This window comes from Streptomyces sp. NPDC053431 (assembly GCF_044544925.1).
In the GTDB taxonomy this organism is placed as follows: domain Bacteria; phylum Actinomycetota; class Actinomycetes; order Streptomycetales; family Streptomycetaceae; genus Streptomyces.
In genome coordinates, this window is record NZ_JBITXX010000015.1 from 128,256 (window position 1) to 185,926 (window position 57,671).

Consider the following 57,671-nt stretch of genomic DNA (forward strand, 5'->3'; position numbering starts at 1 on the left):
GGCACCGGTCAGCCGGCGTCCGGCTGGGACCCCGCGAGCGCGATCCCCAGCGGCGTCCGCTCGTACAGCACCTGGTGCCCGTAACGGCGCGAGGTCAGCAGGCCCGCCGCCCGCAGCACCGACAGGTGCGCCGACACCGAGGAGGCGGCGAGCCCCAGCCGGTGCGCCAGCGCCGAGGTCCCCGCCGGTTCGTCGAGCGCGCACAGCACGTCCGCCCTCGCCCGGCCGAGCAGCCGGGCGAGGGCGTCCGGGGTCCGCTCCCGGGCCTCGGTCCACAGCCCGCCGATGCCCCGGGCCGGATAGGCCACCGTCGGCTGCCACGGCGGGTCGAAGCCGCTCACCACGTCCGGCCAGGTGAAGACCGAGGGCATCAGCACCAGCCCCTGTCCCCCCAGGGCCCGGACGTGCTCGCCGTGGTAGTCCACCGTGAGGGTCGCCGTCTCCTCCACCCAGCCGAAGGCCGGATGCAGCTCGGTGAGCAGCCGCTCCAGGCCGCCCTCGGCGAGCCGCCGCGAGTGGTAGGCCACGTCCGCCTCCAGCAGCGCGCGCAGCCGTGGCCAGTCGGGCGCGATCAGCGCCTCCCAGGCCCGCTCCAGCAGATCCGCCAGCCAGTGCAGGGAGCCGCCCGGGTCCGTCAGCATCCGCTGCCCGTGCGGCGTCTCCGCGGCGCCCGGCGTCTCGGCGAGCGCCCGCGCGAAGTCGTCCGCCGCGAGCGCCGTATCGGTCCGCCGCAGCGCCGCGATCTCCTCGTGGAAGTCCGCGGCGGGCCTGATCGGCGGCGGGTAGAGGAAGTCCGGACTGTGCCCGCGCAGGGGCATCAGCAGGTGCAGCGGCGCGAGATCCACCCCGCGGGCCGCCTCCGCGATCCGCCGCAGCCACGGCAGGTGGTACCCCTGCTGCCGCGGCCGGGCGAGCACCCGTACCGCGCAGTGCGTCTCCCAGAGCGGCGAGATCGCGAAACGGATGCGCAGCGGATCCGCCTCGCCGAAGTGCAGGTGGTACGGCACGGGACCCCCGGGCGCGGCGGACTTTCGGCTGGAGCCGAAAGTCTAGGGCCGCCGCCGCGCGGCCCGCACGCTGCTGCCATGCCCACGAACGACCCCCGGGCGCCCGAAGGCGCGCCCGTGCCCACCCCTGCCTTGCTCACCGCGGACCCGGCCCCGGCGGGCCCGGCGCCCGCGGGACCGGCCACCGATGCCCCGGCGCCCGCGGACCCGGCCCTTGCGGGACGGGCCCTGGCGCCCGCGGGGAGCCAGCCCGCCGCGACGGCCGCCCGCGCGTCGGGGTCCGCCCGCGCTCCGGGGCCCGCCCCCGCTCCGGGGCCCGCCCTCGTTCCCGGGCCCCCTCCCGCGTCGGGGTCCGCCCCCGCTCCGGGGTCCGCCCCCGCTCCGGGGCCCGCCCTCGTTCCCGGGCCCCCTCCCGCGTCGGGGTCCGCCCCCGCTCCGGGGCCCACCCCCGCCCCGGGGCCCACCCCCGCTCCGCGGCCCGCCCCCGCCCCGTCCGGGCCGGCCCCCGCCTCGTCCGGCCCCCGCTACCGTGCCGTCTTCTCCGTGCGCGAGTTCCGCTTCGTGTTCGTCGCGCATCTCTTCTCCCTCCTCGGGCTCGTGGTCAGCGAGCTCGCGCTCACCGTGCTCGTCTACGAGCTCACGCGCTCCCCGCTGCTGTCCGCGCTCACCTTCGCGCTCGGCTTCCTGCCCTACCTGCTGGGCGGCACCCTGCTCGCCGGAGCCGCCGACCGGTACCCGCCGCGGCGGGTGCTGGTGGTCTGCGACCTGGTCTGCGCCGGGTGCGTGGCGCTCATGGTGCTGCCGGCCACCCCGGTGGCCGGACTGCTCGTGCTGCGCTGCGCCGTCGCCGCCGTCGCCCCCGTCTTCCAGGGGACCCGGATGGCGACGCTCGCCGACATCCTCGGCGAGGGCGAGCTGTTCGTCCTCGGGCGCTCGCTGCTCCGGATCGTCTCGCAGAGCGCCCTGCTCGCCGGCTTCGGCGCGGGCGGCCTGCTGCTCACCGTGCTCACCCCGCGCGGCGCCATCGCCGTGACCGCCTGCACCTTCCTCGCCTCCGCGCTGCTGCTCCGCTTCGGCACCGCCCGCCGCCCCGCCCGCGCCGCCGCGAAGCGGGAGGGTGTCCGCGGTACCTGGGGCGTGCTGAAGGACCGGCGCATCCGGGCCCTGACGCTGCTGTTCTGGGTGCCGCCGCTGTTCGTGGTCGTCCCCGAGGCGCTCGCCGCCCCCTACGCGGCCGAGGTCGGCGCCTCCACCGCCGCGCTCGGGCTGCTCATGTGCGCGATGCCGGTCGGCACCGTCCTGGGCGAGCTGTTCGCCGGCTCCGTGCTGAGCGCCGCCACCCGCTCGCGGATCGTGCTGCCGCTGCTGCTCGCCGGTTTCGCGCCCTTCCTCCTCTACGCGCCGCGCCCCGGGCTCGCCGTGGCCGCACTCGCGCTGTTCCTGTCGGGCGTCGCCGGCGCGTACTCCCTCGGGCTCGACGCCTGGTTCGTCGAGGCCGTGCCCGAGGAGCTGCGCGGCCGGGTCATGACGCTCGCGTCCGCGGGCATGATGACCGTCCAGGGCATCGGCATGGCGGGCGCGGGCCTCGCCGCCGAGTTCGCGCCCGTGCACGTGGTCGTCGCCGCGACCGGTGTCCTGGCGACCCTGTGCCTGGTGGTGCTCGTGCTCGAAGTCCGGGCGACCGAAGGGCGAGACGCGGCTGACCGTCATATGACCAGTGGGTAAGGTCGAGGCGTGCCGAAGCCGCTCAGTCTCCCCTTCGACCCCATCGCCCGCGCCGACGAACTCTGGCAGAAGCGCTGGGGCCCGGTCCCCTCGATGGCCGCGATCACCTCGATCATGCGCGCCCACCAGATCCTGCTGGCCGAGGTCGACGCCGTGGTCAAGCCGTACGGGCTGACCTTCGCCCGCTACGAGGCGCTGGTGCTGCTCACCTTCTCCAAGGCCGGCGAGCTGCCGATGTCCAAGATCGGTGAGCGGCTCATGGTCCACCCGACCTCGGTCACCAACACCGTCGACCGCCTGGTGCGGTCCGGCCTGGTGGACAAGCGCCCCAACCCCAACGACGGACGCGGAACGCTCGCCTCCATCACCGAGAAGGGCCGCGAGGTCGTCGAGGCCGCGACCCGCGACCTGATGGAGATGGACTTCGGTCTCGGCGTGTACGACGCCGAGGAGTGCGCGGAGATCTTCGCGATGCTGCGCCCGCTGCGGGTCGCCGCGAACGACTTCGACGAGTCCTGAGAGCGGGCTCCGGGCGCGCCCCGACCGGGGCGCCGGGCGGGCGCACCCCCGCGGAAGATCGCCCGGAACGTACCGTTACGCTCGACGGCATGAAATCCAGCGTGCTGACCCGCTACCGCGTCATGGCGTACGTGACCGCGGTCATGCTGCTCGTGCTCTGCACGTGCATGATCTTCAAGTACGGGTTCGACAGGGGCGAGGACGTGACCTTCGCGGTCTCCCAGGCCCACGGCGTCCTCTACATCATCTATCTGATCTTCGCCTTCGACCTGGGCTCCAAGGCCAAGTGGCCGTTCGGCCGGCTCCTGTGGGTGCTGCTGTCGGGCACGATTCCCTTCGCCGCCTTCTTCGTCGAGCGCAAGGTCGTCCGCGACACGCTTCCGCTGGTCAGCGGCGCGCAGCCGGAGCCGGTCAAGGCCTAGGGCCCACCTGACGGGGTCACCCCCGCACTGATGTGCGGGGGTTTGCCATCGACATTTACTAGGACGTCCTAGTAAATTCGAAGCATGGACGCTGACGCCATCGAGGAAGGCCGCCGTCGCTGGCAGGCCCGTTACGACAAGGCCCGCAAGCGCGACGCCGACTTCACCACGCTCTCCGGGGACCCGGTCGACCCGGTCTACGGGCCCCGGCCCGGCGACACGTACGAGGGGTTCGAGCGGATCGGCTGGCCGGGGGAGTACCCCTTCACCCGCGGTCTGCACCCCACCGGCTACCGGGGCCGCACCTGGACCATCCGCCAGTTCGCCGGCTTCGGCAACGCCGAGCAGACCAACGAGCGCTACAAGATGATCCTGGCCGCCGGCGGCGGCGGGCTCTCGGTCGCCTTCGACATGCCCACCCTGATGGGCCGCGACTCGGACGACCCGCGCTCCCTCGGCGAGGTCGGCCACTGCGGTGTCGCCATCGACTCCGCCGCCGACATGGAGGTCCTCTTCAAGGACATCCCGCTCGGCGACGTCACCACGTCGATGACGATCTCCGGCCCCGCCGTCCCCGTCTTCTGCATGTACCTGGTCGCCGCCGAGCGCCAGGGCGTCGACCCGGCCGTCCTCAACGGCACGCTGCAGACGGACATCTTCAAGGAGTACATCGCGCAGAAGGAGTGGCTCTTCCAGCCCGAGCCGCACCTGCGCCTGATCGGTGACCTGATGGAGCACTGCGCGGCCAACATCCCCGCGTACAAGCCGCTCTCCGTCTCCGGCTACCACATCCGCGAGGCCGGGGCGACGGCCGCGCAGGAGCTCGCGTACACCCTCGCCGACGGCTTCGGCTACGTCGAGCTCGGCCTCTCCCGCGGCCTCGACGTCGACGTCTTCGCGCCCGGCCTCTCCTTCTTCTTCGACGCGCACCTCGACTTCTTCGAGGAGATCGCCAAGTTCCGCGCCGCCCGCCGGATCTGGGCCCGCTGGATGAAGGAGGTCTACGGCGCCAGGACCGACAAGGCGCAGTGGCTCCGCTTCCACACCCAGACCGCCGGCGTCTCGCTCACCGCGCAGCAGCCGTACAACAACGTCGTGCGGACCGCGGTCGAGGCGCTCGCCGCCGTCCTCGGCGGCACCAACTCCCTCCACACGAACGCCCTCGACGAGACCCTCGCGCTCCCCAGCGAGCAGGCCGCCGAGATCGCGCTGCGCACGCAGCAGGTGCTCATGGAGGAGACCGGCGTGGCCAACGTCGCCGACCCGCTGGGCGGCGCCTGGTACGTCGAGCAGCTCACCGACCGGATCGAGGCCGACGCCGAGAAGATCTTCGACCAGATCAAGGAGCGCGGACTGCGCGCCCACCCGGACGGCAAGCACCCGATCGGTCCGATCACCTCCGGCATCCTGCGCGGCATCGAGGACGGCTGGTTCACCGGCGAGATCGCCGAGTCCGCCTTCCGCTACCAGCAGGCCCTGGAGAAGGGGGAGAAGCGGGTCGTCGGCGTCAACGTGCACCACGGCTCGGTCACCGGCGACCTGGAGATCCTGCGGGTCAGCCACGAGGTCGAGTGGGAGCAGGTCCGCGTCCTCGGCGAGCGCAAGGGCCGCCGGGACGAGGCGAAGGTCAAGGCCTGCCTGGACGCCATGCTGGCGGCGGCGCGGGACGGCTCCAACATGATCGCCCCGATGCTGGAGGCCGTACGGGCCGAGGCCACGCTCGGCGAGATCTGCAACGTGCTGCGCGACGAGTGGGGCGTCTACACGGAGCCCGCCGGCTTCTAGGCCCCGTTCCCCAGGGCGGCTTCGAACGGAGAGGGGCGGTACGGGTCATCCCGTACCGCCCCTCGTCCCACGTCGTGTCAGCTCGCGCCGGACAGGCCCTGGGCGGGCGCGGCCGCCGCGCCCAGGCCGCCCAGCAGCAGGGCGGAGAGCCGGGCCACCCAGGCCGCGTCGACCGGTTCGGCGCTCACCAGGGCGCGGTGCACCACGGCGCCCGCGACCACGTCGAAGATGAGGTCGTCGACGGCCTCGACCGTCGCCGGGTCGCGCTCGTCGGGGAGTTCGCCCCGTTCCTGCGCCCGCTGCCGGCCGTCGAGGACCAGCCGCTTCTGGCGGTCCACGATCGAGGCCCGGATGCGCCGGCGCAGCGGCTCGTCGCGGGTGGACTCGGCGACCACCGCCATGAGGGCGGTCTTGGTCTCCGGGCGTTCGAGGAGGGCGGCGAACTGGAGGACGACGTTCTCGATGTCGGCCTGGAGGGAACCCAGATCGGGCAGTTCGAGTTCGTCGAAGAGAACGGCGACGGCGTCCACGACGAGTTCGTTCTTGTTGTTCCAGCGCCGGTAGAGGGTGGTCTTGGCGACCCCGGCGCGGGTGGCGACATCGCCCATGGTGAGCTTGGACCAGCCCAGCTCGACCAGAGCCGCCCGGGTCGCCTCGAGAATGGCCGTGTCGGCCTCGGCGGAGCGGGGGCGTCCGGTTCGGGCGCGGGAGCTGGTGCGCTTACACATGGGTGACGACCATACCCGCCGGTAAGTATTGCGCCAGGGGCCGGTGATGTGAGGCAGTTCACGGCCCGACCCGCCCCGCGGGGACCGGCGTCGCCATTACGCTACGGCTCGTAGCGAAAGGCCCGAGAGGCCCCTCGCGACAACCACGCCGCCGGGTGGGGACCCGGCGCACACGAACAACGAGAACCGTGCCGCCCCGCCCCGGACGGCACGCTTCGGCCATGGCTTACCGGATACGTCCGCGGAGGGGGGAGGATAGAGGCATGCAGCCCCGAAACATGTCCATGAGCGGCGTCGTCGACCTCGCCGCGGTGAAGGCGGCCGGTGAGGCCAAGGCCAAGGCGGAGCAGGCCCGTGCCGAGGCCGCCCGACAGGGTGGAACGGCCGCCGTCGCCCCCTCTTCCCTGGTGATCGACGTCGACGAGGCCGGCTTCGAGCGCGATGTGCTCCAGCGGTCCGCCGAGGTCCCGGTCGTCATCGACTTCTGGGCCGAGTGGTGCGAGCCGTGCAAGCAGCTCGGCCCCCTCCTGGAGCGGCTCGCCGTCGAGTACAACGGCCGTTTCCTGCTCGCCAAGGTCGACGTCGACGCCAACCAGATGCTGATGCAGCAGTTCGGCATCCAGGGAATTCCGGCCGTTTTCGCGGTGGTCGCCGGTCAGGCGCTGCCGCTGTTCCAGGGCGCGGCCCCCGAGGCGCAGATCCGTCAGACCCTCGACCAGCTGGTGCAGGTCGCCGAGGAGCGCTTCGGCCTCACCGGCCTCCTGGTCGACGCCGACGCCGACCCGAACGCCCCGGCGCCCGTGCAGGCCGGCCCGTACGACGCGCTGCTCGACGCGGCGGTCTCCGCGCTGGACGCCGGTGACCTGGCCGGCGCGATCCAGGCGTACAAGAACGTGCTCGCGGACGACCCGGAGCACCCGGAGGCCAAGCTGGGCCTCGCCCAGGCCGAACTGCTGGCGCGCGTGCGGTCGATGGACCCGGGCGCGGTGCGCAAGAACGCGGCCGACAACCCGAAGGACGTCGCCGCGCAGATCGCCGCCGCCGACCTCGATCTGGCGGGCGGCCACGTCCAGGACGCCTTCGGGCGGCTGGTGGACACGGTGCGCCGTACGTTCGGCGAGGACCGGGACGCGGCGCGGCTCCGGCTGCTGGAGCTGTTCGAGGTGATCGGCCCCGAGGACCCGCGGGTGACGGCGGCCCGACAGGCCCTGGCGAGCGCGCTGTTCTGAGGCCTCGACGGCCCTCCGGGGCGGTCCCGCAACGGGACGATTTGGCGACACAGTGACATTCGGCGGCCGCTCTTTACCAAAACTTGGTAATGGCGGCCGCTGTTACTTGCAGTAAATCGAACCTGGATTTGTGTCCGGATTTCTCCTCCCTCATCGGACTTTGTCGCGTCACGTGGCGGCACCCTGTGTTGCCGACCGACGTCAGCCCGTCGTGCCGTGGTTATCAGGCCGTTACTAGCCAGTAACGAACCCCCTTGTGCGGGGGGCCGGAATGGACCACGATCGGCGACGCTCGGTCCGACACCGCACCAGCCCGGCAACCCGCCGACGGTGCGGCGAAGGGTCCCCACCGAGCGGGCCGGCGGCAGCGCCGTCGGTCGTGGACAGGGGGGTTCCTGCTCTACGGGCAGGGCCTGTCCAATCCGGCCGCGCACCGCGCGGTCAGTGGTTGTCGCTCGGGGGTGATCGCCGGTGATTCGGACGTGCGTCGTGCCGCCTGAGCCCTCGGCGCTCTCCTTCCCGAGGACGTAGCACTTCTCCCATCCCAGGACGGGCCCCTGGGCCCATCCGGAGATGTACGTCCGAGAAGGAGGATTCTCATGAAGTCCCAGGTTCGTGGCGGGACCAGATGGAAGCGGTTCGCCGTCGTCATGGTGCCGAGCGTGGCCGCGACGGCCGCGATCGGTGTCGGCCTGGCCCAGGGCGCGCTCGCCGCGTCCTTCAGCATTTCCGGCCAGGATTTCAAGGTTCGCGCCGACAGCCTCGTCGGCAAGGACTTCGTCCAGTACGGCAGCGTCGACGCCGGTAAGGACCTCGAAGGCAAGGACTTCGCGGAGCCCGTCGCGGTGTCCGGCTTCTCCGAGGCCTGGATCACCAACATGTGCCAGTCCGTCGTGACGCCGAACGTCCCGTTCGTCGGCGACGTGACGCTGGTGCTGCGGGCCGGCACCGAGGACAACAAGCCGGTCTACGCGAAGGGCATCTACCTCGATGTCGCCGAGCTGAAGGCCGACGCCGAGTTCGGCAACATCGACATCGGCGTCGCGGCCGGCAACCTGGCCAAGGCTCCCGGCAAGCCGGGCATCCAGCCGAACACCAAGGCCAACCCGTTCGGCTTCGGCCAGCGTGCCGAGGACGCGAAGCTCAGCAACGTGAAGCAGCGCGCGTGGGCGACCACCGCCGCCACCTTCAAGCTGCCGAACCTCGACCTCTCGCTCAAGCGCGGCAAGGGCGCCGGGGTCGAGTGCTACTGATGCCGACGTCCGTCCAGGACTGACGCGCACGGGTGCGGGGCCGTCCCGTACGGCCCCCACCCGTTTCGGTAGTGCCCCTTCTTCTTCACCATCTCAGCAACACCGCTTCCAGGGAGCTGTTTCCATGAGCGCCGAGTCCACTGCTTCCCGCGGAGTCCCCAAGGAGAACCGGTTCAAGGTCTGGCGGCAGACCCGGCCCTTCTGGGCGGGCCTTTTCACCATGATCGGCGGCATACCGATCGCCTATCTCCCGTACGGGGACATGCGGCTCGGCAACATGACGCTCGCCATGCAGACGACGGCCGGAGCCGGTGCGCTGATCATCGGCCTCCTGCTCATCACGCTGGGTCTGACGATGTGGTTCCAGCCCCTCGTCCGGATCTTCGCCGGCGTCGCGGCGATCGTGCTCGCCCTGGTCTCCATCCCCGTGTCGAACTTCGGCGGCCTGGTGATCGGCTTCCTCTTCGCGCTCGTCGGCGGCGGCATGTCCGCGGCCTGGGCGCCGGCCGAGCCGAAGTCCGAGGAAGCCGTCGCGGGCGCCCCGGAGCACCCGGACGACGCCGAGGAGCCGGCCGGGCAGGACGTCGTGCGGGCGCACGCCGAGGCCGTCCCGGACGAGCACATGCACGACGGCACCACGCAGCCGCTGATCCCGCAGCAGGGTTCCGAGGCGCCGGTGGCCGAGACGACGATCGATGCCAACGGCGGGAGGAACAGTGCGGGGTGACGAAACACAGTCGGCCGGGACGACGAGAGGACCGCGCCACGCGGCTCCCCGCAAGTCGCTCCTGAACAAGCTCCAGGTGCCCGCGGGCAAGGCGATGGCCCTCGCGGCCATGCCCACCGCGGTCCTGATGGGCATGGGCCTGGCACCCCGGCTCGCCCTCGCCGACGACAGCAAGGACATCCCCTTCGCCCCCGGCCCGTGCGTGACCCGCTCCGACGAGCCGACGGCCGAGGCGACGACCAAGCCCGCCAGGACGGAGAGCCCCGAGCCGACGGCGAGCGCGACCGAGAAGCCGGCCCCGGAGACCTCCGCGACCGCCGAGCCGAAGCCGACCGCGACCACCGGCGCGGAACGCCAGCAGGCCGCGACGCAGGCGCCCGCGCCCCAGGCGACGACCGCCGCGCCCCAGCCGACCCCGACGCCCACCAAGTCGGTCAACCCGCTCGACCCGCTGGGCCTCGGCGACGCGCTCAAGGACCTGTTCGACGGCCCGAACGCGACCACGCCCGCGCCCCAGCCCAGCTCGACCACGGCGGCGCCCAGGCCGACGGCCGGCACCGGCACCCCGGACGCGCCCAAGGAGACGACGGCGCCGAGGACGGGCACCGGCGGCACGACCGGTGGCACGGTCGACAAGACCAAGGACGCCATCAAGTCCGCCGCCGCCACGGCCGGTGCGGCCACGAAGGAGCTGCCCGACTCCGCCAAGGGCCTCGACGCCAAGAAGGACGAGGACATCCCCGACGGCGCGAAGCCGCGCTTCCCGTGCCCCGAGGCCGACCCGAAGGCGCTCGCCGCGGCGGAGCTGGAGTCCGGCATGCCGCTCCTCCCGGACGAGCCGTGGATCCTCCAGACCTCGAAGCTGGAACTGCGGGGTCTCAAGTACCACGGCATCGTCGAGGTGAAGACCGGCAGCGGCAAGATCAAGAAGGTCCTGAAGTTCACCGCGGACGAGGTGGACATCACGAACCTGCACCAGCTGACCGTCCACTCCGACGGCCTGACCGGCCACGTCCGCTCCAGGCCGGGCTCGATGTCGACCATGCGCAACGGCACGGTGACCATGTACACGGAGGAGCTGAAGGGCAACCTCTTCGGTCTCATCCCGGTCACCTTCAGCCCCGCGACCCCGCCTCCGCTCGACGTTCCGTGGGCCATCTTCACCAGCTGCACGGTGAAGCAGGCCGGCCAGTTCGGCGGCACGCTCCGGATCCCGGGGCTGGAGAACACGATCGAGCCGAGCTGAGTCCCGTACCACCCGGGAGCCGCACACGACAGGAGCCCCCGCCCCTCCGAGGAGGGACGGGGGCTCCTGTCATGCGGCCAGGGCGGGCGTCAGGCCTGCTCGGTGCCGCCCAGGTGGTGGACCCGGACCATGTTGGTGGTGCCGGGGACGCCGGGGGGCGAGCCCGCGGTGATGACCATGGTGTCGCCGGCGTTGTAGCGCTGGAGCTTCAGCAGCTCCGCGTCGACCAGGTCGACCATGGCGTCCGTGTTGTTCACGAACGGGACCAGGAAGGACTCGACGCCCCAGCTCAGGGTGAGCTGGTTGCGGGTCGACTCGTCCGTCGTGAAGGCCAGGATCGGCTGCTGCGTGCGGTAGCGCGACAGGCGGCGGGCGGTGTCGCCGGACTGGGTGAAGGCGATGAGCGCCTTGCCGTCCAGGAAGTCGGCGATCTCGCAGGCCGCGCGGGCGACCGAGCCGCCCTGGGTGCGCGGCTTCTTGCCCGGGACCAGCGGCTGCAGGCCCTTGGAGAGCAGCTCCTCCTCGGCCGCGGCGACGATCTTCGACATCGTCTTCACGGTCTCGATCGGGTAGGCGCCGACCGAGGACTCGGCGGAGAGCATGACCGCGTCCGCGCCGTCCAGGATCGCGTTGGCGACGTCGCTCGCCTCGGCGCGGGTCGGCCGGGAGTTGGTGATCATCGACTCCATCATCTGGGTGGCGACGATGACCGGCTTGGCGTTCCGGCGGCACATCTCGACGAGGCGCTTCTGCACCATCGGGACGCGCTCCAGCGGGTACTCCACGGCGAGGTCGCCGCGGGCCACCATGACGGCGTCGAAGGCGGCGACGACGTCCGCCATGTTCTCGACCGCCTGCGGCTTCTCGACCTTGGCGATGACCGGGACCCGGCGGCCCTCCTCGTCCATCACCTTGTGGACGTCCTTGACGTCGTTGGCGTCGCGGACGAAGGAGAGGGCGACCATGTCGCAGCCCATGCGGAGCGCGAAGCGGAGGTCCTCGACGTCCTTCTCGGACAGGGCGGGCACGTTGACCGCGGCACCGGGCAGGTTGATGCCCTTGTGGTCGGAGATGACGCCGCCCTCGATGACGACCGTCTTGACCCGCGGGCCCTCGACCTCGACGACGCGCAGCTCGACGTTGCCGTCGTTGATCAGGACCTGGTCGCCCTTGGACACGTCGCCCGGCAGGCCCTTGTACGTGGTGCCGCAGATGGACTTGTCGCCGGGGACGTCCTCGGTGGTGATGGTGAACTCGTCACCGCGCACCAGCTCGACGGGGCCCTCCGCGAAGGTCTCCAGACGGATCTTGGGGCCCTGGAGGTCGGCGAGCACGCCGACGGCGCGGCCGGTGTCCGCCACCGCCCTGCGGAGACGGTCGTACCGCTCCTGGTGCTCTGCCTGGGTCCCGTGGCTCATGTTGAATCGGGCCACGTTCATGCCGGCCTCGATGAGAGCCTTCAGCTGCTCATAGGAGTCGACGGCGGGGCCCAGCGTGCAGACGATTTTGGAACGGCGCATGAGGCGGATCCTATCGGTTTGTTTCACTGCGGAATATTCCGTCTGGTGGAAAGTACAAATGGGCGGGGGGCCGCTCAGGCGTTCACTCCCTCGGGGGTCGATTCGCTCACGAGTGCGTAGCTCTGGCGGGCGATCTCCAGCTCCTCGTCCGTCGGCACGACGGCAACCGTCACCCGCGCGTAGTCCGGCGAGATGACCCGGGCCTCGTCCGACCGGACCGCGTTGAGGTCGGCGTCCACCGCCAGGCCCAGCTCCTCCAGGCCCGCGATCGCCGCCTCCCGCACCGGGGCCGCGTTCTCGCCGACCCCGGCCGTGAACGCCACCGCGTCCACCCGGCCGAGTACCGCGTAGTACGCCCCGATGTACTTCTTCAGGCGGTGGACGTAGAGGTCGAAGGCGAGCGCCGCGCGCGGGTCGCCCTCGTCGATCCGGCGCCGGATCTCCCGCATGTCGTTGTCGCCGCACAGCCCGACCAGGCCGGACCTCTTGTTCAGCAGGGCGTCGATCTCGTCCGCCGACATGTCCGCGTTCCGCATGAGGTGGAAGATGACCGCCGGGTCCAGGTCGCCCGAGCGGGTCCCCATGACCAGGCCCTCCAGCGGGGTCAGACCCATCGAGGTGTCCACGCAGCGGCCGCCCGCCACCGCCGAGGCGGAGGCCCCGTTGCCCAGGTGCAGCACGATCACGTTCACCTCCTCCGGCGCCTTGCCGAGCAGCCTCGCCGTCTCCCGGGAGACGTACGCGTGCGAGGTGCCGTGGAAGCCGTAGCGGCGGATCCGGTGCGCGTCCGCGGTCTCCACGTCGATCGCGTACCGCGCCGCCGCCTCCGGCATCGTCGTGTGGAAGGCCGTGTCGAAGACCGCCACCTGCGGCAGGTCCGGGCGCAGCGCCATCGCCGTACGGATGCCGGTGAGGTTCGCCGGGTTGTGCAGCGGCGCCACCGGCACCAGCCGCTCGATCTCGGCGAGCACCTCGTCGTCGATGACGGTCGGCGCCGTGAACCGCAGCCCGCCGTGCACCACGCGGTGCCCGATCGCGGCCAGTTCGGGGGAGTCCAGGCCGAGCCCGTCCGCCGCCAGCTCCTCCGCGACCGCCTTCAGGGCCGCCGCGTGGTCGGCGATCGGGCCGGTCTTCTCCCGCTTGTGGCCGCCGCCCTGCAGCGGGGTGTGCACGAGCCGCGAGGTCTCCTCGCCGATCCGCTCGACCAGGCCGAGCGCGAGCCGGCCGCCGTCCTTCATGTCGAGGAGCTGGTACTTCACCGACGAGGAACCGGAGTTGAGGACGAGGACCCGGGTGGGCGCGGCGCCGGACGCGGGGGTACGGGCGGTCATGCGGAGAGCTCCTGACCCTGGGACTGGATCGCCGTGATGGCGACGGTGTTGACGATGTCGCTGACGAGCGCGCCGCGCGAGAGGTCGTTCACGGGCTTGCGCAGGCCCTGCAGGACCGGGCCGACGGCGACCGCGCCGGCCGAGCGCTGCACGGCCTTGTAGGTGTTGTTGCCGGTGTTGAGGTCCGGGAAGATCAGGACGCTCGCCTGGCCGGCCACCTCCGAGTCGGGCAGCTTGGTCGCCGCGACCGAGGGCTCCACGGCCGCGTCGTACTGGATCGGGCCCTCGACCCGCAGCTCGGGCCGGCTCTCGCGGACCAGCTTCGTCGCCTCGCGGACCTTGTCGACGTCCGCGCCGGAGCCGGAGGTGCCGGTGGAGTACGAGAGCATCGCGATCCGCGGGTCGACGCCGAAGCGGGCGGCGGTGGCCGCCGACTGCACGGCGATGTCGGCCAGCTGCTCGGCGTTCGGGTCCGGGTTGACCGCGCAGTCGCCGTACACCAGCACCTTGTCCGCCAGGCACATGAAGAACACCGAGGAGACGATGGAGGCGTCCGGCTTGGTCTTGATGATCTCGAAGGCCGGGCGGATCGTCGCGGCCGTGGAGTGCACCGAGCCGGAGACCATGCCGTCGGCCAGGCCCTCCTCGACCATCAGGGTGCCGAAGTAGTTCACGTCCGACACCACGTCGTACGCGAGCTCGACGGTGACGCCCTTGTGGGCGCGCAGTCGCGCGTACTTCTCGGCGAAGGCGTCGCGCAGCTCCGAGGTCTGCGGGTCGATCAGTCGGCTGTCGCCGAGGTCGACGCTCAGATCGGCGGCCTTCTTGCGGATCACCTCGACGTCGCCGAGCAGCGTCAGGTCGCAGACGTCCCGGCGGACCAGCACGTCGGCGGCGCGCAGCACGCGCTCCTCGGTGCCCTCGGGCAGCACCACCCGGCGGCGGTCGGCGCGGGCCTGCTCCAGCAGCTCGTTCTCGAACATCATCGGGGTGACCCGGCCGCTGCGGGCGACGGAGATCCGGCGCACCAGGTCGGCGGTGTCGACGTGACGCTCGAAGAGGCCGAGCGCGGTCTCCGCCTTGCGCGGCGTGGCCGCGTTCAACTTCCCCTCCAGGGAGAAGAGTTCGGTGGCGGTCGGGAAGCTGTTGCCCGGGACGGAGATGACCGGGGTGCCGGGCGCGAGGCGGGCGGCCAGGGTCAGGATCTCGTCGCTGGGGCGCTCGTCGAGGGTGAGCAGCACGCCGGCGATCGGCGGGGTGCCGGCGGAGTGCGCGGCGAGCGCGCCGACCACCAGATCCGCCCGGTCCCCGGGGGTGACCACGAGACAGCCGGGGGTGAGCGCGTTGAGGAAGTTCGGCAGCATGGCGCCGCCGAAGACGAAGTCCAGCGCGTCGCGGGCGAGCCCGGCGTCGTCGCCGAGGACCACCGAGGCGCCGAGCGCGTGGGTGATCTGGGCGACGGTCGGCGCGGCGAGGGCCGGATCGTCGGGCAGCACGTAGCAGGGCACGGGCAGCCGGGCGGCGAGCCGCTCGGCGATCGCGGCCCGGTCCTCGCCGGCGACCCGGTTGACCACCATCGCGAGCACGTCGCAGCCGAGCCCGTCGTAGGCGCGGAAGGCGTTGCGGGCCTCGGCCCGTACCGACTCGGCGGGCTGGCCCTTGCCGCCGACCACCGGGATCACCGAGGCGCCGAACTCGTTGGCGAGGCGTGCGTTGAGCGCGAGCTCGTCGGGCAGCTGGGTGGCGGCGAAGTCGGTGCCGAGGACCAGGACGACCTCGTAGTCGCGGGCGACCGCGTGGAAGCGCTCGACGAGCCGGGAGACCAGCTCGTCGGTGCCCCGCTCGGCCTGCAGCGTCGATGCCTCGTGGTAGTCCATGCCGTAGACGGTCGCCGCGTCCTGGGACAGCCGGTAGCGGCTGCGCAGCAGATCGAACAGGCGGTCGGGTCCGTCGTGCACCAGTGGGCGGAACACCCCCACCCGGTCCACCTGGCGGGTCAGGAGCTCCATGACTCCCAGCTCGACGACCTGGCGGCCGTCTCCGCGGTCGATCCCGGTCACGTACACGCTGCGCGTCACGCCGTCGTCTCCTGTCCGCATCGCGACGGGGGGTCCGTCGTGCGATGTCCGTCAAGCGAGTGTGTTCAAAAACCATCGATAGGATGGCAATGCCCTCTTGACAATACCCCCGCGGATCGATACGACGCCCGCTGGGCGAAGGGCCCGGATCCAAGGGACCAAAGGCCTGGAAGGCCCTTCCGCGGCCGGACGCGCGGAGTAGCAGCGAGCGCACCCCCACCGCCGACCGTGTGAGAATCGACGCGGCTCACACGTACCACTACCGAGCAGGAGACCCAGCACGATGCGCATCGGAGTTCTGACAGCGGGCGGCGACTGTCCCGGCCTGAACGCGGTGATCCGGTCGATCGTGCACCGGGCCGTCACCCACTACGGAGACGAGGTCATCGGCTTCGAGGACGGCTACGCGGGCCTGCTCGACGGGCGCTACCGCCCCCTCGACCTCAACGCCGTCAGCGGCATCCTCGCCCGCGGCGGCACCATCCTCGGCTCCTCCCGCCTGGAGCGCGCCCGCTTCCGCGCGGCCTGCGACAACGCCAAGGAACTCATCGAGAAGAGCGGCTTCGACGCGCTCGTCCCGATCGGCGGCGAGGGCACCCTCACCGCGGCCCGGATGCTGCACGAGGCCGGCGTGCCCGTCGTCGGCGTCCCCAAGACCATCGACAACGACATCTCCTCCACCGACCGCACCTTCGGCTTCGACACCGCCGTCGGCGTCGCCACCGAGGCGATGGACCGGCTCAAGACCACCGCCGAGTCCCACCAGCGCGTCATGGTCGTCGAGGTGATGGGCCGCCACGCCGGCTGGATCGCCCTGGAGTCCGGCATGGCCGGCGGCGCCCACGGCATCTGCCTGCCCGAGCGCCCCTTCGACCCGGCCGACCTGGTCAAGATGGTCGAGGAACGCTTCGCCCGCGGCAAGAAGTTCGCCGTCATCTGCGTCGCCGAGGGCGCCCACCCCGCCGACGGCACCATGGACTACGGCAAGGGCGAGATCGACCAGTTCGGACACGAGCGCTTCCAGGGCATCGGCACCGCCCTCGCGTACGAACTCGAGCGTCGCCTCGGCAAGGAGGCCCGGCCCGTCATCCTCGGCCACGTCCAGCGCGGCGGCACCCCGACCCCGTACGACCGGGTGCTCGCCACCCGCTTCGGCTGGCACGCGGTGGAGGCGCTGCACCGCGGCGACTTCGGCAGGATGACCGCGCTGCGCGGCACGGACATCGAGATGGTCCCGCTGGCGGAGGCCGTCACCCAGCTGAAGACGGTCCCGGCGGACCGGATGCGCGAGGCCGAGTCGGTCTTCTGACCGGCCGGCGGCCCCGTCCCGCCCGCCCGGGCCGTACGGCCCCTCCCGCGCGGGACCCGCGCCCCGACGCCGTCCCGGACACCCGCGGCCCCGATCGTCCCCCCGTGGACGATCGGGGCCGAATCCATGCTTGAGTCCCCCGCCGCGATCAACAAGGCTTGAACCCGTCCCGGACATGTCCCAACCCCGTCCGGCCCGGCCCGACGAGGGGAGCGGCGCGCCATGACCCTGGGGGAGACGCCTCCCGACCCGCGGGAGGCACGGAACCCGGCCGAGTTCATCGCGCGGCTGCAGGCCCTGAAGGACTGGTCCGGCCTCACCTACCGCGAGCTGTCGGCGCGCGCCGAGGCGCTCGGCGACGTCCTGCCCCGCTCGACCGTCGCCAACATGCTCTCCCGGACCACCGTCCCCCGCGAGGAACTGCTCGGCGCCTTCGTCCGCGCCTGCGGCGCCCGGACCGAGGAGTGGGAGGCGGTACGCAAGGAGCTCGCCGTCCACGGGGCGTACGAGCCGGAGCCCGGCGTGGCGCCGGAGGCCGGCGCGGACACCGAGGCGGCGCCCGTCTGGCCCGGGGCCGTACCGGAGGAGCCGCCCGCCGGACCGGCGCCCCCACCGCGGCGCTCCCGGATCCGCCGCGCCCTCGTCGGCGCGGTCGCCGCCACCGGCCTCGTCCTCGCCGGCGTCAGCGTCGTCGCCCTCGTACGGGACGGGGACCGGCGGCCTCACGAGCAGCGGCGCCCGCCGGTCCTCACCGCGCCCGCCGAGGGGCCGGTCCACATCCGGGTGATCGGCTCCGGCCTCTGCCTGAACGAGCGGCGGGGCAGCAGCAGCGGCCAGATCTACCAGCGCTCCTGCGCCGGCGCCGACGTCCCCCGCTACGAGCTGAAACGACTCGCCGGGGAGCACTGGCGGATCGTCTCGGTCCACCCGGACTTCCCCGTCGGCTGCTCGGGGATACCCTCCGGCGGCCGGATACCCGCCGCCGCGCTCGAGGACTCCGAGTGCGGCGACCCCACCCGCGTCGAACGCTTCACCCTGGAGCCGTACGGCAGCCCGCCCACCGGCTGGCGCATCGTGCCGGCCGGCTCCGCGACCCCCGGCAGCTGCGTCACCGTCGTCGGCGACCGCGGCGCCGAGTGGTCGCGGCTGGCCCAGGCGCCCTGCACGGCGGACGCCCGGGGCCAGCTCTTCAGCTTCGACCGGCGCGACCAGGGCGGGTCCGGAAAGTAGCGTCGTCCGCCCGGCGAGCCGGACGGGACGTCACGGACCCGCCCAAGGGCGTGCGGCTGGTCCCCACCCGCCGGGAGCGCGAGGACGGGGGGCGCATTCGCCGCCGTCTCGGTGCGGACGCCCGCCCCGGCTCCCGGCTCCCGGCCGGCGGACGGGCGCCGGGCGGTCCTCATGGCGTCTCTCGTCGGTCCGGCCGGCTCGCCCCCGGCTCCGGTCCCGCCGGGAGGCCCAGGAGCAGGGGCGAGCTCAGCCGGGCGTCCGGATGCATGCCGAGCAGGTGGTGCACCACCCCGGACAGGCCGGGGAGCAGCCCGGGTGCGAACGCCTCCTTGGCCAGGCCGCCGACCGGACCGCGCTGCTCGATGCCGGTGATCAACTCGCCGTCGGCCTCCGCGGCGGACGGTCCCGCGTAGCCCTCCAGACCGCGCAGCCGGCGCAGCAGCTCCGAGAGCCCGAGGTCTCCGTGACAGAGGGTGTGGCTCCAGCCGAACCCCTCGCGCAGGCCGGCCGGCCCCGAGCGGAGCGCGGTGCCGAGGTGGCGGGGATCGCCCGTGCGCGCGTGGAGGTCGACGGCGGCCAGGCCGATGCCCGTACTCCCGTGGCACCACGCGGTGGGGTACTCGACGTCGCCTCCGATCCGCGCGTCGGTCCAGGCGGGCACCTCCGGCGCGTACAGCGACTCCTCGAAGTCCTGGGCCCGCGCGCCGAGTTCGCGCCACCGGCGGCGGTCGGCCGCGCTCCCGGCGGCGGAGAGGGAGAGCCGGGTGAGCGCCCATCCCGCGCCGGTGGCGCCATGGGCGAATCCGCCGATGCCCTCCGGGAACATCACCGTCGACCACCGCGCCCCGCGGTCGTTGACGACCGCCGTCCGCTCCAGATGCCGGCCGGCTTCCGCGGCGACGGCCAACCACCTTTCCTCTGCGGTGAGTTCGGCGAGGCCGAGCAGCGGCACCGGCACCCCGGCGGCGCCGCTGAGCACGTCCAGGGCCCGGTCCTCGGCGAGTGCCTCCGGGGTGAGCAGCGCGGCCCTGCCCCGGGCGCGGTCCAGCAGGTCCGGAGTCCCGAGCAGGCGGTGCAGCGCGCCCCAGGTCCACACCTGTGAGGCGATGCCGGTGAACCCGCCCAGCCGGCGGGTCGGCGTGGTGTCCTCGGTGGCGGCCAGCACCTCCAGGGTGCCGTCCAGGACGGACTCCAGCCCGGCCACCGGATCGGCCCGCCCGGCGCGCTGCTCCCGCAGGTACTCCGCCAGGGCGAGGGCGACGCCGCCCTGCCCGGTGTAGAGGTCCGCGTCGAGCGGGCGGATCGCCCAGCCGTGGTCCGTGAGCACCGGACTGATCCAGGTCGCCGTGGCGTCGGCACCGCGCACGGCCGCCGCGCAGACCGTCCGTACGACCTCGGCCGCCAGCACGCGCCGGCGCCGGTCCAGGTCCTCGGCGTGCGGGGACCGGGCGGGCGTCCGCACCCGGTCGGGAAGCCGGCGCTCGTTCAGGTAGGCGCCGACCAGCGCGCTGCGGATGGTGTCCCGTTCACGGTCGAGGTCGGCGCGCCGCCACTCCGTCAGGAAGGTGGCCGTCCGCCGCTCGTCCACCCGCTCCTCGAACACGGGGACGTCGCCGACCAGGAGGTCCGCGATCTCCTGGTCGATCACCGCCTGCTCGCGGGGCGCGCCCGGCGCGGCCAGGGCGTTGCGGTGCAGGATGTCGCGGGCCCGCGCCCGGGCGGCGTCGGGGCCGTGCAGCGACGCCGGGTGCCACAGCATCCGGCCGATGTCCGTGTAGGTCTGGGTGGGGCGCCGGATCCTGCGGACCCGGCAGCCGGCGAACCCGCGCACCAGCGTGCCGAGGGCGCCGTCCGCGTCGAGCTCCGCCAGGGCTCCGGTGACCTCGTCGAAGCCGGCCAGCACCCGGTCCCAGTGGCGGATCAGTACCGGCTCCGGGCTGGGGTGGTTGCGGGCGGGCGGCAGCTCCACCTCGCCGATCTCCAGCCGTGCGGTGTCCCGTCCGCCGTCCGTGATGACCGGGACGCGGATGCGCGGCTGCTGACCGGGCAGGCCGCCCGCGGCCGAGAGGTCCACGCCGGCGAGGGCGTAGCCGTCGGTGCGCAGAGGGAGGATCCCGGTGCGCAGCACGGTGCCGCGGATCGTCCGGGCCGCCCGGTCCACGGCGTCGCCGCGCCCGCTCGGCGGGACCTCGACGTCCGGGGTGAAGAGGGCCTCGGCGTCGACCACGGCGGGCATCGGGCCGTGCGCCACCAGGTTCTCGGCGTGCAGGTCGGTCCCGCCGAGCAGCCGCATCACCGCCAGCCAGCCGCCCAGGGCGCGGTAGAAGCGGGCGAGTTCGGCCTCGTCCCGGCAGTAGCGGTGACCGAGGTGCTCGGCCCAGCCGTAGCCGTCCCGGACCACCACCCTCGGCACGCCCAGGTCCTCGGCGCCGGGGACGGCGGCGACGAAGGAACGGAGCGCGGCGTCCACCTCCACCGGCCGCGGCTTGTACATGAGGGCGGCGGTCCCGAAGACCAGCCGGGCCACCGCCCGTCCTCCGTGGTGGGTGTCCCCCCGGGCGAGCTCCAGGCCGCGCAGCGGTCCCGGATCGTCGCCGAGCAGACCGGCCACGGCCCGCCGGTCGGCGGCGAACCGGACCCCGAGCTCCAGGGCGCCCTCGATCAGCAGGCGCCCGGAGGCGAGGCCCCGCGGGTGCAGCGCCGGATACCGCCGGCGCAGGGTCTCGGCGAAGCCGGGGGCGCAGGCGTGCCGGAGGAAGGCGTCCCAGCGCGCGGACGGGTCCGCGCCGGGCAGTTCGCCGGCCAGGGAGGCGGCCCGCAGTTCCAGCAGGAGCACCCGGTTCAGCCGGAGCTGGAGGGTGCGGCGCAGCGCCTCGCGCGTCGCCTCGCGCAGGACCTCCCGCTCGTCGGGGGCCAGCCCGGAGATCCCGGGGATCCGGCCGTCCAGCTCCGCGAACAGCGGTCCCGCGAAGGTGTCCACCGGCCCGGCGAACCACCCCTCGGGCGGCGGCCCTTCGGACGGTCGGGCCTCTGCCACCGGTTCCACCATGCTGTGTCCTCTCCTGACGGCTGGGGCGGGCTTCTCACGACCGCGCCGGCCGGGCCCCCACGGGCCGGCCGGCGCGGGCCGGGGAACCCGTACGGGTTCCCCGGGTGGTGCGTCCGGTGCGTCGGGTGCCGTACGGCGGTTCGTCAGCAGCAGTAGCTGTGCCACGAGCCGGTACAGCTGCTGCACCCGGTGAGCAGCGCCTCGGTGCCGTCGGTCAGCGCGGCCTCTCCGGCGGCACCGCCGACGTAGAGCGGGCCGGCCGGGTTGTCGGCACCGAAGGCCGTCTCGGCGCCCTGGAGCCAGGCGGTGACGATCTCTGCCGTACGCGTCATGGACATGACAGGCATAGGAGTCCTCCTACGAATCGCCGGAAATGCACGGGGCTACAGAATCCACCGGAGGAACCGCATCCGGGATCTGCCAGAACCGGCCAATCGCCGAAGGGACGTCCGGGCGCTCTCCGCGGTGGTCCACAAGCCGCGGCGGGGCCGCCGGGGGGACGGCCGGCGGGACGGCCGTCGCCCCGCGCGGCGCGAGGTGAGCGAGGGTGGCGGGCGGTGTCCGGCCCGGCCGGGCGGGGCCGGCCCGCGGACCCGCGGCGTACGGGGACCGCGCCCGTCAAGGGCAACGGCCCACGCACATCCGGCCATTCACCGTCCGGCAGGCGGACACCGCGTACCTTTCGGTGGCCGCGTCCGGACGCGGAACCGGTCGTGGAACCGGTCCACGGCACCGAGCGAGGGACCGGTCCATGGACCCGACCGCGGACTTAGGAGGCGGGCTCCACGAGGCGGGCCCGGAGGGCGGTCACGACCGCCGGGTCCAGGCCCACATGGCCGGTGACGTACGCGTGGACCGAGCCGTACTCCGCCCGGAGGTCCGCGAGAACCAGGCGCATCACCTCGGCGGGCGCACGCCCGAAGCCGGGCCAGCGCAGTTCGCGGTCCGGGTGGGCGGCCTTCCAGTCGGTGATGAACCGTTCCGTGGCCAGCTCCGTCAGCGCGAAGTCGGCCAGGATCTGCTCGTCCGACACGTCGAGCAGCCCCAGGACCAGGGCCGCGAGCAGGCCGGTGCGGTCCTTGCCCGCGGCGCAGTGGAAGACCAGCGGCCCCTCGGCCGTGGCGATGATCTCCAGGGCCTCGCGCAGTTCGGCCCTGCCGTCGAGGGCGACCTCGGCGAACCGGTCGGCGAGATAGCGCCACGGGTCGAGCGCCGGATCGATCGCGGTCTGGTCGTACGGCCGGTGCTCGATGCTCAGGTTGTGCCAGCGCTGCGGCTCGCTCTCGGGGTGGCGGCCCCGGGCCTCGATCTCCCACGGGTAGCGCAGGTCGATCACGGTGGCGATGTTCAGCTCCCGGAAGCGCTCCAGATCGGCGCGCGCGTCGGGGCCCGCGAGCTTGCCGAGGGAGTCGGAGCGGTAGAGGGTCTCCCACCGCACGGTCCCGCCGTCGGCGGTCCGATAGCCGCCCAGGTCACGGAAGTTGTGGAGCCGTTCGAACGGTATGTGTCGTCTCACGCGGCCAATGTACGGGCCGTTCGCGGGAGTCGGGCCCGTGGACGGACACGCCCGGCGCCTGTCCGGCTCCGGCGGATCAGGGCCGTCGGGCCCTGGCGGCGCCCTAGCGGCCGACGAGGGCCCAGAAGTGCTCGGTGATCTCGTCGAGGTACGCCCGGCCCGCGTCGCCCGTCGAGGCGGAGGCGCCCCAGCTGCTCGTGGCGGCCATCTTGGCGTGGTAGTCGGTGTGCAGGCGCTGCAGCGCGTCCTCCACCGTCCGCTTCGGCAGCGGCAGCAGCTTGATCACCGGTTTCACATAGGCCTGCCAGCGGGTGGTCGCCGCGTCGCGCAGCAGCTCGCGCAGCTTCTCGTCGCCGCCGGTCGCGGCGAGCAGGGCACGCGAGTCGAGGCCCAGGACCTCGGCGAGGGCGGCGGTCTGGCGCTCGTTGCCGCGCCAGCGCCCACCGTCCTCCATGCGCTGGTACGCGGCGGGGTCCATGCCGATCCGGCGGGCCAGGTCCTCCGGGGCGAGACCCCGGGCGATCCGGTGTTCCCGGAGGGTGGTGGCGGAGGTGAGGAGCTCGACGGGGGAACACCAGAGCACGCCCGCGAGGGCGGTGAGTTCCTGAGAGGTGGGGGCGAGCCGGCCGCGCTCCCAGGCGACGACGGTCTCGGGCCCTATGTAGAGGCCGTACTGGGCCCGCAGGCCGTAGGCGACATGGTCGGGGCCCATGCCGAGCCCCTCGCGCAGACGGCGCGCGGCGAGGGCGTTGAAGGGAGGAGAGGGTTGGTGCACCCCGCCACCGTAGATGCGGAGGGTGATCGTTAGCTACGGTGCGTTCACCCAACGCTGATGGTCGTAGGAACGTCGGAACCGATCAGTAACCGCGCGTGCCGCCCTCCGTCGCGCTGAGCCACCGGTACTGGAGCTCCGGGCGCCCGATCTGACCGTACTGCGGCGCCCGGGCGGCCCGGCCCGCGCCGACCAGGTGCTCCAGATAGCGACGGGCGGTGATCCGCGAGATGCCGACGGCCGCGCCCGCCTCCGCCGCCGTGAGCCCCTCGGGAGCGGCCCGCAGCGAACGCGTCACCGCCTCCAGGGTGGGGCCGCTCAGGCCCTTGGGCAGCGCGGCGGGCTGCGGGGCGCGGAGCGTCGCGAGCGCCCGGTCCACCTCGTCCTGCCCGGAGGCCTCGCCGGCGGCCGCCCGGAACTCGGCGTACCGGGCGAGCCGGTCGCGCAGGGTCGCGAAGGTGAACGGCTTCAGGACGTACTGCACGACGCCGAGCGACACCCCCTCGCGCACGATCGCGAGATCGCGCGCCGAGGTCACGGCGATCACGTCCGCCGCGTGCCCGGCGGCCCGCAGGGCCCGCAGCAGGTGCAGCCCGTGCCCGTCGGGCAGATAGAGGTCGAGCAGGATCAGGTCGACCGGCATCCGTTCGAGCACCCGCAGCGCCGCGGCCCGCGAGTGCGCCACCCCGACCACCGTGAACCCGGCCACCCGGCCCGCGTACAGCGCGTGCGCGTCGGCGGCGACGGGGTCGTCCTCGACCACGAGGACGCGGATGTCCTGCCCGCCGGCACTCACGCGCCCACCTCCACGGCCACCGGGGCGGCCACCGGGGCGCCCAGCGGCAGCCGGACGGTGAACTCAGCGCCGCCCAGGGGCGATTCGCCCACCGAGAGGGTCCCCGAGGCCCGGGTCACGGCCTGCTGCACCAGCGCCAGCCCGAGCCCCCGCCCGGGCCCCCGCGTCGACCACCCACGATCCAGCACGGCCCCCCGCTCCTCGACCCGCACTCCGGGCCCGCTGTCCCCGACCCGCAGCAACAACTCCCCGCCGTCGGCGAGCGCGGTCACCAGAACACGCGCGCCCCGGGCCCCCTCCGCCCGGGGCTCGGCGAGGGAACCGGGGGTGTGGGGCGGGACCGCGCAGGGGGAGGGGGAAGGGGAGGGCAGGGGGAAGGGGGAGGAGGGGAAGGGGGGTGCGGGTTCCGCCGGGCGGAGGGGGGTGGCGGGGCCGGCGGGGCCGAAGGCGGGGGTGGCGGGGCCGAAGGGGGTGGCGGGGTCGGGGGTGGTGGGGCCCGGCGTGGGCGCCGGGATTGCGGGGGCCGCCAGGGTCGCCAGGTCCGTCGGCGCGGCCAGGGTCGCCGGGGGCGTCGGCGTGGCCAGGGTCGCCGGGGGCGGGAGGGCGCAGGTGTCGCCGGCCGCCTCGACCGCGTTGTCGATCAGGTTGCCGAGGATCGTCACCAGGTCGCGCGAGGGCAGCGACACCGGCAGGACGCCGTCGTCGATGCGGCTGTCCTCCGTCAGGACCAGCTCCACGCCGCGCTCGTTCGCCTGGGCGGCCTTGCCGAGGAGGAGGGCGGCGAGGACCGGCTCGCCGACCGCGCTCACCACGCGGTCGGTCAGCGCCTGCGCCAGCTCCAGTTCGGCCGTGGCGAAGCCGACCGCCTCGTCGACCCGCCCCAGTTCGATGAGCGAGACGACGGTGTGCAGGCGGTTCGCGGCCTCGTGGGCCTGGGAGCGGAGCGCCTCCGTGAAGCCGCGCTCCGAGTCCAGCTCGCCCGACAGCGCCTGGAGTTCGGTCCGGTCCCGCAGCGTGACCACGGTGCCGCGGCGCTCCCCGCCGACCACCGGACGCGTGTTGACGACCAGCACCCGCTCGTCCGTCAGGTGCAGCTCGTCCACCCGCGGCTCCGAGGACAGGAGCGCCCCCGTCAACGCCGCCGGCAGCCCGAGCTCGGCCGCCGACCGGCCGACCACGTCCTCGCCCGCCAGGCCCAGCAACGCCCGTGCCCCGTCGTTGATCAGAGCGATCCGCCGCTGCCCGTCCAGCATCACCAGCCCCTCGTGCACGGCGTGCAGCGCGGCCTCGTGGTAGTCGTGCATGCGGCTCAGCTCGGTCGCGTTCATGCCCTTGGTGTGCCGGCGCAGCCGCACGTTGATGACGTACGTGCCCGCCCCGCCGAGCGCGAGCGCCGCACCCGCCATCCCGAGCAGCGCGGTGACCTGCTCGCGTACCTGCTCGCTGATCTTCTCGATGGTGATCCCGGCGCTGACGAGGGCGATGACCCTGCCGTGGTCGTCCTTGTCGACGACCGGCGCGACCGTGCGTACCGAGGGGCCGAGCACGCCCATGTGGATCTCGGAGAAGGTCTCCCCGCGCACGGCGCGGTCGGTGTGCCCGAGGTACGTCCGGCCTATCTGCTCCGGCTCGGGGTGCGTCCACCGTGTGCCGTCCGGCGCCATGATCACCACGAACGTGACGCCCGCGTGCCGGCGCAGCCCCTCCGTGTACGGCTGGAGCGCGGCGGTCGGGTCCACGGTGCCGGCCGAGCGCGCCGCCGCGACCACCGCGGGCGACTCGGCGACGGCCGTCGCGGTCGCCGTGGACTGCCGGCGCGCGGTCTCCTCGGCCTGGGCGCGGTCCGTCACGTACGCGAAGACCGCGCATCCCGCGACGACGGCCGCCACGAGCACGACCTGCATCGCGAAGAGCTGGGCTGCGAGGCTGCGCGGGCGGGGGAGGGGGAGACGCATGCGAGCAAGTGTGCCTGGCCCGATTTGCTCCCTCGTACCGCGCGCCCGAATCGTTCCTGGAACGAGACGAACACCGTTCGCGCCGGGCGGGACCGGAGCCTCCGGCCCTGTTCCGGCCCGGTTCCGGCCCTGTTCCGGTCCGGCTCCGGCCCGGTTCCCGGCCAGTTCCGGTCTGGCTCCGGCCCGGTTCCCGGCCAGTTCCGGGCCTGCTCCCGCCTGGGCCCGGCGCTGTTCCGGCCCTCTTCCGGCCGCTTCGACGTGGCCGCCGTGAACGAAACGTACGCAAGCGTGACCGGGCTCACAGGCGTGATGGATAGTCGCGGGGTCCACCGGGACGTGGACACCCCTGAGTACGAGGAGGACCCCGTGGCCGCACGTCGGGACCGCACCCACTATCTGTATCTGGCCGTGATCGGCGCCGTCCTGCTCGGCATCGCCGTCGGCTTCCTGGCGCCCGGCGTCGCCGTCGAGCTCAAGCCGCTCGGCACCGGATTCGTCAACCTGATCAAGATGATGATCTCGCCGATCATCTTCTGCACGATCGTGCTGGGCGTCGGTTCGGTGCGCAAGGCCGCCAAGGTCGGCGCGGTGGGCGGCCTCGCCCTCGGCTACTTCCTGGTCATGTCGACCGTCGCCCTCGCCATCGGCCTCGTCGTCGGCAACATCCTGGAGCCCGGCTCCGGCCTCCACCTCACCAAGGACCTCGCCGAGGCCGGCGCCAAGCAGGCGGAGGGCGCGAGCGAGGGCACGGCCGACTTCCTCCTCGGGATCATCCCCAAGACGATCGTCTCCGCGTTCACCGAGGGCGAGGTCCTCCAGACCCTGCTCGTCGCCCTCCTCGCGGGCTTCGCGCTCCAGGCGATGGGCTCCGCGGGCGAGCCGGTGCTGCGCGGCATCGGGCACATCCAGCGGCTGGTCTTCCGCATCCTCGCGATGATCATGTGGGCCGCGCCGGTGGGCGCGTTCGGCGCGATGGCCGCGGTGGTCGGCGCGACGGGCGCGGCCGCGCTGAAGTCGCTCGCCGTCATCATGATCGGCTTCTACGTGACCTGCGCGCTCTTCGTGTTCGTCGTGCTCGGCACGCTGCTCCGTCTCGTCGCGGGCGTGAACATCTTCTCCCTCCTCAAGTACCTCGGCCGCGAGTTCCTGCTGATCCTGTCGACCTCCTCCTCCGAGTCGGCGCTGCCGCGCCTCATCGCGAAGATGGAGCACCTGGGTGTCAGCAAGCCGGTCGTCGGCATCACCGTCCCGACCGGCTACTCCTTCAACCTGGACGGCACCGCGATCTATCTGACGATGGCCTCGCTCTTCGTCGCCGAGGCGATGGGCGACCCGCTGTCGATCGGTGAGCAGATCTCTCTTCTCGTCTTCATGATCATCGCTTCGAAGGGCGCGGCGGGCGTCACCGGTGCGGGCCTCGCCACCCTCGCGGGCGGGCTCCAGTCGCACCGGCCCGAACTCGTCGACGGGGTCGGCCTGATCGTGGGCATCGACCGCTTCATGAGCGAGGCCCGCGCCCTCACCAACTTCGCGGGCAACGCGGTCGCCACGGTGCTCGTCGGCACGTGGACCAAGGAGATCGACAAGGCGCGGGTGGCGGAGGTGCTGGCGGGGGGCGCCCCGTTCGACGAGACGACGTTCGTCGACGACGCCCACGGCACCGCGGTGCCGGACCAGCGTGCCGACGGCGGCGAGGAGAAGGCGCGCGCCGGCGTCTGACAGACCCCGGGTCCCGGGCCTTGAGCCGGATCCGGGCCCCGGCCACAGAACGCCCCCGCCCAAAAGGCCCACGGGGGCGTTCCGTGCGTCCGCCGTCGCCGACGACCTCCGCCCCGGCCGGCGCCGGCCTGTACGGGCCCCACCCCGGGACCGTCGCCGACGGCCTCCTGCGGCGGTCGGCGCTGGCCGGTTCGGGTCCCGTTCCGGGACCGTCGCCGACGGCCTCCTGCCCCGGACGGCGCCGGCCGGTTCGGGCCCCGCCCCGGAACAGCCGCCGACGGCCTCCTGCCCCGGACGGCGCCGGGCCCGTACGGGTCCCGTTCCCCCCGGACGGCGCCGGCCTGTACCGGCCCCGCCCCGGTCCGCGTGCCCGCCCCTCCGGCGGCCCGTACGGGCCCCACCCCGGGACCGTCGCCTGCGCGCCCGCCCCTCCGGCGGGCCGCCGGCCCCATGGGCGCCCGCCCGCCCCACTCCGTGTGGGCAGTCGTCCCGCTGGGGCGGGACGGGTGGGCACACGGACGTTGCCCCTTGCCGGGCCTAGGCTCCCTGCGCCTTGACGCCGGCCCCTACGGGCGCCGCGCCTCACCCGTGGGCCCGCCGGGGTCCGGGGCCTCCGCGGGGGAGGGGTGCCCGGGCTGCGAGCTCCCCTTCGCTGCGCTCGGGGAGGTCGCCACCACGCCCGGGCACCCCCTCCCCCGCTCCGGCCCCGAACCCCTCCCCGTCGTTGCCGGGTGCGGGGGGTGGGGTGGTTGGCTCCGGCCCCGAACCCCTTCCCGCCGTTGCCGGGTGCGGGGGGTGGGGTGGTTGGCTCCGGCCCCGAACCCCTCCCCGTCGTTGCCGGGTGCGGGGGTGGAGTGGTGGGCTCCGGCCCCGGAGTGCTTCCCGTCGTTGCTGGGTGCGAGGGATGGGGTGGGCCCGCCGTTGCCGTCTGCGGATGCGGGGGGCCTCGGGCCGGATCGCCCGTCGGGGGCGGCCACGTCGATCAGTCGCCCAGCTCCCGCAACTCCTCCTGCGTGAGGTCCAGTTCGGTCGCCTCCGCCGAGTTCCTCGCCGTCTCCGGTCGGCTCGCCCCCGGGATCGGGAGGACGTGGCCCGGGCGGGCCAGGAGCCAGGCCAGGGCGACCTGTTGGGGGGTGACCCCGCGGGAGCGGGCCACGCGGTGGAAGGCGGCGAAGCGGGGGTCCGGCTCCTGCCGGCCGGCGCCGTCGAGCGCGCTGCGGGAGATGCCGCCCAGCGGGCTCCACGGGAGGAAGGCCAGGCCGAGTTCCGCGCACAGCCGGAGCTCGGGTTCCGCGTCGCGGACCGCCGGCGAGTAGCGGTTCTGGACCGACACCAGCCGGTCGCCCAGGATCTCCCGCGCCAGGAGGATCTGGTCGCGGTCCACGTTGGAGACACCGGCCACCCGCACCGTACCCGCGTCCAGCAACTCCCGTACCGCTCCCAGCGATTCCGCGTACGGCACCGCCGGATCCGGCTTGTGGAGCTGGTAGAGCCCGATCGCCGGCACCCCGAGCCGCCGGGCGGAGGCCTCCGCCGCGCGCCGCAGGTGCTCCGGCCGCCCGTCGACGGTCCAGCCGCCGTCGGCGCTCCGGCCGCGGCCGCCCTTGGTGGCGACGAGCACCGCGTCCCGCTCACCGCCGTACGTGGCGAGGGCCCGGGCGACCAGGCGCTCGTTCGCGCCGGTCTCGCCGTTCGGCGGGTGGTACGAGTCCGCCGTGTCGAGCAGCGTCACCCCCGCGTCCAGCGAGGCATGGACGGTCGCGAGGGCGCGGGCCTCGTCGGGGTGCCCCTCGATGGAGAGGGGCATCGCGCCGAGCCCGATCGCGCTGACGGTCAGGTCACCGAGGGCGCGGTAGCGCATCAGGCCGCCCTCCCCGACACCGCGAGCGTCTCGGAAAGGGCCTTCCGCCGCCATTCCGAGGAATGCGGGAAGTGATATCCGAGTGATTCCGCCCGGGAATTCGACATCACGTAGGAGCGCGCGAAGGAGAAGGGGGAGACCTCGCCCACCTCCACCTCCTGGAAGACCGTCCGGCCGCCGACCATTTCCTCGATCTCCGCGCAGATCTCCGCCGTCGTCAGCGGGCCGTGGGAATGCGCGTTCACCGGCCCGGTGAATTCCGCCTCCACCGCCCACGCGAGAAACGCGGCGATCTCCTCGACGTACACGTACGTCGCCGGCCGGTTCGCGACCGGTACGGCGATCGGCTCGCCCGCCCGGATCCGCCGCGCGTAGTGCTCGACCCGCCCGGTGAAGTCGTCCGTGCCGCCCAGCACATGCGCCACCCGCACCGAGGCCCACGCGAAGTCCGAGCCGGCCGCGAACACGGCCTCCGCCTGGCGCTTTCCCTCCCCGTAGTGGGACTCCAGGAATTCCGGGTCCTCCCACGGCAGGTCCGGGTCGACGGTCACGCCAGCCAGGTCGAGGACCTCCTCGGCGACCGGGACGGCCGAGTCCTCGTACTCGTACACCTCCACCGTCGAGGTCATCACATAGCGGCGGGTCCGGCCCGCGAAGACGCGGCGGGCGATCTCCGCCTGGCGCGGGGTGTAGCAGACCTGGTCGACGACGACGTCGAACGTGCGGTCGCCGAGGGCCTTTTCCAATGCCTTCTCGTCATTGCGGTCGGCCACCAGGGGAATGGTTCCCGCCGGGGTCGGCGAAGAGCCGCGGTTGAGTACGGTGACGCGATGGCCCGAATCGAGCAGTCGTCCTGTGAGGCGCTTTCCGAAATAGCGGTTGCCGCCGATGACCAGAATCTCCATGACCCCTAGTGTTACGGTGTGCGCTCGTCATCTGAAGGGGGAAACATGGGAGTCCAGGCCGTCTCGCCGAAGGAACCACGGTCGTCGCGCCCCGCCGCCGTCGAAACCCCGGCGGGCGCTTTCGACGCCGTCGACCGGCAGATCCTGGACCTGCTCCAGAGCGACGGACGCATCAAGTTCAGCGAGCTCGGCCGGCGCGTCCGGCTCAGCCCGGCCGCCGTCACCGAGCGGGTGCGCCGCCTGGAGGCCTGCGGCGCCGTCACCGGCTACGGCGCGCAGGTCGCCCCCGCCCGGCTCGGCTACGGCATCCAGGCCTTCATCCGCGTGAACCCGCACGGCGGCTACACCCTCAAGCACCCCCGCACCCTGGAGCTCGTCGCCCGCCCCGAGATCCGCGAGGTGCACCACGTGGTGGGCGAGGACTGCTGGATCCTCAAGGTCGCCGTGACCGACACGGTCCACCTGGAGGAGATCCTGGAACAGACCTCCGCGCTCGGCCGGACCACCACGTCGGTGGTGCTGTCGTCGCCCGTCGAGCGCAAGCCGCTGCTGCCGCCGGGCACTTGACAACGCGCCGCGGCCGCGGTTGGGATGAGGGAACTCACGTCGCGTGTCGGTCCGCGCTCGAAAGCGGAGACATGGAGGCAAGAGAACAGTAGGGACGGCTTTGCCTCTCCACTTCCACTCCCGCGTCATCGACGCGTTCCCCCACGCCGGCCGGCTCGGCGGCCCCTTCGACGACCACTGCCGCCCGCCCTCGCCGCCGCCGTCGGCCCCCTGCCCGAAGGGGTCACGCCGGAAGGCCACCGACCGGGGCATCCCCGTCGTCGCCCTCCACCGCAGCACAGAGCGGGCCGGCTCCTGAAGCCGACGGGCGCTTCCCTGCTTGCCTTGACGTGGGCGTCAAGGACTACGTTCGAGGACATGCGAATCGGCGAGCTGGCCGAGCGGGCGGGCACGACCACCCGGACTCTGCGCTACTACGAGTCCCGGGGCCTCCTGACCGCACGGCGTACGGAGAACGGCTACCGCACCTACGACGAGGAGGACCTGCGGGCCCTCCAGCAGATCCGGACCCTGCAGGACTTCGGGTTCGAGCTGGAGGAGACCCGGCCCTTCGTCGAGTGTCTGCGGGCGGGCCACCCGGCGGGCGACGCGTGCCCCGCGTCGATCGCCGTCTACCGGCGCAAGCTCGCCGAGCTCGACGGGCTCATCGAACAGCTGAGGACCGTCCGCGACCAGGTCGGCGCGCAGCTGCTGCGCGCGGAGGCGGAGCTGCCGGGCGGCCCCGAGCCGCTGTGCGAGCTGGGCCGGACGGAACACATCGGACAGGGAGGGTGAGGATGAAGATCCGAGCGGAGGGCGTGGCCGAGGTCACCGACGCCGACTTCACGGCGGAGGTGCTCGGAGCGGAGCCGCCGGTGCTCGTGGAGTTCACCGCGGACTGGTGCGGCCCGTGCCGCCAGCTGGCCCCGGTCGTGAGCGCGGTGGCGAAGGAGACGGCCGGCCGGCTGAAGGTCGTGCAGATCGACGCGGACACCAACCCGGACACCGTCTCCAGGTACGGCGTCCTGTCGATGCCGACCCTGATGGTGTTCCGGCAGGGCGAACCGGTGAAGTCGATGGTCGGCGCCCGCCCGAAGCGCCGGCTCCTGGTGGAGCTGTCGGACGTCCTGGAGCCGGTGGGCGCCTGATCTCGCCGCGTCCCGCACTCCGCCGGACCGCGCGTGCGGCGGTCTAGGACCCGCCGCGCGGGGTCCGGCGGGCCCGTGCCGCCGTCTCCCGCAGCAGCAGGACGGCGGCGGCCGGCGCCGACGGCCCGGATCCCCGCACCGCCAGGGCGGCGCCCGCGCGGCGCACGGCGGTGAGCCTGAGCCACTGGACGCCGACGAGGGCCCGTACGAAGGGCCGGTACGCCGGTTCCACCGCATCCGTGAGCGGGGCCGCCGCGGTCAGGTCGGCCGCGGCCCGTCCCGCCTGCTCCTCGACGAGCCGGTCCAGCGCCGCGCCGGGCCGGGTGAGGTCCGCGCCGTGGCGTGCCACCGCGTCGGCGGGGACGCCCGGCCGGCCCGCGCGCACGTCCTCGGCCAGGTCCTCCAGGAAGTCGAAGCGCTGCATGGCACGGATGAGACGGTGACAGGCGTCCGTGAACGCCGCCCGCTCCGACGCCTCCGCGGGTGCGAGCAGACAGGCCGTGAGCATCAGCGCCGGCAGCGAGTAGTCCCGTACGTAGCGCTCCAGTTCCGCGTCGTCCGCGAGGACCCGCCACGCGATCTCGTGCTCGCAGCCCCGCAGGAACTCCGCCACGTACGCCCGCACGTCCGGGTGGCGCTCGGCTGTGCGCACCAGGCACCGCAGCACGGGCAGTTCGGAGTCGCCGTCGGCGAACGCCTTCCGCACGAGCCGGTCCCACTCCGCGAGCGCGACCGCCCGCTGGTCCGGGGTCCCGCGGTCGATCCGGTCGTCGGTGTCGTGCATGAACGCGACGGCGGCCACGACGTGCGGCAGCAGCGCGGCCGGGAGCAGCAGCCGCGCGGCGGCGTACTCGGCCGTCGCGAACCTGCGTACCGCGCGCCGCTGCTCCGTGTAGTCCGCCCGCAGCCGGGGCTCCTTGACCCCGGCCCGGTCGAGGGCCCGCTTCCACATCCCGCACTCCTGTCGTCGTCGGCCGCGAGCCTACGTCCTAGTCGGCCCACAACTCGGTCGCGTGCGACTCCACCAGCCCGCTCACCCGGGCCAGGAGTTCCGCCGCCGGCAGGGGGTCGAGCCGGCGGCCGTCGCGGAGGCGTACGGAGACCTGGTCGGCGGCGGCCTCCTTGGCGCCGATGACCGCCTGGTACGGCACCAGCCGGGCCTCGCGGACGCGGGCGCCGAGGCTGCCGTGGTGCGGGCCGACGACCTCGGCCCGCAGGCCGAGTGCGGCGCAGCGTGCGGCGAGCCGGGCGGCGGCCTCGTGCTCGGCGTCGGAGACCGGCAGGACGGCGAGCTGGACCGGGGCCAGCCAGGCGGGGAGGGCGCCGGCGTGGTGTTCGACGAGGTGGGCCACGGCGCGTTCCACGCTGCCGATGACGGAGCGGTGGATCATCACGGGCCGGTGCCGGGCGCCGTCGGCCCCGATGTAGTGGAGGTCGAACTGTTCGGGCTGGTGGAAGTCGACCTGGACGGTGGAGAGGGTGGACTCGCGGCCGGCCGGATCGGCGACCTGCACGTCGATCTTCGGCCCGTAGAAGGCGGCCTCGCCCTCGGCCTCCTCGTAATCGAGCCCGGAGGCGCGCAGGACCTCGCGGAGGAGGGCGATCGAGCGCTCCCACTTCTCGGGCGCGGCCACGTACTTGCCGCCGGGGCCGGGCAGCGAGAGCCGGTAGCGGACGGGCACGACGCCCATGGCGGCGTGCGCCTCGCGGATCAGTCCGAGGGCGCCGGCGGCCTCCTCGGCGACCTGGTCGAGGGTGCAGAAGATGTGGGCGTCGTTGAGCTGGATGGCCCGGACACGGGTGAGTCCGCCGAGCACTCCGGACAGCTCGGAGCGGAACATGCCGCCCAACTCGGCCATCCGCAGCGGAAGTTCCCGGTAGCTGTGCGGGCGGGAGCGGAAGATGACCGCGTGGTGCGGGCAGAGGCTCGGCCGCAGCACGAACTGCTCGCCGCCGACCTCCATGGGCGGGAACATGTCGTCGCTGTAGTGCGACCAGTGCCCGGAGATCTCGTACAGCTCCCGTTTCCCGAGCACGGGCGAGTACACGTGCCGGTACCCGGCCCGCCGCTCGGCGCCGCGAACGTACTCCTCCAGCACGTGCCGTACGACGGCACCGTCCGGCAGCCAGTACGGCAGCCCGGCTCCGATCAGCGGATCGGTGTCGAACAGGTCGAGTTCCCGGCCCAGTCGGCGGTGGTCGGCGATCTTCTCGGCGCTCATGGTCACTCCTCGGTGCGGTGGGGGAGGAGCGAGTGCCCGGCCGACGCGACGAAGCCCCGGGGCACTCGCCCCGGGGCTTCGGACAAAGACAGCTGTCAGCGCGCCGGGACACTCTCCGGCGTCGTCGTGAGGACGGCAGCGCGCTTCATGCGGCAGACCGTAGCAGGGGGTCCGCCGGCCGCGCGCGGGATTATGCGGGCCGCGGGTTCTTCGCGGAGAGGGAGATCCGCTCCCGGTCGTGGTCGACGTCCAGCACCGTGACCCGTATCCCCTCGCCGACCGTGACGACGTCGGAGAGGCGGTCGTAGGGCCGCCAGGTCAGCTGGGACGCGTTGATCATGCCCTCCACGCCGCCCAGTTCGACGAAGACGCCGAAGTCCTCGATCCGGGAGACCACGCCGGGCAGGACCTCGTCCGTCCGGAGCCCCCGCAGGAACGCGCGCCGCCGCTCGCCGTCCAGGACGAGGAGTCCCTGGGCGTCCGCGAACGCCCGCTCGCTCAGCAGCGCCCGCCACCGGGTGAAGAGGCGCAGCAGGGGTCCGCCGTGGCGCTCGCGGAATTCCGGGTCCACCGCCGCGAGGTCCAGTTCGTTGGCCGCGGTGATTTCGGCGAAGTCCGCGCGGAGGCGGGCCGTGAGGAGGAATGTCGTGCCCGTGAATCGGTCGCGGAAGGGACTGCCGGGGATCGCCAGGCCCGGATAGGTGGCATTCCGGTCGCAGCTCGCGTAGAGGTGGACGAGTTCCTCCGCCTCCGGGCCGATCGCCGCCGCGAGCTCGGCGCGGCGGTCCGGCGGGAGCAGGCTCTGGGCGAAGCCGTCGGTGCCGTAGAAGGCGTGGCAGAGGCCGGCGAGGCGCAGGTCGGGGCGGGCGTCCCAGGCGGCGAGGCGGGCCTCGACGCGTTCGAGGTGGGCGAGCAGGGTGCCGCCGGGATGGTCGAGGGCGGCCGCGCCGTGGGTGGTGAGGAGGTCACGGGCCGCCGCGAAGGCGGCGGGGTCGGACGAGTCGCTTCCCATGGGGCACAAAAATACCCCGGACTAGAATTGACAGTCGGGGTGATGGTCCACGTATATTAATGGATTCCGTGTCTGGGTATGGCGAGGACACGGGAAGTTCAATAAACGCACTGTATCGCGCCGGGAGTCGAATTGTCAACCGAAGAATTTCGGAAAGAGCAGAGATTCATCACCGAGCTCTACACGCGACTCGACCACCTGAGGGACCAGGCCGAGGCCGGGGTGGCCCGCGCCCTCGCCACCTCCGGCGAGGGCAGTGCCCAGGCGCGCCTGGAACGGGACGTGCTCGTCGCCGAGCAGTCCGGCCTGCTCTCCGCGCTCAACGCCGGGGAGACCGGCCTCTGCTTCGGCCGGCTCGTCTTCCAGGACGGCCGCGACCACCACATCGGGCGGATCGGCATCCGCCGCGACGACCCCGACCGCACCCCGCTCGTCGTCGACTGGCGCGCCGACGTCGCCCGGCCCTTCTACCTGGCCACCGGCTACGAGCCCATGGGGCTCCGGCGCCGCCGGCACATCACCACCCAGGGCCGCGAGGTCGTCTCGCTCCACGACGAGGTCCTCGACCTCGCCGACGCCACCCGCACCGGCCACGAGAACCGCGACGCCGACGAGGTGCTGCTCGCCGCGCTCGACGCCGCCCGCACCGGCCGCATGCACGACATCGTGCAGACCATCCAGGCCGAACAGGACGCCATCATCCGCTCCCCGCACCGGGGCGTCCTCGTCGTCGAGGGCGGCCCCGGGACGGGCAAGACCGCGGTCGCCCTGCACCGCGCCGCCTACCTGCTCTACGCCCACCGCGAGCAGCTCGCCCGGCGCGCCGTGCTCATCGTCGGCCCCAACCCCGCCTTCCTGGGCTACATCGGCAACGTCCTGCCCTCCCTCGGCGAGACCGGCGTGCTGCTCGCCACCCCCGGCGAACTCTTCCCCGGCGTCCACGCCACCGGCACCGACACCCCCCGCGCCGCCGCCGTCAAGGGCTCGGCACGGATGGCCGAGGCGCTCGCGAAGGCCGTCCGCGACCGCCAGCAGGTGCCCGAGCGCGGCGCGCCGCTGATCGTCCCCCACGAGGACGGCGACCTGGTCATCGACTGGGACATGGCCCTGGAGGCCCGCCACAAGGCCCGCGAGACCTTCCTCCCGCACAACCTGGCCCGCCCCTACTTCGTCTTCCACATCCTCGACGCGCTCGCCGAGCAGCTCGCCGACCGGATCGGCGCCGACCCCTACGGCGGCCCCAACTTCCTCGGCCCCGACGACCGCGCCCTGCTCGCCAAGGGCGTCGCCGCCAACCCCGAGGTGCACACCGCCCTCGACACCCTCTGGCCGCCGCTCACCCCGCAGGAGTTCCTCGCCGACTACCTCGCCGAGCCCACCCACCTCGACGACGCGGCCGACCTGGCGGCCATCCGGCGGCCCCCCGGCGGCCCCTGGACCCCCGGCGACGTGCCGCTCCTCGACGAGGCCGCCGAGCTGCTCGGCGAGGACGACTCGGCCGCCCGCGCCGCCGAGGAGGCCGAGCGGCAGAAGCAGATCATGTACGCGCAGGGCGTCCTCGACGTCTCGTACGCCTCGCGGACCTACGAGTTCGAGGACAAGGAGGAGCTCGACAAGGACGCCTCCGAGGTGCTGTCCGCGCACGACATCATCGACGCCGAACGCTTCGCCGAGCGCCACGAGGAGGCCGACCACCGCAGCGCCGCCGAGCGCGCCGCCGCCGACCGGACCTGGGCGTTCGGGCACATCATCGTGGACGAGGCGCAGGAGCTGTCCGCGATGCTGTGGAGGCTGCTCATGCGCCGCAGCCCCACCCGCTCCATGACCCTGGTCGGCGACCCGGCGCAGACCGGCGACCCGGCCGGCGTCGGCGCCTGGCAGGAGATCCTCGCGCCGTACGTCGAGGACCGCTGGGAGCTCGTGCGGCTCGGCGTCAACTACCGCACGCCGGCCGAGATCATGGAGGTCGCCGCCGAGGTCCGGCGCGCCGCCGACCCGGAGTTCGAACCGCCGCGCTCGGTCCGCGCCACGGGCGTCCGGCCCTGGGACCGTGCGGTCGAGGACCCGGTGAAGGAGACCGCCGACGCGGTCGCCGCCGAGCTGCGGCCCGAGGGCAGGCTCGCCGTCATCGCGCCCGGGGAGCTGCACCCCCAGCTGATCGCCGCCCTCCCCGACGCCTCCTACGGGCCGAAGCCCGACCTGACGAACCCCGTCGTGCTGCTCGACCCCCGGCAGGCGAAGGGCCTCGAATTCGACACGGTCCTGGTCGTCGACCCCGACGGCATCAGGGCCGGCGCCACGCACGGCATCAACGACCTGTACGTGGCGCTGACCCGGGCCACTCAGCGGCTCGGCGTCATCAGGCGGGCCTGAGCCAGACGGTGGCGAGCGGCGGCAGCGTCATCCGGACGCTCGCCGAACGCCCGTGCCACGGCACCGACTCGGTCTTCACCGGGTCGGTGCCCACCACGTCGGCACCCCCGTACCGGGCCGCGTCAGTGTTGAGCACCTCCGCCCAGGCCGCGAAGGTGTCCGGCACGCCCAGCCGGTAGTCGTGCCGCACCACCGGGGAGAAGTTGCAGACCACGAGCAGTGGGGAGCCGATCGCGTCGAAGCGGAGGAAGGCGAAGACGTTGTCCTCCGCCGCGTCGCCCGCGATCCACTGGAAGCCCTCCGGGGAGGTGTCCCGCTCCCACAGCGCCGGCGTCGCCCCGTACACCGTGTTCAGGTCGCGCACCAGGTCCCGGACGCCCCGGTGGTCACCGGCCGAGTGGTACGTCTCGTCCATCAGCCACCACTCGGGACCGTGCTCCGCCGACCACTCGGCGCCCTGGGCGAACTCCTGCCCCATGAAGAGCAGCTGCTTGCCCGGGTGGGCCCACATGAAGCCCAGGTACGCGCGGTGGTTGGCGCGCCGCTGCCACCAGTCGCCGGGCATCTTCGACACGAGCGCGCGCTTGCCGTGCACGACCTCGTCGTGGGAGATGGGCAGGATGTAGTTCTCGCTGTACGCGTACACCATCGAGAAGGTCATCTCGTGGTGGTGGTACTTGCGGTGCACCGGATCCTTCTCGATGTAGCCGAGGGAGTCGTGCATCCAGCCCATGTTCCACTTCATGCCGAAGCCGAGGCCGCCGAAGCCGCCCGGACCCACCTGGTCGGTCGGCCGGGTCACCCCGTCCCAGGCGGTCGACTCCTCGGCGAAGGTGACCACGCCCGGGCAGCGCTTGTACACCGTGGCGTTCATCTCCTGGAGGAAGGCCACCGCGTCCAGGTTCTCCCGGCCGCCGAACTCGTTCGGCAGCCAGTCGCCGTGCTCGCGCGAGTAGTCCAGGTAGAGCATCGAGGCGACCGCGTCCACGCGCAGGCCGTCGAGGTGGAACTGCTCGCACCAGTACACGGCGTTGGCGACGAGGAAGTTGCGCACCTCCTTGCGGCCGTAGTCGAACTCCAGCGTCCCCCAGTCGGGGTGGGCCGAGCGGCGCGGGTCCTCGTGCTCGTACAGCGGGCGCCCGTCGAACTCCGCGAGCGCCCAGTCGTCCCGCGGGAAGTGCGCCGGCACCCAGTCCATGAGGACCCCGATCCCGGCCCGGTGCAGCGCGTCCACCAGGTACCGGAAGTCGTCCGGGGTGCCCAGGCGGGCGGTCGGCGCGTAGAAGCCGGTGACCTGATAGCCCCAGGAGCCGTGGAAGGGATGCTCGGCGACGGCCATGAACTCCACGTGCGTGAAGCCCAGATCGGCCACGTACGCGGGCAGCTGCTCGGCCAGCTGCCGGTACGTCAGACCCGGCCGCCAGGACGGCAGGTGCACCTCGTAGACGGAGATCGGCGACTCGTGGGGCGGGCGCGCTCCGCGCCGGGCCATCCACTCCTCGTCCTGCCACACGTGGTGGTCGGCGGTCACGACGGAGGCGGTGTTCGGCGGGCACTCGGTGCGGCGGGCCATCGGGTCGGCGCGGAGGGTGTGCGAGCCGTCCGGGCGGGCGATGTCGAACTTGTAGACCGCGCCTTCCCCGATGCCGGGCACGAACAGCTCCCAGACGCCCGTCGAGCCGAGCGAGCGCATCGGCAGGGCGGTGCCGTCCCAGTACGTCCAGTCGCCCGTGACGCGGACGCCGCGGGCGTTCGGGGCCCACACGGTGAAACGGGTCCCGGTCACGCCCTGGTGGGTCATGACCCGCGCGCCGAGCGCCGTCCACAGCTCCTCGTGCCGGCCCTCGCCGATCAGGTGCAGGTCGAGCTCGCCGAGCGCGGGCAGGAAGCGGTACGGGTCCTCGACCGGCAGCTCGTCGCCGTCGTAACGGACGCGCAGCTCGTACGCGGGGACCTTGCGGAGCAGCGGGACGAGCGCGGAGAACAGGCCGTCGCCCTCGTCGGTCAGCTCGACCCGTCGCCCCCTGGGCAGCAGGACGGCCACCTCCTTGGCCCATGGGCGCAGCACCCGGATGACGATCCCGCCCTTGACCGGGTGCGCGCCGAGCACCCCGTGCGGGTCGTGGTGCTCACCGGCCAGCAGCCGGGCGCGCTCGCCGGGGTCGAGCGGGGGCGCCTTCCGTACGGCGGCCCGCTCCGGCTCGACCTCGGCGCGGGGCGCGGGCGTCTTCGGCTTGCGGGCGGTCCTGCCTGCGGATCGGGCGGTCACCGGAATGCCTCCTGGAGGGTTTGAGCGGGTGGGGATGCGGGGCGGGGGGCCCGGCGGTTTCCACGCAAGCGCAACGCGGCGCGGGCCGCGCGGGACACTCGGCCGAACGGGCCTCGTCGCCCCGTCCCAGGCCGCGCGAGCGCCCCGGCACACCGCACTGGGCCGAACGGGGCCGGACGACCTGTTGTGCCGACGACCTCCGCCCCTGCCTGTACGAGCCTGCGTACCCGACCGAACGCCTTCGCCCCTGTATGCACGCGTCCGCACATCTGACCGATGGCCTCCGCGCCTGTCCACACGTGCCTGCGCACGCCTTGGCCGATGGCCTTCGTGCCTGTCCGTGCGAGTCTGCAAACACCTGACCGATGGCTTCGCCCCTTCCTGCGTGCGCTCGCCGCACAGACGTCTGCTGGCCTCGCCGCCCTCCGTGTGGGCAGTTGTCCCGCTGGGGCGGGACGGGTGGGCACACGGGACCGCGCCTGGCGGCGCGTCCGCCCCATGTCTGCCCGCGCCCTATACGGCGCCGCGCCTTCTGGGCGGGCGTCAGGGCGGTAGGGGCCTGGGCGCGGCAAGGCGCTGCGTTCCGTTGTGCCCACCCGTTCCGCCCCAGCGGAACGACTGCCCACAACGGGGGCGCCGGGCGCCGGGCGACCGTGGCGGGTGGGTGCCGACGCGGTGGGGCGACTGCCCACAACGGGGTGGGTGGGCAGACGGCGGCGGGTGGGTGCCGGCGCGGTGGGGCGGCTGATCGCGACGGGTGGGCGAGCAGGCCACGGTGGGGCGGCTGATCGCGGCGGGTGGGCGGGCAGGCCGCGGTGGGGCGGCTGATCGTGATGGGTGGGCGGGCAGCCGCCGTGGGTGGGTGCCGGCGCGGTGGGAGTGGTGGCGCGGTGCGCAGGGGGCCGGCGTGGTGGGGGAGGGCGGGGTGGGGGTGGTGGGGTCACTGGGGGCCTGCCAGGCGTTCGATCGCGGCCATGGGGACCGGCAGCCAGTCCGGCCGGTGCCGTGCCTCGTAGACGACCTCGTACACCGCCTTGTCGGTCTCGTAGGCCCGCAGCAGCGCCGGCAGGTCCCGCGGATCCGTGCCGGACGCCTCCGCGTAGCCGGCGCAGTAGGCCGCCCGGCAGCGGGCGGCCCAGGCCGCGTTCCAGGGGCGGTGGGTGCGGGCCGCGTAGTCGAAGGAGCGCAGCATCCCGGCGATGTCGCGGACCGGCGGCTGGGCGCTGCGGCGCTCGTCGAGCGGCTTGGCCGGCTCGCCCTCGAAGTCGATGACCGCCCACGCCCCGTCGGAGCCCCGGAGCGTCTGCCCCAGGTGCAGGTCGCCGTGGATGCGCTGGAGCCGCCCCGCGCCGAGGGAGTCCCCGGCCGCCGCGAAGACGGCCCGCAGCCCCGGCACGTACGGCAGCAGCGCCGGGACGGCCTGCGCGGCGGCGTGCAGCCGCGCGTCCATGGCGGCGGCCACGTGCCGGGCCGCCTCCCGCCGCAGCCGCTCCGTCGGCAGGGCGGTGGCGAGGGCCAGGTGGACCTCGGCCGTGGCCCGGCCCAGCGCGCGCGCCTCCGTCGTGAACTCCCGCCCGTCCGCCAGCGCGTCGAGCGCGAGCCGCCAGCCGTCCCGCGAGTCGCGGAGGTAGGGCTGGAGGACGCCCAGGGTCGCGGCGCCGGTCTCGAACCAGGCGACCGGTGCCGGGACCCGTTCGCAGCCCGCCCGGGAGAGGGCGAGCGGCAGCTCCAGGTCCGGGTTGGCGCCCGGGCTGACCCGTCGGAAGATCTTCAGGATGAACGAATCTCCGTACACCAGCGAGGAGTTCGACTGCTCGGCGTCCAGCATCCGGGGCGCGAGCGCCGGTGGCAGCGCGGCCGTGGCGTGGAAGCGCAGCGGGCCGGTCCGGCCCGGGCTGCGCAGGCGTTCGTAGAGCAGTCCGGCGAGCCGCGGGTCGCGCAGGCCCTCGTAGACCGCCCGCCCGGCGAGCGGGCCCTGGCGGATCCGGCCGATCAGGGCCGGGGCGAGGCGTGGTGGCAGCTGGGGCCGTACGCCGAGGAGCAACTGGTAGCAGTCGACGGGCGTTCCGGCCGGGCGGCCCGGCTGTTCGACCCGCACGAGGAGATGGAGGAGTCCGGGTCCTGGGCCGTCCAGCGGCAGCAGCTCGGTGGCCGCGTCCAGCGTGAATCCGGTGACCCGGCGGCCCTTGCCGGCGAACCAGCGCTGCCGGGGCAGCCAGGTGTGCAGCAGGGGCGTGAGTGACGGAAGGAGGGCGTCCGGGGCCCGGGTGGTGGATGCGGTCTCCGGCATGGCATCGCGTCCTTTCCCCGGGGTGCGCAACGGGAGTTCGTAATTGTTCAAATGCGCAGAGTGTCCCGGATGGCGGCTTGGCTGTCCGGCTGTGCGGGACGTGTCGGAAGGGGAAGATCCGTATGGGCCCGGCAAGAAGGCCCGTATGGACCTGAGCTGACCTGAATCACCTGAATCGTGTGAGGGACACAGTGCCCGGTGTGGGGCGGGGGAAACCGCCCCACACGCTCAATTGACGGTACTTCAGGAACGCTTGAGGCGGAACCAGTAGAAACCGTGTCCGGCCAGGGTCAGCAGGTACGGCCACTGCCCGATCGCCGGGAACTTGACCCCGCCGATCAGCTCCACCGGCTTCACCCCGTCGAAGCGCCGCAGGTCCAGCTCCGTCGGCTGTGCGAAACGGGAGAAGTTGTTCACGCACAGGACCAGGTCGTCGCCGTCCTCGCGCAGGAAGGCGAGCACCGCCGGGTTCGTCGACGGGAGCTCCGTGTACGAGCCCGTCCCGAAGGCGCGGTTCTGCTTGCGGATCTCGATCATCCGCTTCGTCCAGTGCAGCAGCGAGGACGGCGAGGCCATCCCCGCCTCCACGTTGGTCACCTGGTAGCCGTGGACCGGATCCATGATGGTCGGCAGATAGAGCCGGCCCGGATCACAGGAGGAGAAGCCCGCGTTGCGGTCCGGGGTCCACTGCATCGGGGTGCGCACCCCGTCCCGGTCGCCGAGCCAGATGTTGTCGCCCATGCCGATCTCGTCGCCGTAGTACAGCACCGGCGATCCCGGCAGCGAGAAGAGCAGGGCGGTGAACAGCTCCATCTGGTTGCGGTCGTTGTCGAGCAGCGGGGCGAGCCGGCGCCGGATGCCGATGTTGGCCCGCATCCGGGGGTCCTTGGCGTACTCGGCGTACATGTAGTCGCGCTCTTCGTCGGTGACCATCTCGAGCGTGAGCTCGTCGTGGTTCCGCAGGAAGATGCCCCACTGGCAGCCGGACGGGATCTCCGGGGTCTTCGCCAGGATCTCGGAGACCGGGATGCGCGACTCGCGCCGCACGGCCATGAAGATCCGCGGCATCACCGGGAAGTGGAAGGCCATGTGGCACTCGTCGCCGCCCGAGCGGAAGTCGCCGAAGTAGTCGACGACGTCCTCCGGCCACTGGTTGGCCTCGGCGAGCAGCACCCGGTCCGGGTAGTGCTCGTCGATCTCCTTGCGGACCCGCTTGAGGAAGCCGTGGGTGGCCGGCAGGTTCTCGCAGTTGGTGCCCTCCTCCTGGTAGAGGTACGGCACGGCGTCGAGGCGGAAGCCGTCGATGCCCAGGTCCAGCCAGAAGCGAAGGGCGGACAGGATCTCCTCCTGCACCTTCGGGTTCTCGTAGTTGAGGTCCGGCTGGTGCGAGAAGAAGCGGTGCCAGTAGTACTGCTTGCGCACCGGGTCGAAGGTCCAGTTGGACGTCTCGGTGTCGACGAAGATGATCCGAGCGTCCGCGAACTGCTTGTCGTCGTCGGCCCAGACGTAGTAGTCGCCGTACGGACCGTCCGGGTCGCTGCGGGACTCCTGGAACCACGGGTGGGCGTCGCTGGTGTGGTTCATGACGAAGTCGATGATCACGCGCATCCCGCGCGCGTGGGCCGCGTCCACGAACTCCACGAAGTCGGCGAGGTCGCCGAACTCGGGCAGCACGGAGGTGTAGTCGGCGACGTCGTAGCCGCCGTCCCGCAGCGGGGACTTGAAGAACGGCGGCAGCCAGAGGCAGTCCACGCCCAGCCACTGGAGGTAGTCCAGGCGCGAGGTGATGCCCTTCAGGTCGCCGACTCCGTCGCCGTTGCTGTCCTGGAAGGAACGGACCAGGACCTCGTAGAAGACCGCCCGCTTGAACCACTCGGGATCGCGGTCCTTGGCGGGGGTGTCCTCGAAGGTGTCGGGGACGGGTTCGTTGACTGTCATTTTGTGGGTGACCCTCCGGTCTGCGGGGACGGTCGCAGGACGAGTACGTGCGCGGGTGTGACGCCCGGCTCCAGACGCGCGTAGTTCGACCTGCCCCAGTGATAGGTCTCGCCGGTGAGCTCGTCGCGCACCGGCACGGTCTCGTGCCAGCCGAGGCCGAGTTCCGGCATGTTCAACGAGACCGTGGCCTCCTGGGTGTGGTGGGGATCGAGGTTGGCGACCACCAGGACGGTGTTCGGCCCCGACCGCTTGCTGTACGCGATCACCGCGTCGTTGTCGGTCTGGTGGAAGGTCAGGTTCCGCAGCCGGCGCAGCGCCGGGTTGCGGCGCCGGATCCGGTTCAGGGCGGTGATCAGCGGGGCGATGGAGGCACCCGTGCGCTCCGCCGACTCCCAGTCCCGGGGCCGCAGTTGGTACTTCTCGGAGTCCAGGTACTCCTCGCTGCCGTCCCGCAGCGGGGTGCCCTCGCACAGCTCGTAGCCGGCGTACATGCCCCAGGTGGGGGAGAGCGTGGCCGCGAGCACCGCGCGCACCTCGAAGGCCGGCCGGCCGCCCCGCTGGAGGTAGGCGTGCAGGATGTCCGGGGTGTTCACGAAGAGGTTGGGCCGCATGTGCGCGGCGGCGTCCCCGGACAGCTCCGTCAGGTACTCGGTGAGCTCGTGCTTGGTGTTGCGCCAGGTGAAGTACGTGTAGGACTGCTGGAAGCCGATCGCGCCGAGCGCGTGCATCATCGCGGGCCGGGTGAACGCCTCCGCCAGGAAGATGACGTCCGGGTCGCTGCCGTTGATCTCCCCGATCACCCGCTCCCAGAACACCACCGGCTTGGTGTGCGGATTGTCCACGCGGAAGATCCGCACCCCGTGGTCCATCCAGTGCCGCAGCACCCGCACCGTCTCCGCGACGATCCCGTCCATGTCCCGGTCGAAGGCGATCGGGTAGATGTCCTGGTACTTCTTCGGCGGGTTCTCGGCGTACGCGATCGAGCCGTCCGGGCGGCGGGTGAACCACTCCGGGTGCTTCTCCACCCAGGGATGGTCCGGCGAGCACTGCAGCGCGAAGTCCAGGGCGATCTCCAGGCGCAGTTCGCGCGCCTTCGCCACGAAGGCGTCGAAGTCCTCGATCGTGCCCAGATCGGGGTGGACCGCGTCGTGCCCGCCCTCCGGCGAGCCGATCGCCCACGGCACGCCCACGTCCTCCGGGCTCGCGGACAGCGAGTTGTTGGGGCCCTTGCGGTGGGTCACGCCGATGGGGTGGATCGGCGGCAGGTACACCACGTCGAAGCCCATCGCGGCGATGGCCGGCAGCCGCCGCGCCGCCGTACGGAAGGTGCCCGGCCTGGTCCGGCCGCGGACCTTCCGTACCCCCTCGGAACGCGGGAAGAACTCGTACCAGGAGCCGAACAGCGCCCGCTCCCGCTCCACCCGCAGCGGCAACGGGGGCGAGGAGGTGACCAGTTCCCGCAGCGGATGGGTCTCCAGGGCGCCCAGGACACGGGGCGCGAGCGCCGCCGCGAGCCGGACCGCGGCCGGCCGCGACTCGTCCCGCAGCGCGTCCGCGACGGCGAGCACCGCCTCCCGGCCGCCGCCCTTCTTCGGCACGCCCTTCGCGGCCCGCTCGTGCAGCTCCGCGCCCTCGGCGAGGACCAGTTCGGAGTCGATCCCGGCCGGAATCTTGATCTTCGCGACATGCCGCCAGGTGGCGAGCGGGTCGCTCCAGGCCTCGACCCGGTACGTCCACAGGCCCTCCGCGTCCGGGGTCACCTCGGCGCCCCAGCGGTCGGTGCCGGGCGCCAGCTCCCGCATCGGGGTCCAGGGGCCGAGCCGGCCGGACGGACCGCGCAGGACGACGTTGGCGGCGACGGCGTCGTGCCCCTCCCGGAAGACGGTGGCCGTGACCTCGAAGGTCTCACCGACCACCGCCTTGGCGGGGCGGCGGCCACAGTCGACCAGCGGGCGGACGTCCAGTACGGGAATACGTCCCATGAGCGGATTCACGGCATCACCTGACGGTTCGCGAGGGTGCGGGTGGTGTGCGCTCTTTCTAGCTCCGACGACGGCCGGTGAGTCGGGGGCATGGCCGCTCCGGTGCGGGTTCACCCGGATGGCGGGGCTGGATCGGGTACGGAGGGGTACGAGGAGGAGCCTTCCCCTCGTTTTCGGGTGGGCAATCCGGCGCTTTGTTAACTACTAGGGCGTAGCCCGACCGGCAAGAACGCGTCCCGGACAAGAAACCGGCCCCGTCCTTGTGGGACGGGGCCGGTTCCCCCCGGTCCGGCCCGTGGCGCCGGGCCCAGGAGGCCTTCGTGGGACAGGCGTTCAGGCGGGCTGCTCCTCCGTGTCGCTCGACCACACCTGCCAGGGCTGACGGGTCACCCACTCCTCCACCGGCGCCGGCGCCAGCCCGAGGACGTCCGCCGACACCCCGTCGTCACCGGCCATCAGAAGCGGGTCGGCGCCGGTCGCCAGGTAGTGGTAGATCCCGGCCACTCCGGCCGCGGTCTCCGGGCCGAGCAGCTGGGCGACCGCCCGCTCGAACAGCTCGGGCCGCAGCGGCACATAGCGCACGGCACGTCCGAGGCCCCGTCCGAACGCCGCCGCCAGGTCGGCGCCGGTCAGCGAGAGCGCGCCGCCGATGTCGAAGGTGCGCCCGTCCAGGCCGTCCCGGGTGAGCGCCGCGAGCGCCGCCTCCGCCAGGTCCCGGTGCGAGATCCACGCGGTCGGCGCCGCCGCGGGCAGCGGATACGCGAGCACGCCCTCGTTCACCAGACCCGGCCCGTTCCACGGCGAGAACAGGTTGTCCAGGTACACCGGGGGCCGGACGACCACCAGCGGCACCCCGCTGTCCCGCAACACCTGCTCGGCGAGCCGCCGCGTCTCGAAGGCCGGGACGCCCGTCGGACCCTGCGGCATCCGGGTGTTGGTGCTGAACACGAGCCGCTCGACGCCGGCCTCGCGCGCCGCCCGGGCGACGTTCTCCGCGTAGGCGCGCACCCGGCCCCTCTCGTACACCAGCGGCATCGTCACGAACGCGTGTGTCACGCCCTCGAACAGGCGCCGCACGTCCATCGGCGCCGCGAGCTCGCCCGGCACGAACTCGGCCCCGGGCAGCGGCGGACGGTCCCCCTCGGGGCGTCGCGTCAGGGTGCGGACCCGGTGGTGCCGCTCCACGAGCAGCCGGGCCACGGCACCCCCCTGGAAACCGGTCGCCCCCACGACCGCCACCCGCATCGGATTCTGACTGGACATGTGTCGATGAGGCCCTTCGATAGGCTGTGACCGCGCCGTTCCGGCTGCCTTTCCAGGCTGTGACGGCGGCTTCATCCGTTCAATTAACAAACAGGGGCGGAAGTTGAAGGATCGTCCATGGACATTGTGGGAATCCAGGGCACTGGCCCTCGTACGGAGCCGACCGAGGGCGGCGGCCCGGAGGCCGAGCACGACGACCTCCTGAGCGAACTCCTCAAGCCGCTCCGACTCACCGGCGTCTTCGACAGCCGCTGGCACGTCAGCGCCCCCTGGGCCATCGAGGGCGACGCCGAGGAGGGCTGCGCCGTCCTCCACTACATCGTCGAGGGCGGCTGCTGGATCACCGGCGCCGACCAGGCGCCGATCGAACTGCACGCCGGCGACCTCATCGTCTTCCCCACCGGCACCGCGCACCGGCTCTCCGACCGTCCCGAGCGCCAGGGCCTGCCGCTCAAGGCCGTGCTGCCGGAACGCCGGCCCGGCACCTCCGGCGAGATCCGGATCGACGGCACCGGGGCCGAGAGCCGGCTGCTGTGCGCCGGGCTCCACTACGACGCCAGCGCCGCGACCGGCCTCTACCGTTCGCTGCCCTGGGCCCTGGTCCTCGACGGCGCCCAGGTCGCACGCGAACCCCTGCTGCGCGACACCCTCCGGCTGCTCGCCTCCACCGACCGGCCCATCGGACCCGGCGACCGGCTCATCACCCTGCGCGCCTTCGAGATGGCGCTCGTCCTCGCCCTCCGTCCGCTGCTGCGCGAGCTCGCCGACAACCCGGCCGCCCTGCCGGTCCTGCGGCACCCCGGCATCAGCCGGGCCCTGGTGATGATCGCGACGCGGTTCACCGAGCCGTGGACCATCGACTCCCTCGCCCGCGAGGTCGGCATGTCCCGCTCGGCCTTCACGGCGGCCTTCCGCGACCTGGTCGGCGAGTCCCCGGCGCGCCACCTCACCGCCCGCCGGATGCAGGAGGCCGCCCGCCTCCTCACGGAGACCGACCTCCCGCAGTCCTCCGTCCCGCCCCGGGTCGGCTACCAGAGCGCGGTCGGCTTCCACCTCGCCTTCCGCAAGTGGTTCGGGATGACGCCGGGGGAGTACCGGGCGGGGGTCGCCCACGCCGCCTGAGGAGCTCGCGGCCGGCCGGCGGGGCGCGGGAGGCACGGGGGAGCGGCTGGCCGGTTCTTAAGGAGGCCTGGACGGTCGTTCATTGCCTCCGGGGGCCGGTCCGTGGAGGCTCGGAGCGGCACGGCCGCGGCGTCCCCCCACGCACGACGGGTGCGGGACCCCGCGGCACCCCCCCCGTGGCACCCCCGAAGAGAGGCGATACAGCGGTGACGAGGTCCGGGCAGGAGTATCTGGAGGCCCTGCGCGACGGGCGGGAGATCTGGCTCGACGGCGAGCGCGTCAAGGACGTCACCACCCACCCCGGCTTCCGCTCGTCGGCGGCCTCCTTCGCCCGGCTCCTCGATCTCGCCGCCGAGCCCGCCCTGCGGCCGGTCCTCCTGAGGGGCGGGGTGCACCGGGCGTACGCCGTGCCCCGCTCCTACGAGGACCTGGTCGCCCGGCGGCGCGCGTACAAGGTGTGGGCGGAGGCGAGTTACGGCTTCCTCGGCCGGACGCCCGACCACATGGCCTCCGGGGCGGCCGGGTTCGCGGCCCGGCCCGGTGTGTTCACCGGCGCCGGCTTCGACGGGGCGGAGCAGGCACTGGCATTTCACCGGCGGCTCGCCGAGGGCGGTCTGCACTGCGCCTTCACCCTGACGAACCCCGCCGAGGAGGCCGTCCGCGTCGTCGCCGAGCGCGATGACGGGATCGTGGTGTGCGGCGCCAAGACGGTCGGCACCGGAGCCGTCTTCGCCGACGAGATCCTCGTGGGCACCATCGAGCCCCTCGCCCCCGACGCCGTCGAGCAGGCCCTGACCTTCTCCGTGCCGGTCGACACGCCCGGGCTGAAGCTGATCTCCCGGACCTCCTACGAGCAGCACGCCCGGTCCGTCTTCGACCAGCCGCTGTCCTCCCGCTTCGACGAGAACGACGCGCTCCTGGTCTGCGAGGACGTGTTCGTGCCCTGGGAGCGCGTGCTCACCTACCGGGACCCCGCCACCACCGCCGCGATCTGGTGGGAGACCCCCGCCTACCTCAACTTCACGCACCAGTCGGCCACCCGGTTCTGGACCAAGCTCGAGTTCCTCACCGGTCTCGCCGTCCTGATCACCCGGTCGAACGGCACCGAGCGGCTGCCCGCCGTCGCCCAGGCGCTCGGACGGCTGCTCGGCATGGTCGCCCAGGCCAAGGCCTTCGTCCTGGCCGCCGAGGCCTCCTGGGAGGAGGTCGACGGCGGTCGGGGCGGGGTGCGGCCCGGGCAGGAGATCTCGTTCGCCCAGCGGATCATGGCCGGTGAGCTCTACCCCCGGGCCGTCCAGGACATCCGGCTGCTCGCCGGCGGGGCCCTCGTCCAGCTCCCCGCGAGCGGCCGCGACCTGCTCCACCCAGAAGTCGGGCCGCTCTTACGCCGGTACGCCGGTACGCCGGAGGACACCGCCGAGGAGCGGATCAAGCTCCTGAAGCTGGCCTGGGACGCGCTCGGTTCCGAGTTCGCCGGCCGGCACGAGCAGTACGAGCGCCTCTATCAGGGCGCCCCGCACGTCTACCTCACCATGCAGACCCGGGCCGGCGCCGCCGACGACTGCGAGTCCCTGGCCCGCGCCTGTCTCGACGGCTACGACCTCGGGACCGTGCGGTGAGCACCACCACCGCGCCCCGCGGCGCCCTGAGGCCGCGCCCCGCCACCACCACCGCGCCCCGCGGCGCTCTGAGGCCGCGCCCCGCCGCCCCTGCCGTCCACGCCGCCACGACCGCCGTCCACGCCGCCGCGACCGGCGCCCCTTCCGCCCCCGGCACCACCGGCGCCCCCCGCGCCCCTCGCACCGTCGCCGCCACCACCGGCACCACCGGCGCCCCCAGCACCCCCGCCACCCCCCGTGCCGCCGCCCCCCGCACCACCGCCGCCACCGGCACCACCCGGACCCGCACCCCCACCCCCGCCGCCGAGACCGGCGGCCTCCGCGCGGTGTTCCTCCAGGCCGCCGCGTTCGCCGGCGTCACCGCGCCGCTCCGCGTACGGCCGCGTCCGCCTCTCCCCGACCCGGCGCCACCGCGCCGGGACCGGGCGGGCGCACCGCGCTGACCGCCGCCCCGGGCGGTCCGCCGACCCCGACACCCACCTACCTCTCCCGAGGGGGCCTCCGTGACGCTGTACGACCTCGTCGTGCCCGGACTCGACGAACGCACCGACCCGCGCTACCGCACGGCCGACATACGCTCCGCCGACCCGCTCGGCGCGGACGCCGTGCTCGCCGCCCTGCCGGCGATGAACGCCGAAGCCGACACCGCCGCGCTCACCGTGGCGCTGCGCGCGCTCGTCCCCGACGTCGACCGCGCCGCCGAGTGGAGCGTGGTCGCCGCCCTGGCCGCGATGCGCGACCTCGGCATCCTGCTCGGCTCGCTGAAACGGCACGGCGTACAGCCCGTCGCCGCCGTCCCCGAGGTCCTGCCCGTTCTGGAACTCCTCGGCCGCCGCACCGACATGGTGCCGCGCGACACCGTCCACCACTACACGACCTGGAACCCGCCGGGACCCCGCCGGCGCACCTACACCGGCCACGCCATGGAGGCGCACCTCCAGGAGGCCGTAAGAATGGCGTTCCCCGGGCTCGTCGCCGCCCTCGACGCCTGCGCCCGGGTCGCCCGGCTCGAACCGTACGACCCCGGCTTCGCCCTCGCCCTCGACCGCACCGCCCACCACGTGCAGGCGGTCGTCGACGCCATCGACCTCACCGTCGCCCACGTCACGCCCGAGTACTTCGCCCGCACCCTGCGCCCCTACTTCGAGGAGATCGACGTCGACGGGCGCAGCTACCTGGGCCCCGCCGCCTCGCAGGTCCCGCTCTGGCTCGTCGACCTGACGCTCTGGCAGTGCGACCGTTCGGACCCCGCCTACGACCTGTTCCTGGCCGACTCCCTCCCGTACGCCCTGCCGTCCTGGCGCGCGTTCCACGCCCGCCACCGCGGCGGCGTCTCGGCCGTGAGCAAGGTGTCCGCCGCCATCAGCTGGGAGGGCGCCGACCGGCTGCCCCCGGAGCTCGCCGCCTCGGCGCGCTCCCTCGCCCGGGTGCTGCGCATCCTCAAGTCCTTCCGGGCCCGGCACTTCACCCTCGCCCGCAAGTCCTACGGCGAGGAGCTGCGGCGCTACGAGGAGGGCAGCGGCGGCGCCCCGGTCGCCCTGCTCCGCACGATCCTCGACCTCACCCGCGACAACGAGACGCTGGTCCGCCGCGCTCTCTCCTGACACCCCCACGTCCCCGTCCCCGGAGAACCTCCATGGCCCCCCACACCCACCACGTCGTGATCGCCGGCGGCGGCATCGCCGGGCTCACCGCCGCGCTCGCCCTGCACGCCGTCGGCTTCCACCGGATCACCGTCGTCGAGGCCGCCCGCCGGGCCCGCCCGGTCGGCGCCGGGCTCAACCTCATGCCGGGCGCCGTCCGCGAACTCGACGCGCTCGGCCTGCTCCCCGCCCTGGAGGCCGGCGCCGCCCTGCGCACCCGCGAACTGCGCTACTACCACCGCTCCGGAGGGCTGATATCGCGCGAACCGCGCGGCCTGGGCGCCGGCTACCGCTGGCCCCAGCTGTCGGTGCACCGCGCCCACCTCCAGCACGTCCTCGGCGAGGCCGTACGGGACCGGCTCGGCGACACGGCCGTCGTCACCGGTGTCCGGGTGGCCGGCGTGGAGGCCCGGAGGGGCGGGCGGCCCCTGCTCCGGCTCGAACACCGCGACATCGCCGGCCGGGCCGGGCGGGCCTCCCTCGAACCGGACGTGCTGGTCGGCGCGGACGGCATCCGCTCGGCCGTCCGCGCCGCCCTCAACCCCGGCGAGGGGCTGCCGCCGTGGAACGGGATGCTGGTGTGGCGCGGCGTCTCCCGGATGCCGGAGGCGGCGGCCGCCCACTTCATGCTGATCGCCGGCGACGACCGGCAGAAGGCCGTCGTCTACCCGATGAGCCGGCCCGCCGACGGCCGCGTCCTGGTCAACTGGGCGCTCGCCCGGCCCGCCGACGGAGTGCCCGAGGCGCACTTCCTGGGCGACTGGAACCGGCGGGTGGGCGTGGACACCTTCCTGCGCCACTACGCGGACTGGGAGTTCGACGGCCTCCGGGTCCCCGACGTGCTGCGGGCCGCCGGGAGCGCCCACGAGTACCCGATGGTCGACCGCGAGCCGCTCGACCGCTGGAGCCACGGCCGCACCACCCTCATCGGCGACGCCGCCCACGCCATGTACCCCATCGGCTCCAACGGCGCCAGCCAGTCGGTCATCGACGCCCGCGCCCTCGCCCACGCCCTGGCCGCGCACCGCGACCCGGCGGAAGCCCTGCGCGCCTACGAGGCCGAGCGACGGCCCGTCACCACCGCCCTGCAGCGGGCCAACCGGCGGCAGGGCCCCGAGGTCGTCATCGACCTGGCCCACCGGCGCGCCCCGCACGGCTTCCGCGACATCCGCCAGGTCATCCCGGCCGAGGAGCTCGCCGCCATCGCCGGCCGGTACGCCGCCACCGGCGCCTTCGACCCGGCCACCGTCAACCTGGGCTCCCCCTACGGGCCGCCGTACCTCCCGGCGCGCGCCGTGGTGGGATCCGCGCCGGTCGCCTAGGCTCCGGGACGGAACCGCGGACGCACAGCGTGGTGCTTCCGCTCCGCTCCGTCACGGCCTGCGAAGGTGGAACACGTGAAGGCAATCCGTCGATTCACCGTGCGTCCCGTCCTCCCCGACACCCTTCGACCCCTCGCCGACCTGGCGCGCAACCTGCGCTGGTCCTGGCACGAACCCACCCGTGAGCTCTTCGAGTCCGTGGACCCCGAGGGTCTGCGCGCCGCCGGTGGCGACCCCGTCCGCGCGCTCGGCGCCATCGACGCCGGACGGCTCGCCGCCCTCGCCGCCGACCAGGACTTCCTGGCCCGGCTGCGGGCCGCGGCCGAGGAGCTCGACCGTTATCTGACCGAGCCGCGCTGGTACCAGCGGCAGTCCGGCGAACCGCCCGCCTCGATCGCCTACTTCTCGCCCGAGTTCGGCGTCACCGCCGCCCTGCCGCAGTACTCCGGCGGCCTGGGCATCCTCGCCGGCGACCACCTCAAGGCGGCCAGCGATCTCGGCGTCCCGCTGATCGGCGTCGGACTGCTCTACCGCCACGGCTACTTCCGGCAGTCCCTCTCGCGTGACGGCTGGCAGCAGGAGCACTACCCCGTCCTCGACCCCGGCGAGCAGCCGGTCACCCTGCTCCGCGAGTCCGACGGCAGCCCCGCCCGGGTCACCCTGGGGCTGCCCGGCGGGCGCAGCCTGCACGCCCACATCTGGACCGCCCGGGTCGGCCGGGTCCCGCTGCTCATGCTCGACTCGGACGTCGAGGAGAACGCGCCCGGCGAGCGCGAGGTGACCGACCGGCTCTACGGCGGCGGCAGCGAGCACCGGCTGCTCCAGGAGATGCTGCTCGGCATCGGCGGCGTCCGCGCCGTCCGTGCGTACTGCCGGCTCACCGGCACCCCGGCGCCCGAGGTGTTCCACACCAACGAGGGCCACGCCGGCTTCCTCGGCCTCGAACGCATCCGCGAACTGGGCGGCCGGGGCCTCGACTTCGACGCCGCCCTGGAGACCGTCCGGGCCGGCACGGTCTTCACCACCCACACCCCGGTGCCGGCCGGCATCGACCGCTTCGACCGGGCCCTGGTCGCCCGGCACCTCGGCGACGACGGCGCGCTGCCCGGGGTCGACACCGCCCGGATCCTCGCCCTCGGCGACGAGACCCCGCTCGGCGGCGAGCCCGGGCTGTTCAACATGGCCGCCATGGGGCTGCGGCTCGCGCAGCGGGCCAACGGCGTCTCCACCCTGCACGGCGCCGTCAGCCGCGCCATGTTCGCCGGGCTCTGGCCCGGCTTCGACCCGGACGAGACGCCGCTGACCTCCATCACCAACGGCGTCCACGCCCCCACCTGGACGGCCCCGGAGGTCGCCCGGCTCGCCCCCGAGGCCTCCGACGGGGAGCTGTGGGAGCTGCGCCGCACCCTGCGCGAACGCCTGGTGACGGACGTACGGGCGCGGCTGCGGGCCTCCTGGCGGCAGCGCGGCGCGGCGGCCGCCGAACTCGGCTGGACCGACACGGTCCTCGACCCGGACGTGCTCACCATCGGCTTCGCCCGCCGCGTCCCCTCGTACAAGCGGCTCACCCTGATGCTGCGCGACAAGGACCGGCTGCGGGCGCTGCTGCTGCACCCGGAGCGGCCCGTGCAGCTGGTCGTCGCGGGCAAGGCGCACCCGGCCGACGACGGCGGGAAGAAGCTCGTGCAGGAGCTGGTGCGGTTCGCCGACGATCCGCGGGTGCGGCACCGGATCGTGTTCCTGCCGGACTACGGGATGGGCATGGCGCGCGGCCTCTACCCGGGCTGCGACGTGTGGCTCAACAATCCGCTGCGGCCCCTGGAGGCCTGCGGCACCAGCGGGATGAAGGCCGCCCTCAACGGCTGTCTCAACCTGTCGGTCCTGGACGGCTGGTGGGACGAGTGGTTCGAGCCCGACTTCGGCTGGGCGATCCCGACCGCCGACGGGGCCGCCGCCCGCGACGAGGAGCGCCGGGACGACCTGGAGGCCGCCGCGCTGTACGAGCTGATCGAGCGCCGGGTCGCGCCCCGCTTCTACGAGCGCGGCCCGGACGGCGTGCCGTCCGGCTGGACCGCGATGGTCCGGCGCACCCTCGCCGACCTGGGGCCCAAGGTGCTCGCCGACCGGATGGTCCGCGAGTACGTGGAGCGGCTCTACGCCCCGGCGGCCGCCGCGCACCGGGCGCTGAGCCCGGAGGCGGCCCGGGAACTCGCGGCGTGGAAGGCGAAGGTGCGCGGGGCCTGGCCCAAGGTGTCGGTCGACCACGTGGAGGTCGGCGACGGCCTGGAGGGCGACGCCGACGCGGAGCTGGGCGCGACCCCGGCCGTGCGGGTCCGGGTCTCGCTCGGGGAGCTCGGCCCCGAGGACGTCGAGGTCCAGGCCGTGACGGGCCGGGTGGACGCCGACGACCGGCTCCTCGATCCGCGGACCAGTGTGCTCAAGCCGGCCGGCCGGCCGGACCTGGACGGCAGGCTGCCGTACGCGGGTGCCCTGTCCCTGGACCGTACCGGCCCCTTCGGCTGCACGGTCCGGGTGCTGCCCACGCATCCGATGCTCGCCCACCCGGCGGAACTGGGCCTGGTGGGGCTGCCGGTGGAGACGGCGGGGGAGGGCGGGGTGCTGCTGCGCTGACCGGCCGAGGCTCTGAACTGGTGGTCTGGACCAGGGTCTTGACGTGTCCATGGGGTGCCTCTAGGTTCCACGCTCGACGCGGAGTTCATTCTCCCGATCTGCGTTCACGTCGCTGAACGTCTCCGAGCGAGAGGTACCCCCCACATGCGCCTTCGCACGCTGCTCCTGACCCTCACGGCGGCCGTCGCGCTCACCGTGGCGCCGACGGCCGCCGCCGGACCCGCACCGGCAGCCCGCGCCACCGTCCGGACGGCGGCCGCCCCCGCACCGGCCCCGCCCGCCACCGTCCGGACGGCGGCCGCACCCGCCGCCTTCACCCACCCGGGCGTCCTCGTCGGCACCGCCCAGCTCGACTTCGTCCGCGCCAGGGTCCAGGCCGGCGCCCAGCCCTGGAAGAGCGCCTACGACCAGATGATGGCGAGCCCCTACGCCTCCCTCACCCGCGCCCCCAAGCCCCGCGCGATCGTCGAGTGCGGTTCCTCCTCCAATCCCAACTACGGCTGCACCGACGAGCGCCAGGACGCCGTCGCCGCCTACACCCAGGCCCTCGCCTGGTACCTGACGCGCGACGCCCGGTACGCGAAGAAGGCCATCGAGATCATGGACGCCTGGTCGGCCGTGATCCAGGACCACACCAACTCCAACGCCCCGCTCCAGACCGGCTGGGCCGGCTCCTCCTGGCCCCGGGCCGCCGAGATCGTCAAGTACACCTACACCGGCGGCTGGCCGAACGCCGGACGCTTCGCGACCATGCTCCGCAACGTCTACCTGCCCGAGGTCTCGGGCGGCGCCGCCCTCACCAAGAACGGCAACTGGGAACTGATCATGACCGAGGCGGCGATCGGCATCGCCGTCCACCTGGAGGACCGCGCCGCCTACGACCGGGCCGTCGCCACCTACCTCGCCCGGGTCCCCGCGTACGTCTACCTCACGAGCGACGGGGCCCTGCCCAAGCCGCCGCTCGGCAGCTCCATCGACACCCGCGACGAGATCGTGAAGTACTGGCAGGGCCAGGGCACCTTCGCCGACGGCCTCTCCCAGGAGACCTGCCGGGACTTCGGCCACACCGGCTGGGGCCTCGCCGCCGCCGTCCACACCGCCGAGACCAGCCGCCTCCAGGGCCAGGACCTCTACCCGCAGGTGTCCGAACGGCTGCGGCACGCGCTCGGCTTCCACACGAAGTACGAGAACGGCACCGCCGTCCCGTCCTGGCTGTGCGGCGGCGCCGTCAAGCTCGGCCTCGGCCCGGTCACCGAGGTCGGCTACAACGCCCTGCACCACCGCCTCGGCATCGGCATGACCAACACCGGCGTGTACACCGAGGGACGCCGCCCGGCGGGCACCGACAACTACTTCGTCTCCTGGGAGACCCTGACCCACGCCGAGAACCCCAACTGACCCCTCAGCCCAGCTCCGCCTTGCCGGCCAGCCGCCCGTCCACGTAACAGAGCCGGTAGACCGGGATCGTCGCGAGCAGGGTCGAGCGGTAGTACAGACACTCGTCCATGCCCGGCGGCTCGGCCGGCACCCGCTGCGGACGCCCGTCGAGATGCCGGGGCGGCAGGTGGCCGGTGATCTCGGCCCGGGTCTGGCCCACCCGGATCCGGGC

General features: G+C 73.4%; 45 protein-coding genes and 1 pseudogene (1 of these 46 only partly in view). 23 read left to right on the forward strand and 23 right to left on the reverse strand.

The window, feature by feature from the left end; translation table 11 throughout:
* Nucleotides 1-8: 8 nt before the first annotated feature.
* Nucleotides 9-1,007 (reverse strand): DUF5937 family protein, encoded by a 999-nt coding sequence (locus ACIGXE_RS29140; RefSeq protein ID WP_399751869.1) that lies wholly within the window; start codon nt 1,005-1,007, stop codon nt 9-11.
* A gap of 543 nt (nt 1,008-1,550) precedes the next feature.
* Here ACIGXE_RS29140 and ACIGXE_RS29145 point away from each other — a divergent pair.
* From ACIGXE_RS29145 to ACIGXE_RS29160, 4 genes are all read left to right on the forward strand, one after another.
* A complete protein-coding gene (locus ACIGXE_RS29145; RefSeq protein ID WP_399751870.1) occupies nt 1,551-2,732 on the forward strand; it encodes an MFS transporter in 1,182 nt (393 codons plus the stop codon).
* A gap of 9 nt (nt 2,733-2,741) precedes the next feature.
* Complete coding sequence (locus ACIGXE_RS29150; RefSeq protein WP_365338185.1) at nt 2,742-3,251, forward strand: MarR family transcriptional regulator; 510 nt, start codon at nt 2,742-2,744, stop codon at nt 3,249-3,251.
* Nucleotides 3,252-3,340: 89 nt separating this feature from the next.
* On the forward strand, nt 3,341-3,673 hold the full coding sequence (locus ACIGXE_RS29155) for a DUF3817 domain-containing protein (RefSeq protein ID WP_399751871.1): 333 nt from the start codon (nt 3,341-3,343) through the stop codon (nt 3,671-3,673).
* Nucleotides 3,674-3,757: 84 nt separating this feature from the next.
* Entirely contained in the window at nt 3,758-5,458 is a 1,701-nt protein-coding gene (locus ACIGXE_RS29160) for a methylmalonyl-CoA mutase (RefSeq protein ID WP_399751872.1), read from the forward strand.
* Between the two features lie 77 nt (nt 5,459-5,535).
* On the opposite strand, the gene ACIGXE_RS29165 is transcribed toward ACIGXE_RS29160, so the two are convergent.
* Nucleotides 5,536-6,186 carry a TetR/AcrR family transcriptional regulator gene (locus tag ACIGXE_RS29165; protein ID WP_399751873.1) on the reverse strand — a complete coding sequence of 217 codons (651 nt, stop codon included), beginning with the start codon at nt 6,184-6,186 and terminating at the stop codon, nt 5,536-5,538.
* A 263-nt stretch (nt 6,187-6,449) separates the two neighbouring features.
* Here ACIGXE_RS29165 and ACIGXE_RS29170 point away from each other — a divergent pair, with 263 nt between their 5' ends.
* The 4 genes from ACIGXE_RS29170 (at nt 6,450) to ACIGXE_RS29185 (ending at nt 10,641) form a co-directional block, all read left to right on the forward strand.
* Nucleotides 6,450-7,415 carry a tetratricopeptide repeat protein gene (locus ACIGXE_RS29170; RefSeq protein WP_399751874.1) on the forward strand — a complete coding sequence of 322 codons (966 nt, stop codon included), beginning with the start codon at nt 6,450-6,452 and terminating at the stop codon, nt 7,413-7,415.
* A 599-nt stretch (nt 7,416-8,014) separates the two neighbouring features.
* Complete coding sequence (locus ACIGXE_RS29175) at nt 8,015-8,668, forward strand: DUF6230 family protein (RefSeq protein WP_365338175.1); 654 nt, start codon at nt 8,015-8,017, stop codon at nt 8,666-8,668.
* A gap of 124 nt (nt 8,669-8,792) precedes the next feature.
* A complete protein-coding gene (locus tag ACIGXE_RS29180) occupies nt 8,793-9,395 on the forward strand; it encodes a DUF6114 domain-containing protein (protein ID WP_399751875.1) in 603 nt (200 codons plus the stop codon).
* Nucleotides 9,385-10,641 (forward strand): hypothetical protein, encoded by a 1,257-nt coding sequence (locus tag ACIGXE_RS29185; RefSeq protein ID WP_399751876.1) that lies wholly within the window; start codon nt 9,385-9,387, stop codon nt 10,639-10,641. The genes ACIGXE_RS29180 and ACIGXE_RS29185 overlap by 11 nt, the downstream gene beginning before the upstream one ends.
* An 89-nt stretch (nt 10,642-10,730) precedes the next feature.
* Here ACIGXE_RS29185 and pyk read toward each other — a convergent pair whose 3' ends face one another.
* The 3 genes from pyk to pta all read right to left on the reverse strand — a co-directional run bounded on the left by pyk (nt 10,731) and on the right by pta (nt 15,570).
* The gene (pyk, locus tag ACIGXE_RS29190) at nt 10,731-12,161 is read right to left on the reverse strand and encodes a pyruvate kinase (protein ID WP_399751877.1); all 1,431 of its coding nucleotides are present in this window, start codon (nt 12,159-12,161) and stop codon (nt 10,731-10,733) included.
* A 74-nt stretch (nt 12,162-12,235) separates the two neighbouring features.
* A complete protein-coding gene (locus ACIGXE_RS29195) occupies nt 12,236-13,492 on the reverse strand; it encodes an acetate kinase (protein ID WP_399751878.1) in 1,257 nt (418 codons plus the stop codon).
* A complete protein-coding gene (gene pta / locus ACIGXE_RS29200; protein ID WP_399751879.1) occupies nt 13,489-15,570 on the reverse strand; it encodes a phosphate acetyltransferase in 2,082 nt (693 codons plus the stop codon). Before pta ends, ACIGXE_RS29195 begins: the two co-directional genes overlap by 4 nt.
* A gap of 283 nt (nt 15,571-15,853) precedes the next feature.
* On the opposite strand from pta, the gene ACIGXE_RS29205 reads away from it, so the two are divergent.
* Both ACIGXE_RS29205 and ACIGXE_RS29210 read left to right on the forward strand, forming a co-directional pair.
* Nucleotides 15,854-16,879: an ATP-dependent 6-phosphofructokinase gene (locus tag ACIGXE_RS29205; protein ID WP_399751880.1), complete on the forward strand. Its 1,026-nt coding sequence runs from the start codon at nt 15,854-15,856 to the stop codon at nt 16,877-16,879.
* Nucleotides 16,880-17,101: 222 nt separating this feature from the next.
* Nucleotides 17,102-18,109, forward strand: coding sequence for a helix-turn-helix domain-containing protein (locus ACIGXE_RS29210; RefSeq protein WP_399751881.1), 1,008 nt, complete (start codon nt 17,102-17,104; stop codon nt 18,107-18,109).
* A 169-nt stretch (nt 18,110-18,278) separates the two neighbouring features.
* Here the strand turns inward: ACIGXE_RS29210 and ACIGXE_RS29215 are convergent, their stop codons facing one another.
* The 6 genes from ACIGXE_RS29215 to ACIGXE_RS29240 all read right to left on the reverse strand — a co-directional run bounded on the left by ACIGXE_RS29215 (nt 18,279) and on the right by ACIGXE_RS29240 (nt 26,197).
* On the reverse strand, nt 18,279-21,146 hold the full coding sequence (locus tag ACIGXE_RS29215) for a type 2 lanthipeptide synthetase LanM family protein (RefSeq protein ID WP_399751882.1): 2,868 nt from the start codon (nt 21,144-21,146) through the stop codon (nt 18,279-18,281).
* A 155-nt stretch (nt 21,147-21,301) separates the two neighbouring features.
* Nucleotides 21,302-21,505 (reverse strand): DUF6229 family protein, encoded by a 204-nt coding sequence (locus ACIGXE_RS29220; RefSeq protein ID WP_399751884.1) that lies wholly within the window; start codon nt 21,503-21,505, stop codon nt 21,302-21,304.
* 422 nt (nt 21,506-21,927) lie between these two features.
* Nucleotides 21,928-22,674, reverse strand: coding sequence for a tyrosine-protein phosphatase (locus ACIGXE_RS29225; RefSeq protein ID WP_399751885.1), 747 nt, complete (start codon nt 22,672-22,674; stop codon nt 21,928-21,930).
* A 103-nt stretch (nt 22,675-22,777) separates the two neighbouring features.
* Nucleotides 22,778-23,386, reverse strand: a complete 609-nt coding sequence (locus ACIGXE_RS29230) for a helix-turn-helix domain-containing protein (protein ID WP_399751915.1) — start codon at nt 23,384-23,386, stop codon at nt 22,778-22,780.
* A 145-nt stretch (nt 23,387-23,531) separates the two neighbouring features.
* On the reverse strand, nt 23,532-24,242 hold the full coding sequence (locus ACIGXE_RS29235; protein WP_399751886.1) for a response regulator: 711 nt from the start codon (nt 24,240-24,242) through the stop codon (nt 23,532-23,534).
* Nucleotides 24,239-26,197 (reverse strand): ATP-binding protein, encoded by a 1,959-nt coding sequence (locus ACIGXE_RS29240; RefSeq protein ID WP_399751887.1) that lies wholly within the window; start codon nt 26,195-26,197, stop codon nt 24,239-24,241. The genes ACIGXE_RS29235 and ACIGXE_RS29240 overlap by 4 nt, the downstream gene beginning before the upstream one ends.
* A 309-nt stretch (nt 26,198-26,506) precedes the next feature.
* Between ACIGXE_RS29240 and ACIGXE_RS29245 the strand changes: the two genes are divergently transcribed.
* The gene (locus tag ACIGXE_RS29245; RefSeq protein ID WP_399751916.1) at nt 26,507-27,916 is read left to right on the forward strand and encodes a cation:dicarboxylate symporter family transporter; all 1,410 of its coding nucleotides are present in this window, start codon (nt 26,507-26,509) and stop codon (nt 27,914-27,916) included.
* Between the two features lie 982 nt (nt 27,917-28,898).
* Here ACIGXE_RS29245 and ACIGXE_RS29250 read toward each other — a convergent pair.
* Nucleotides 28,899-29,777 carry an aldo/keto reductase gene (locus ACIGXE_RS29250; protein ID WP_399751888.1) on the reverse strand — a complete coding sequence of 293 codons (879 nt, stop codon included), beginning with the start codon at nt 29,775-29,777 and terminating at the stop codon, nt 28,899-28,901.
* Nucleotides 29,777-30,682, reverse strand: coding sequence for an NAD-dependent epimerase/dehydratase family protein (locus ACIGXE_RS29255; protein WP_399751889.1), 906 nt, complete (start codon nt 30,680-30,682; stop codon nt 29,777-29,779). The genes ACIGXE_RS29250 and ACIGXE_RS29255 overlap by 1 nt, the downstream gene beginning before the upstream one ends.
* 45 nt (nt 30,683-30,727) lie before the next feature.
* On the opposite strand from ACIGXE_RS29255, the gene ACIGXE_RS29260 reads away from it, so the two are divergent.
* The 4 genes from ACIGXE_RS29260 (at nt 30,728) to trxA (ending at nt 32,376) form a co-directional block, all read left to right on the forward strand.
* Nucleotides 30,728-31,249 carry an Lrp/AsnC family transcriptional regulator gene (locus tag ACIGXE_RS29260; RefSeq protein ID WP_399751891.1) on the forward strand — a complete coding sequence of 174 codons (522 nt, stop codon included), beginning with the start codon at nt 30,728-30,730 and terminating at the stop codon, nt 31,247-31,249.
* Between the two features lie 100 nt (nt 31,250-31,349).
* A complete protein-coding gene (locus tag ACIGXE_RS29265; protein WP_399751892.1) occupies nt 31,350-31,547 on the forward strand; it encodes a hypothetical protein in 198 nt (65 codons plus the stop codon).
* A gap of 59 nt (nt 31,548-31,606) precedes the next feature.
* On the forward strand, nt 31,607-32,023 hold the full coding sequence (locus tag ACIGXE_RS29270) for a MerR family transcriptional regulator (protein WP_399751893.1): 417 nt from the start codon (nt 31,607-31,609) through the stop codon (nt 32,021-32,023).
* A gap of 2 nt (nt 32,024-32,025) precedes the next feature.
* Nucleotides 32,026-32,376, forward strand: coding sequence for a thioredoxin (gene trxA, locus ACIGXE_RS29275; RefSeq protein WP_399751894.1), 351 nt, complete (start codon nt 32,026-32,028; stop codon nt 32,374-32,376).
* Nucleotides 32,377-32,419: 43 nt separating this feature from the next.
* Here trxA and ACIGXE_RS29280 read toward each other — a convergent pair whose 3' ends face one another.
* The 4 genes and pseudogenes from ACIGXE_RS29280 to ACIGXE_RS29295 form a co-directional block, all read right to left on the reverse strand.
* Entirely contained in the window at nt 32,420-33,328 is a 909-nt protein-coding gene (locus ACIGXE_RS29280; RefSeq protein WP_399751895.1) for a squalene/phytoene synthase family protein, read from the reverse strand.
* 37 nt (nt 33,329-33,365) lie between these two features.
* Nucleotides 33,366-34,583 (reverse strand): threonine--tRNA ligase, encoded by a 1,218-nt coding sequence (gene thrS / locus ACIGXE_RS29285; protein WP_399751917.1) that lies wholly within the window; start codon nt 34,581-34,583, stop codon nt 33,366-33,368.
* Between the two features lie 205 nt (nt 34,584-34,788).
* Nucleotides 34,789-35,058, reverse strand: a complete 270-nt coding sequence (locus ACIGXE_RS29290) for a S1 RNA-binding domain-containing protein (RefSeq protein ID WP_399751918.1) — start codon at nt 35,056-35,058, stop codon at nt 34,789-34,791.
* 3 nt (nt 35,059-35,061) lie between these two features.
* Nucleotides 35,062-35,610 (reverse strand): annotated as a pseudogene (locus ACIGXE_RS29295) (DUF6817 domain-containing protein); the annotation flags it as partial.
* Between the two features lie 132 nt (nt 35,611-35,742).
* On the opposite strand from ACIGXE_RS29295, the gene ACIGXE_RS29300 reads away from it, so the two are divergent.
* The gene (locus tag ACIGXE_RS29300) at nt 35,743-37,983 is read left to right on the forward strand and encodes a HelD family protein (protein ID WP_399751896.1); all 2,241 of its coding nucleotides are present in this window, start codon (nt 35,743-35,745) and stop codon (nt 37,981-37,983) included.
* On the opposite strand, the gene glgB is transcribed toward ACIGXE_RS29300, so the two are convergent.
* The 5 genes from glgB to ACIGXE_RS29325 all read right to left on the reverse strand — a co-directional run bounded on the left by glgB (nt 37,970) and on the right by ACIGXE_RS29325 (nt 47,725).
* A complete protein-coding gene (gene glgB / locus ACIGXE_RS29305) occupies nt 37,970-40,252 on the reverse strand; it encodes a 1,4-alpha-glucan branching enzyme (protein WP_399751897.1) in 2,283 nt (760 codons plus the stop codon). The two genes, ACIGXE_RS29300 and glgB, sit on opposite strands and share 14 nt — an antisense overlap.
* A gap of 940 nt (nt 40,253-41,192) precedes the next feature.
* The gene (locus ACIGXE_RS29310) at nt 41,193-42,542 is read right to left on the reverse strand and encodes a maltokinase (protein ID WP_399751898.1); all 1,350 of its coding nucleotides are present in this window, start codon (nt 42,540-42,542) and stop codon (nt 41,193-41,195) included.
* A 243-nt stretch (nt 42,543-42,785) separates the two neighbouring features.
* Complete coding sequence (gene treS, locus ACIGXE_RS29315; RefSeq protein WP_399751899.1) at nt 42,786-44,480, reverse strand: maltose alpha-D-glucosyltransferase; 1,695 nt, start codon at nt 44,478-44,480, stop codon at nt 42,786-42,788.
* Complete coding sequence (locus tag ACIGXE_RS29320; RefSeq protein ID WP_399751900.1) at nt 44,477-46,462, reverse strand: alpha-1,4-glucan--maltose-1-phosphate maltosyltransferase; 1,986 nt, start codon at nt 46,460-46,462, stop codon at nt 44,477-44,479. Before ACIGXE_RS29320 ends, treS begins: the two co-directional genes overlap by 4 nt.
* A gap of 333 nt (nt 46,463-46,795) precedes the next feature.
* Entirely contained in the window at nt 46,796-47,725 is a 930-nt protein-coding gene (locus ACIGXE_RS29325; RefSeq protein ID WP_399751901.1) for an SDR family oxidoreductase, read from the reverse strand.
* 117 nt (nt 47,726-47,842) lie between these two features.
* On the opposite strand from ACIGXE_RS29325, the gene ACIGXE_RS29330 reads away from it, so the two are divergent.
* From ACIGXE_RS29330 to ACIGXE_RS29360, 7 genes are all read left to right on the forward strand, one after another.
* The gene (locus tag ACIGXE_RS29330) at nt 47,843-48,847 is read left to right on the forward strand and encodes an AraC family transcriptional regulator (RefSeq protein ID WP_399751902.1); all 1,005 of its coding nucleotides are present in this window, start codon (nt 47,843-47,845) and stop codon (nt 48,845-48,847) included.
* Nucleotides 48,848-49,053: 206 nt separating this feature from the next.
* Nucleotides 49,054-50,466 (forward strand): 4-hydroxyphenylacetate 3-hydroxylase family protein, encoded by a 1,413-nt coding sequence (locus ACIGXE_RS29335; RefSeq protein ID WP_399751903.1) that lies wholly within the window; start codon nt 49,054-49,056, stop codon nt 50,464-50,466.
* Nucleotides 50,463-50,909 (forward strand): hypothetical protein, encoded by a 447-nt coding sequence (locus tag ACIGXE_RS29340; RefSeq protein ID WP_399751904.1) that lies wholly within the window; start codon nt 50,463-50,465, stop codon nt 50,907-50,909. Before ACIGXE_RS29335 ends, ACIGXE_RS29340 begins: the two co-directional genes overlap by 4 nt.
* A 60-nt stretch (nt 50,910-50,969) precedes the next feature.
* On the forward strand, nt 50,970-52,070 hold the full coding sequence (locus ACIGXE_RS29345; protein ID WP_399751905.1) for a monodechloroaminopyrrolnitrin synthase PrnB family protein: 1,101 nt from the start codon (nt 50,970-50,972) through the stop codon (nt 52,068-52,070).
* A 32-nt stretch (nt 52,071-52,102) separates the two neighbouring features.
* Nucleotides 52,103-53,431, forward strand: coding sequence for an FAD-dependent monooxygenase (locus ACIGXE_RS29350; protein WP_399751906.1), 1,329 nt, complete (start codon nt 52,103-52,105; stop codon nt 53,429-53,431).
* Nucleotides 53,432-53,506: 75 nt separating this feature from the next.
* A complete protein-coding gene (gene glgP / locus ACIGXE_RS29355; RefSeq protein WP_399751907.1) occupies nt 53,507-56,062 on the forward strand; it encodes an alpha-glucan family phosphorylase in 2,556 nt (851 codons plus the stop codon).
* A 144-nt stretch (nt 56,063-56,206) separates the two neighbouring features.
* Entirely contained in the window at nt 56,207-57,460 is a 1,254-nt protein-coding gene (locus ACIGXE_RS29360; protein ID WP_399751908.1) for an alginate lyase family protein, read from the forward strand.
* 4 nt (nt 57,461-57,464) lie between these two features.
* On the opposite strand, the gene ACIGXE_RS29365 is transcribed toward ACIGXE_RS29360, so the two are convergent.
* On the reverse strand, nt 57,465-57,671 hold the 3' portion of the coding sequence (locus tag ACIGXE_RS29365) for a sensor histidine kinase (RefSeq protein WP_399751909.1). Its footprint extends 1,350 nt past the window's final position; the window shows 207 of its 1,557 coding nt (coding positions 1,351-1,557); the start codon falls outside the window, past its right edge; it ends in the stop codon at nt 57,465-57,467.

Bases quoted from the DNA above. Each gene is read 5' to 3' on its own strand.
- ACIGXE_RS29155 (WP_399751871.1), top strand. From the start codon at position 3,341: ATGAAATCCAGCGTGCTGACCCGCTACCGCGTCATGGCGTACGTGACC.
- ACIGXE_RS29160 (WP_399751872.1), top strand. From the start codon at position 3,758: ATGGACGCTGACGCCATCGAGGAAGGCCGCCGTCGCTGGCAGGCCCGT.
- ACIGXE_RS29165 (WP_399751873.1), bottom strand. From the start codon at position 6,186: ATGTGTAAGCGCACCAGCTCCCGCGCCCGAACCGGACGCCCCCGCTCC.
- ACIGXE_RS29170 (WP_399751874.1), top strand. From the start codon at position 6,450: ATGCAGCCCCGAAACATGTCCATGAGCGGCGTCGTCGACCTCGCCGCG.
- ACIGXE_RS29175 (WP_365338175.1), top strand. From the start codon at position 8,015: ATGAAGTCCCAGGTTCGTGGCGGGACCAGATGGAAGCGGTTCGCCGTC.
- ACIGXE_RS29180 (WP_399751875.1), top strand. From the start codon at position 8,793: ATGAGCGCCGAGTCCACTGCTTCCCGCGGAGTCCCCAAGGAGAACCGG.
- pyk (WP_399751877.1), bottom strand. From the start codon at position 12,161: ATGCGCCGTTCCAAAATCGTCTGCACGCTGGGCCCCGCCGTCGACTCC.
- ACIGXE_RS29195 (WP_399751878.1), bottom strand. From the start codon at position 13,492: ATGACCGCCCGTACCCCCGCGTCCGGCGCCGCGCCCACCCGGGTCCTC.
- ACIGXE_RS29205 (WP_399751880.1), top strand. From the start codon at position 15,854: ATGCGCATCGGAGTTCTGACAGCGGGCGGCGACTGTCCCGGCCTGAAC.
- ACIGXE_RS29210 (WP_399751881.1), top strand. From the start codon at position 17,102: ATGACCCTGGGGGAGACGCCTCCCGACCCGCGGGAGGCACGGAACCCG.
- ACIGXE_RS29220 (WP_399751884.1), bottom strand. From the start codon at position 21,505: ATGCCTGTCATGTCCATGACGCGTACGGCAGAGATCGTCACCGCCTGG.
- ACIGXE_RS29230 (WP_399751915.1), bottom strand. From the start codon at position 23,386: ATGGGCCCCGACCATGTCGCCTACGGCCTGCGGGCCCAGTACGGCCTC.
- ACIGXE_RS29240 (WP_399751887.1), bottom strand. From the start codon at position 26,197: ATGCGTCTCCCCCTCCCCCGCCCGCGCAGCCTCGCAGCCCAGCTCTTC.
- ACIGXE_RS29245 (WP_399751916.1), top strand. From the start codon at position 26,507: ATGGATAGTCGCGGGGTCCACCGGGACGTGGACACCCCTGAGTACGAG.
- ACIGXE_RS29250 (WP_399751888.1), bottom strand. From the start codon at position 29,777: ATGCGCTACCGCGCCCTCGGTGACCTGACCGTCAGCGCGATCGGGCTC.
- ACIGXE_RS29255 (WP_399751889.1), bottom strand. From the start codon at position 30,682: ATGGAGATTCTGGTCATCGGCGGCAACCGCTATTTCGGAAAGCGCCTC.
- ACIGXE_RS29260 (WP_399751891.1), top strand. From the start codon at position 30,728: ATGGGAGTCCAGGCCGTCTCGCCGAAGGAACCACGGTCGTCGCGCCCC.
- ACIGXE_RS29270 (WP_399751893.1), top strand. From the start codon at position 31,607: ATGCGAATCGGCGAGCTGGCCGAGCGGGCGGGCACGACCACCCGGACT.
- trxA (WP_399751894.1), top strand. From the start codon at position 32,026: ATGAAGATCCGAGCGGAGGGCGTGGCCGAGGTCACCGACGCCGACTTC.
- ACIGXE_RS29280 (WP_399751895.1), bottom strand. From the start codon at position 33,328: ATGTGGAAGCGGGCCCTCGACCGGGCCGGGGTCAAGGAGCCCCGGCTG.
- ACIGXE_RS29310 (WP_399751898.1), bottom strand. From the start codon at position 42,542: ATGCCGGAGACCGCATCCACCACCCGGGCCCCGGACGCCCTCCTTCCG.
- treS (WP_399751899.1), bottom strand. From the start codon at position 44,480: ATGACAGTCAACGAACCCGTCCCCGACACCTTCGAGGACACCCCCGCC.
- ACIGXE_RS29320 (WP_399751900.1), bottom strand. From the start codon at position 46,462: ATGGGACGTATTCCCGTACTGGACGTCCGCCCGCTGGTCGACTGTGGC.
- ACIGXE_RS29325 (WP_399751901.1), bottom strand. From the start codon at position 47,725: ATGTCCAGTCAGAATCCGATGCGGGTGGCGGTCGTGGGGGCGACCGGT.
- ACIGXE_RS29330 (WP_399751902.1), top strand. From the start codon at position 47,843: ATGGACATTGTGGGAATCCAGGGCACTGGCCCTCGTACGGAGCCGACC.
- ACIGXE_RS29350 (WP_399751906.1), top strand. From the start codon at position 52,103: ATGGCCCCCCACACCCACCACGTCGTGATCGCCGGCGGCGGCATCGCC.
- ACIGXE_RS29360 (WP_399751908.1), top strand. From the start codon at position 56,207: ATGCGCCTTCGCACGCTGCTCCTGACCCTCACGGCGGCCGTCGCGCTC.